Origin of the sequence: Roseinatronobacter alkalisoli (assembly GCF_028745735.1) — a bacterium.
GTDB lineage: Bacteria > Pseudomonadota > Alphaproteobacteria > Rhodobacterales > Rhodobacteraceae > Roseinatronobacter > Roseinatronobacter alkalisoli.
Window position 1 is genome coordinate 57486 of sequence record NZ_JAQZSM010000012.1, and the last position, 57671, is coordinate 115156.

A 57671-nucleotide genomic window follows, 5' to 3' on the forward strand; every position below is an offset into this window, starting at 1 on the left:
GCCGGTATTCCAGCCCGCCGATCATTTGAACCCCCCTTGCCGCCAGACTTGTGCGGTGAATCCAGCCAGTGGTTTTGCCGAGGCCCTTGCCGGGTTTGCCGGGTTTGCGCTGCACCAATGTCACGGACCGCGCCGGGGGCGGTGGTTTCGGGCCATCAGGCGCCAGCCCGCCGGGCGTATCGGACGGGTCGCCGACCCCCCATTCCCGTTGCCAGAGCGCCAGATTGTCGGTCGGGCTTTCGCCTTCATGGCTCAGGTATTCCGCGACATCAAACCCGACGCCACCTGCGCCCACGACAACCGCGCGCGCGCCCACCCGCGCCTTGTCGCGCAGCACATCTGTATAGCGCAGTACATGTGGCGCATCCTGCCCGTCAATCTGCGGATCACGCGGGATGACGCCTGTTGCGATGATCACATCGTCAAACCCCGCCAGCATGTCCGGCGTGGCGCGGGTATTCAGGCGCAGGCTGATCGTGGATTGTGCAACGCGCGTTGTGAACCAGTCCACCAGCCCGTGGAATTCTTCCTTGCCGGGAATCCGGCGGGCCATGTTCAACTGTCCGCCAAGCTGGCCATCAGCCTCGAACAGGGTGACGTGGTGCCCGCGTTCGTCCGCCACCAGTGCGGCCATCAGGCCAGCAGGGCCAGCGCCCACGACGGCAACGGTTCTGGGCGCGCTGGTCGGTTCATAGCGCAATTCGGTTTCATGGCAGGCGCGCGGATTGACCAGACATGTGGAAACCTTGCCCTGAAACGTGTGGTCCAGACAGGCCTGATTGCACGCGATGCAGGGCGCAATTTCATCCGCGCGCCCGTCTGCGGCTTTGGCCATGAAATCAGGGTCGGCAAGGAACGGCCGCGCCATGGACACCATATCGGCGGCACCCCCGGCCAGCAGGTCTTCGGCCACATCGGGGGTGTTGATGCGGTTCGATGTGACCAGCGGAATGCCCACCTTGCCCATCAGCTTGCGTGTGACCCACGCCCAGCCCGCACGCGGCACCGATGTCGCAATGGTCGGCACCCGCGCTTCATGCCAGCCGATGCCGGTGTTCAGGATCGTTGCCCCCGCTGCTTCAATCGCCTGCGCCAGGCGCGTCACCTCGTCGAATGTCTGCCCATCGGGAACCAGATCAATCAGCGATATGCGATAGATCAGAATGAAATCCGGCCCCACCGCGTCGCGAACGCGGCGCACAATCTCCACTGCCAGCCGCATGCGGTTGTCATAGCTGCCCCCCCAGCGGTCGGTGCGGTGGTTGGTGGCGGCGCACAGGAACTGGTTGATGAAATACCCCTCGGATCCCATCACTTCGACACCGTCATAGCCTGCTTCGCGCGCCCGCACCGCAGCTGTCACAATATCGGCGATCTGCTTTTCGATTCCGTCTTCATCCAGTTCCGCCGGCTTGAAGGGTGAAATCGGGGATTTGATGGCCGAAGGGGCCACGCAATCGGGGCCGTAGGCATAACGGCCCGCATGCAGTATCTGCATGGCGATTTTTCCGCCCGCGTCATGTACGCGGTCCGTGACCAGACGGTGATTGGCAATGTCCTGCGGCGTATACAATCCCGCCGCACCCGGAAATACACCGCCTTCGGGATTGGAGGCCATGCCACCGGTGACCATCAGCGCAACGCCACCGCGCGCGCGGATGGCGTAATATTCCGCAACACGGTTCCAGTCGCCGCGTTCTTCCAGCCCCGTATGCATGGACCCCATCACCACGCGGTTTTTCAACGTGGTGAAGCCCAGATCAAGGGGGGTGAAAAGATGGGGATAGTGTGACATGGGAAACCTCCTCAGGATTGCAGGAGGTTAACCGCGCAGCGCGCGTGCTGTCATCATGAACGCCGCGTCAATAGCCGGTCATTTCCAGATAGCCGCGCCCCGTGTGGCTGCCGCTGAACCGCAACGGCCCTTCCCAGTAGCTTACCGACAGGTCCATCCAGGCATGTGGGTTCAGGGGTTCTGTGGTGATGGAAACGCCACCCTCTGGCCAGTCGATGCGCCAGCGCACCGGCACATCCCGCCCGGCCACGCGCGCGCTGCCCAGTGGTGTGAATTCCAGCGCATCGGGGGGCAGGGGGGTGGCGGTTCCGTCGGGCGCGATCCATGTGCCCGACGTGAACACCTGCGCGCCGCGAAGTTGAAACCCCATCATCCGGTGCCCGTCATCGAAACCAAGGGAAAACCAGTCCCATCCGGCCTGATCATCGGCCAGGGGCTGGCTGGACCATTCGCGGTCAAGCCAGCCGTGCCCGGATACGGAAACCGGCCCGTCGGGCAGGTGCAGCGTGCCGGTGATGTCATAGAAGGGTTGCGAATAATAATAGCTGGCCTGTCCGCCCTGCGATTTGACCGAATAGCCCTGATCGCCGTGTAAAACCAACGGGCCTTGGGCCTGCGCGGTCAGGTCATAGCTAAAATCATGGCCGGTGGCATGGATATGCAGCCGGTCATAAGGGTCGCTGTCCGGGCCTGCACGGCTGGTCATGTGCCAGTCATCGATAAAGGCTGAAAACGGGTCCGGTGTGACGCCAGCCTGACCTGTGCCGCCGCGTCCGAATGTTTCGACGGCAAAATGGCTGTCGGCGGTGGTCAGACCCGCATGCCCCATCCAGACCTGCGGCGATGCAAAACCCGCCGCTTCGCCCGGTTGCAATGCTGACCGGAACAAGGTCCATTGCGCGCCATAATCCTGTCCGTCATCGCCGGTCAGGGTGGCTGTCAGATACCACCATTCAATGCGGAAATCAGGATGTGCGCCGTGGTCTTGCGGAAAGGTTAGTTCCCGCCCGCGTTCGGGGACGGAAAAATCCTCGGCGGTGGTGCCCAGCCCGGCGAAGCCCTGCGCCTGCGCAGGGGCGGCTGTCAACAGCAGCGCCGTTGCGAATGCCGCAAGGCAGGGTTTCATGCAGTGGCGTTTCCTACTTCTCATGCGCGAATACTTTCAGCAACTGGTGTGGCCCATGACGCCACAGGCGCCAGGCGGGCAGCAGGGCCGCGGCGAGCACGGCCAGCCCAGCCCAGAACGCCAGCCGCGCCCAGTCGGCAGGGAAAAACTGTAGCGGCAAGCGCCAGCCAAACGCCTGCACATTAATGACAGCCAGCAGGATTTGCGCCAATACCAACCCCACCGGCAAGGCAAGAACAAGTGTCATCCCCGCCAGCACCAATGCGCGGCCCAGTTCCAGCGCGGCCAGTCTGCGCGTGGTCAGCCCCAGCGCCCAAAGCGGCGCAAGCTGCACCAGCCGCATGCCCGACAGCGTGACAAGGGCTGCAAACAATGCAATGGCCGCTATGGAAAGTGTCAGCACATTCAGCGCGCCGGTTATCAGGAAGGTGCGTTCGAATACTGCCAGTGACAGGGCTTTCGCCTGTGCCTGATCGGTAATCTGGTTGCCCGGCAGGCCGAATTCATCCTGCAACGCCGTAATTAATGCCTGCGGGTTTTCGCTGCGCAACGCGAATTGACGGACCGGGGTGTCCGGCCACGCCCCTGTGAAACGGTCCAGCCCGAGAGTGGCCTGCGCCAGCGGGTTGCCATAGTCAGAATAGACCCCCAGTACCGGTAACACGCCGATATCCGGCATTTCCAGCGTGGCGGTGCCGGGGCGAAGACCGGCGCGGCGGGCAAGCTGTTCATTCACAAGCACCCCTTCGCCTGCGGCCAGCCTGTCCCAGACGTGCGGCACTGCGTCCAGCAGGGGCCAGTTGTCGCGGAATGTGGCATGGTCCTTCATGGCGTATACCTGTCCGGGCTGTGCGGCAAGACGGGCATCAATGCGCTGCATCGGCAGCGTGGCATCTGCGTGCGTTTGCAGGAAATTCTGCAGGGCGCGGGCCTCGGACGGGGTGCGGGGGGTGACAGTCACTTCGGCGACAAGGCGCTGGTCCAGCCATGCGATGAATGTGGTGCGGAAGGACGACACCATGGTGCCCACGCCGATATTGGTGGCCAATGCCAGCAACAACGCCATCAGTGCCAGGGACAGACGCGGCAGGTTCTGGCGGCTGTCGGCCCAGAACCATTGTGCCACTGGCCCGCGCGCCAATCGTTGCCCCAATGCGAGCCCTCCGGCCAGTACCAGCGGCATGATCAGTGCCGCCGCCAGTAATGCCGCCGCCAGCAGGGCGAACCCGGTGATCAGCCCACCATTGATTTGCGCCAATATCAGCGCGATGATGGCCAGTGCCACAGCTACCCCGCCTTGCAGGCGCAGGCTGCGCGCGCCTGCATGCGCCCATGCGCGGGGTTGTGCAGGTGCCAGAACCGGCAGCCGCCACAGCCGCCACAGCGCTTGTCCACCCGCCAGCGCAGTGCCTGCCAGCGTCATGCCCATCCCCGCCAAGGCCCAGACGGGATCAAAGCGCAGCGTGCCGGGCACCGGTGCGCCGTAAAGCCCGCGCAGCGTGGCGGCCACATCCGGCAGCAGCGTCGCCGCCATCAGATACCCAAGCGCCAGGCCGGCCATCCCTGCGAGAATGGCAAACAGCGCCAGTTCCGCAGCCAGCAACAGTGCCAGATGGCGCAGCGGCACACCAAGTGCGCGCAGGGTGCGGAACATGGTACGGCGTTGCTCGAACGCCAGCCCGACTGCGGAATGCACGATGAACAGCCCCACAGTGAAAGCCAGCAGCCCGAAAGCGGTCAGATTCAGGTGGAAACTGTCGGTGAGCCCGGCCAGATCGGTCCCGTCACCTGGGGCGACAAGGCGCAGGTCAGGGGCCAGCGTGTTCAGCGGTGTCAGCCCGTCGCGCTGAACGGGCGCAAGGGTCAGCCGCGTGATATGCCCGCGCATGTCCAGCAGGGTCTGGGCCTGCGCGATATCCATCAGAACAGTGCCGATGGGAATGGCCTGACTGGGCCGCAGGTCCGGCTGGGACGTGCCGATCTCATTCAGTGTCCTAGGGTGCGCAAACCCAACCCCTGCCAGAAAACCTGTCAGATCAGGGGTGACAAGTTCTGCGCTGGTGCCGCCTGATGAGGCGGTCAGCGGTTCAATCCCCAGCACGGTGACGCGCGTGTCGCCCAAGGATGCGCGCCCTTCCACCACCGGCGACACGTCCCAGCCCGCGCGGCGTAGCCGTGCAAATTCCCCTTCCGGCATCCGGCCGGAGGGGGATTCCAGCTGCGCGGATGTGCCATCGCCCAGCAGGTTTTCCGCCGTCGCATAGGCCGCGCGTGCTTCGGCATTCAGGGCCTGAACCCCGGACCATAGCGCTGTGGCCAGCGCCAGCCCTGCCAGCAGCATGGCCAGTTGGAACGGACTGCGCAGCCAATGCGATAACAGTGCCTGCAGGGCCGCGCGGGTCACGCAGATACCTGCAACTTGCCTGCGCGCAGATGTACGCGAAGATTACAGCGCGCTGCCAGCCGGGTCGAATGCGTGGCCAGCAACAGCGCAGCACCTGCCTGCGCAGCCAGTTCCAGCATCAGGTCCAGTACCGCATCGCCTGTGGCCTCGTCCAGGTTGCCGGTCGGTTCATCCGCCAGAACCAGCCGGGGCCGCGCGGCCAGACAGCGCCCGATAGCGACACGCTGCTGCTGCCCGCCCGACAGCTGTTCGGGGTAACGCGCCATCAGTTCTGCAATGCCAAGGCGCCGGGCCAGTTCGGCCACGAAACCGGGGTCATGCCGCCCTGCCAGCCGCGCCTGAAACGCCAGATTGGCCGCAACGTTCAGGGACGGCACAAGATTGAACTGCTGAAAGATCAGCCCAACACTGGTGCGGCGCAGTGCTGCGCGGGCGCTGTCATCGGCCTGCGCGATATCCTGACCGGCCAGCATGACCTTGCCACTGTCGAAGGGTTCCAGCCCCGCGCAGATATGCAGCAGGGTTGACTTTCCGCTGCCTGATTCGCCCGTCAGGGCAAGGGATTGCCCCCGTGACAGCTCTAGGTCAGCATTGTCCAGAACATGCACGATGTCCGGGGCGCTGCCGAAGGTTTTTCTCAGGCTTTCGATTGTCAGCGCGGATGTCATGGTCTGGCTTTCCTGCAAACGGGTGATGCGCTGGACAGGGGCGGGCCGTCATACCTACCAACACCGCGCAGTACGCATGAAGCGTAGCGTTTCAGCAGGCGAACTCAAGGCGGCAATGTCACAACATGGTGTTATGCGGATAAACGCAAAAGGCCGGACAGGATGCCCCGTCCGGCCTTTTCATCAGTTTGCGATATTTCGGGGGCGGGGATCAGTGCGCCGCCATCTGGTTGTGTTTGCGCGCGACAAAATCCTTGGCTGTTTCCACGGCAACTGCCGCATCGCGGCAATAGGCATCTGCCCCGATGGCGCGACCGAATTCTTCGTTCAGGGGGGCGCCGCCCACCAGCACGATGTAGTCGTCGCGTTTGCCCTGTGCGACCAGCGTGTCAATCACCACCTTCATATAGGGCATGGTGGTGGTCAGCAGGGCCGACATGCCCAGAATGTCGGGCTGTTCCTTTTCCAGCGCTTCCATATAGGCCTCAACCGCGTTGTTGATGCCAAGATCCACAACCTCGAAGCCTGCGCCTTCCATCATCATGGCGACAAGGTTCTTGCCGATATCATGGATGTCACCCTTGACGGTGCCGATCACCATCTTGCCCATGCGCGGTGCGCCGGTTTCCACCAGTAGCGGCTTCAGGATGAACATGCCCGCTTTCATCGCGTTTGCGGCCAGCAGCACTTCTGGCACGAACAGGATACCATCGCGGAAATCATGGCCCACAATCGTCATGCCAGCCACAAGCGCTTTGGTCAGGATGTCATAAGGGGTCCAGCCGCGTGCCAGCAGGATATTGACGCTTTCTTCGATTTCCTCTTTGAGGCCATCATAAAGGTCGTCCATCATCTGCTCGACAAGCTCGTCGTCAGACAGATCAGCAAGGATGATATCGTCTTCGTCAGACATAGGCTTTACCCCTTCGGACACGCGGTATAGCGCGTGTTGGACCACTATTGCATTTGCTTTCGGACAGAATGCAGCACACCACTATTCCATTTGCGACATGCGCCCGATTGGTGGCGACCCGCGCGGTCGCATTCATGTGATTTCCGGCAGTTTTGTCACGCGTCGCGGCGGCGGCGGCCGCCGCCACGCCCTCGGCGGGGTTCCGGCGCGTCGCCTGCGGCCTCCGTGCCGTCCAGCGCGGATGAAAACCCGCCCAACGCTGCGGTGATCTGTTCCAGCGTGGGGCGCGGCCCGCGGTCATGCGTTTCCAGCGCGTTGCGCATGGCGCGCAGGTGTTCGGGCATGGTGCCGCAGCACCCGCCGATAATGGTTGCACCACAATCGCGCGCCAGCACGGCATATTCCGCCATCAGTTCGGGGGTGCCATCGTAATGGATGTGCCCGTCATGATATTTCGGAATTCCGGCATTGCCCTTGGCGATCAGGGGCAGTGCTGCGCCCGCGTCTGCAAAACCCAGAACAGTGCGCAACAGATCGGATGCGCCCACGCCACAATTTGCGCCAAATGCCAGCGGCGGTGTGTTCAGCCGGGTGACAAGTTGTGCCATCGCGGCAGAAGTGACACCCATCATGGTGCGCCCGGCTGTGTCGAAACTCATTGTGCCACACCATGGCATGCCTGCCAGCCCGGCGGCTTCGGCGGCGGCCTTGTATTCTTCGGGGGCGGAAATGGTTTCCACCCACAGCACATCCGCGCCGCCTTCTTTCAGCCCTTCGGCCTGTTCGTGGAACATCTCGACCGCCAGTTCATGGGTCAGGCTGCCCATCGGTGCCATGATTTCGCCTGTCGGACCGACCGACCCCGCAACGATAACCGGGCGGCCCGCGGCATCTGCAATTTCGCGCCCGAGTGCGGCACCAACGCGGTTGAGTTCACGCACGCGATTTTCCGCACCATGCAGTTTCATACGGCTGGCGTTGCCGCCGAAAGTATTCGTCAGGAACAGATCGGACCCGGCATTGACGGCGTTGCGATACAGCGTGCGGATATTGTCGGGTTCATCCACGTTCCACAGTTCCGGCGCGTCCCCCGATGCAAGACCCATGTTGAACAGATTGGTGCCTGTGGCACCATCCGCCAGGATCCAATCCCGTTCGGCCAGCATCTTCGCTAAGGCATTGGTCATTGCGCGCATCTCCGGATTGCGAAACAGCGGGATGCGCCCGCGCGCTCCCGCCTGTTGGATGGGATGTGCCACATCCTGAAAGATGAGGCAAATTCATACTGCGCATGAAAAAGATGCGCATCATTCATATTACTGTGAGTCAGCCTTCGGCCAGTTCGGCCTTGGCTTCGGACAGCAGGGTGGCCATCATGCTGCGAATCGTCGCTTCATCGGCCTTGCCGACAAGGTCAGCTGACACCTTGCGCACGACATCTTCGTGGCCGGCTTCTTCGAAATCGGCGCGGATGACATCCATTGCATAGGCTTCGGCATCGTCACCCGTTTTGCCCAGCAGAGTCGCTGCCCAAAGCCCGAGTTTCTTGTTCCGGCGGGCAATTGCCTTGAAAATCATTTCCTGATCATGGGCAAACTTGTTTTCAAAAGCGCGTTCGCGGTCTTCGAAAGATGTCATTTCGGGCCTCGTATCCTGTTGAATGATCGTCCGATGTTGCAAAACATATGGCGGTTGGCAGGCAGCACTGCAAGGCGAAATCACCGATCGCGGGCGCAAACACCGCCGCTTGCGGCGTGGGCGGCGCTGCGATATAGGCACCAGATACATTGCCCCTGTCCACTGTTCCATGATCGGAGAATACCATGGCACGCCGCACCAAAGTCTATGAAGGCAAAGCCAAGGTTCTGTACGAAGGACCGGAGCCGGGCACACTGGTTCAGTACTTCAAGGATGATGCCACCGCGTTTAATGCCGAGAAGCGCGATGTGATCGAAGGCAAGGGTGTCTTGAACAACATGCTTTCGGAATATTTCATGTCCGGCCTGAACCAGATCGGTGTCCCCACGCATTTCATCAAGCGCATCAACATGCGTGAACAACTGATCCGTGCGGTTGACATTATCCCGCTGGAAGTCGTGGTACGCAATGTTGCCGCAGGGTCGATTTCCAAACGTCTGGGTATTGAAGAAGGCACCCCGCTGCCGCGCCCCATCATCGAGTTTTATTTCAAGGATGATGCGCTGGGCGACCCGTTGGTCACCGAGGACCAGATTCTTGCCTTCAACTGGGCCAGCCATCAGGATCTGGATGACATGGTTGCGCTGGCCGTGCGCGTCAATGACTTCATGTCGGGGATCATGCTGGCTGTGGGAATCAAGCTGGTGGATTTCAAGATTGAAATCGGCCGCCAGTTTGACGGAGATATGCAGCGGCTGATCGTGGCCGATGAAATCAGCCCGGACAGTTGCCGCCTGTGGGACATGAAAACCGGTCAGAAGCTGGATAAGGACGTGTTCCGCCGCGATCTTGGTAGCCTGACGGACGCTTATTCAGAAGTGGCGCGGCGGCTTGGGGTGATGCCCAAATCGCCCACGCCCTTCAGCAAACCCAAACTGATGAACTGAAAGGCTCGGACGCCCATGAAACTGCGTGTATTCGTTACCCTGAAACCTGGCGTTCTGGACCCGCAGGGCGAAGCCGTGCGTCATGCGCTGGGCGCGCTAGGCTTTGAGGGCGTCAATGGCGTGCGTCAAGGCAAGATGATTGAACTGGATCTGGCGGAAACCGATGCCGACAAGGCGCAACAGCAAGCGGATGAGATGTGCCAGAAGCTGTTGGCCAATACGGTGATCGAAAGCTATCGCGTCGAAATGGCCTGATACCTGCCGCAACGGTGATTGACGCACCGATGCTTTGTGGGCAGCATGGCCGCAAGTGCATTGACACGAGGGGGCAGGATGCGCGCAGCGGTTCTTAGGGAATATCGCAAGGATCTGAGCATCGAAACGGTGGCGGACCCGGTATGCGAAGATGATGGTGTGGTACTGCGCACGCTTGCCTGTGGCATTTGCCGGTCTGACTGGCACGGCTGGGTCGGGGAACACCCACGCGTGAAGCCCGGCCAGATACCGGGCCATGAATATTGCGGCGAGGTGGTCGTGGCTGGTCCGCGCAGTGGCTGGGCCATTGGCGACAAGGTGATCGCCCCCTTTATTCTTGCCTGCGGGACATGCCCCGCCTGCCGGTCTGGCGTGTCCAATACCTGCCCCGATCAGCGCTTGCCGGGGTTCATAGAACCCGGTGCTTTTGCCGAATATGTGGGCGTGCCCCATGCCCATAACCTGGCGCGTCTGCCGGATGACATGTCGCCGGTGCTGGCTGCGGGGCTGGGGTGCCGCGTGACCACGGCCTTTCACGCGCTTACCGACCGCGCCGCGCTGCGCCCGGGTGAATGGCTGGCCGTGCATGGGACTGGCGGCATCGGGCTGGCCACGCTTATTCTGGGCCGTGCGCTGGGCGCGCGGGTGGTTGCCGTTGATATTGTGCCCGAAAAGCTGGACCATGCCCGCGCCCTTGGTGCTGATGCAGCGCTTGATGCGCGCGCGGGTGACGTGGCGCAGGCCATTCGCGACATTACCGGCGGTGGCGCCCATGTTTCCGTCGAGGCGCTGGGAATCGCGCAGACAACCAACGCATCGTTGCATTGTCTGCGACCGCTGGGGCGGCATGTGCAGGTTGGCATGCCCGTGGGGCACACGGCGCGCATGGATATCGACATGAGTGCGGTCTATCAGAAAAACCTTGCGATTTATGGCACGCGGGGCATGCCCGCGCATAAATACCCGTCGCTGCTGGGAATGATTGACGCAGGTCTGGTGGATTTCATGCCGATGATCGCGCGGCAGGTGGCGCTGTCGCAGGCCGGCGCGGAACTGGCGCTGTTTGACGGGCCAATGGCACCCGGTGTTGCGGTGATTTCCGATTTTGCCGCCTGAAAGGGCCGGTTTCCCTTTGCGCATGATGTGTATTCGCGCTAAAGCGCGGGCAAACCTTGGCTATGGACGGAGCCGCGCGCGATGAAAGCTGCTGTCATCACTTTCCCCGGATCGAACTGTGACCGTGACCTTGCCGTGGCCTTTGAAGGGGTCGGCGCGCAGGTGACGCGCGTGTGGCACAAGGACACCGCATTGCCTGCGGGAACAGATATTGTCGGCATTCCCGGTGGTTTCAGCTTTGGTGATTATCTGCGTTGCGGTGCGATTGCCGCGCGTTCGCCCATTGCCCGCGCCATTACTGATTTCGCATCAGGCGGCGGCCATGTTCTGGGCATTTGCAACGGCTTTCAGGTTCTGGTCGAAATGGGGCTTCTGCCCGGTGCGCTGCTGCGCAATGCCAATCTGAAATATATCTGCAAGCCTGTCACGCTGCGCGTGGAAACCGCAGGCAGCGGGTTTACGGCGGGCTATGCCCCCGGCGCGCAGATCACCGTTCCGATTGCGCATCATGACGGGAATTATACCGCCGACCCCGAAACCCTTGCACGACTGCAAGGCGACGGACGTGTTGCCTTTCGCTACGTTGACAACCCCAACGGCTCAGCCGCGGACATTGCGGGCATTCTGTCGGAAAACCGCCGTGTGCTGGGCATGATGCCACATCCGGAACGCGCGTTCAGTGCTGTACATGGCGGCACTGACGGGCGCGCGATGTTCGAGGGACTGATAAGCGCTTTCGCGCCAGCCTGAAGATACCGGCCCGGCACCATGCTTGAGCACGCGCAGCATTCAGCATATTCTGTGCGGCATGGCCGTGCCACCTGATCTTGACAACAGACGTACCAGTATTCTGGGTATCCCGCTATGGGGGCGGGTGGTTATCCTTTTTCTGATCGTGGTTGGCATCGGGCTGATCTGGTTCATGAATTCCTGGTTGTCTGAACGCTTTACCGATACCACGCGCAACCGCGCTGAATTGCGGCTGGTGCTGTATTCCGGCAATATCCAGTCCGAACTTCAGCGCAATTCAGTGGTGCCGCTGCTACTGGCGCGCGACCCCGAACTGATTGTCGCGCTGCGTGAAGGAAATTATGCGACCACATCGCAGCGCCTGATAGACCTGCAGGGGGAAATTGGCGCGGCCTCGATCGAGCTGCTGGACAATGCCGGGCGCGTGGTCGGTGCAACGGACCGTGTGCATCTGGGCAAGAACCGCAGCGGGGATCTGGCTTTCGTGGATTCGCGCCGCACCTCTGACACTGTGTTCATGGTTAAGGAACTGGAAAGCGGCGGTTTCGGGTTTTCCTTTGCCCGCAGTATCCGGGTGGCAAGCGATGTTCTGGGCGTCGTTGTCGTTGATGCCGATCTGTCGAAATTTGAACGCAGCTGGGCGGGCTTCGCCGATGCGGTCGCATTACTGGATTCCGGGGGCCGCATCATTCTGGCAACCGAACCACGCTGGCGGGGCCGTTCACTGGAAGAAGCGCTTGCGCTGCGCGATGCGCCTTCTGCGATTGCGCGTGCGTTGCGGGCCACGGCGGATTGGGCGCAGACCCCGCCGGACACATTCGTACGCGGCGAAGCGGTGCTGCGATCAGAAGTGCGCGTGCCGTTCCGAGGCTGGCGGCTGGTCAGTTTCACCCGCTATGATTCAGTGCGCGAGCGGGTGAATGCAGCGCTGGCGCTGGTGCTTACGGGTTTTGCATTGCTGCTCGCGCTGACTTTCTATCTGGTCAGTCGCAGCGCCTGGTCGCAATCGGCGCTGTTTCAGCGCGAATCGCAGGATTTGCGTGCGCTGAACGCGCGGTTGCAGCGTGAAATTGCAACCCGCCTGCGGGTACAGAAGGATCTGGCGGTGGCGGAACAGACGCTTGCGCAATCGGCCAAGCTGGCCAGCCTGGGGGAAATGTCGGCATCTGTCAGCCATGAACTGAACCAGCCATTGGCGGCCATGAAAACCTATCTTGCGGGCGCGCGGCTGCTGCTGAAGCGCAAGCGCACAGAAGAAGCGCTTGCATCATTCCAGCGGATTGACGGGTTGATCGACCGGATGGGCGCGATTGCCCGCACGCTGAAATCCTTCGCGCGCAAGGGCGGCGAAGCTTTTGCCCCCATTGATCTGCGCACCTGTCTGGGCGATGCGCTGACCATGATGGAACCGATGCTGCGCGAATGCCGCGTGCTGGTGGTGCGCACGGTGCCGCCGGAACCTGTCATGATCATGGGCGATTCGGTGCGCGTGGAACAGGTGATCCTGAACCTCGTGCGCAACGCGGTGGATGCAACGCGCGGCGTGAATGCGCCACAGATCGACATCATCATAAGTCAGGGGGAAACCGCCAATCTGACGGTTCGCGACAACGGCCATGGTATCGCAGATATCGACAGCCTGTTCGAGCCGTTTTATACGACCAAAGCCGCCGGGCAGGGCGTTGGTCTGGGGCTTGCCATTTCGTCGGGAATTGTGGGGGACCACGGGGGGCGTCTGACGGCCATGAACACACCTGAAGGCGGCGCTGTTTTCGAAGCCGAATTCCCCATATATCAAAGCGAGCAGAAAGATGCGGCCGAGTAGCCCGGTCCGCATTGTGTATACCACCGGGCCGTTGCTGATGCTATGTTTTCAGCGGCCGCCTGTCAGGATTTCAGAAGCAAGGGCGCAGGCCTGAGAGGAAGCAAAAACATGACCCGCCATATGCGTGTTGCCATCGTGGATGACGAACAGGATATGCGCCAGTCCATCGGTCAGTGGATGGCGCTTTCCGGGTTTGAAACGGAAACCTATTGTGATGGCCAGGAAGCGTTCGCCGCGATCGGGCCGGATTTTCCCGGTGTTGTTATCACCGATATCCGCATGCCCGGCATGGACGGTATGACCCTGCTGAAAAAGCTGGTGGCACTGGACAGCACCATTCCGGTGATCATGATCACCGGTCATGGCGACGTGCCGATTGCCGTGGAAGCCATGCGTCTGGGGGCGTTTGATTTTCTGGAAAAGCCGTTTGACCCCGAGAAAATGATGGCGCTGGCCGAAAAAGCGGTGAAGGCCCGCGCCATGGCGCTTGAAAGCCGTGCCCTGAGGCAGGAACTGTCCGATGGTACAACCATCATGCGCCGTCTGGTCGGCGCGTCAGATGTGATGCAGCATCTGCGCGAGGATATTCTTGATGTGGGTCAGGCTGACGGCCATGTCCTGATTGACGGTGAAACCGGAACCGGCAAGACGCTTGTGGCGCACGCCCTGCATGCCGTGGGGCCGCGCGCGGGCCGCAAGCTGGTATCGGTCAGTTGCGCGGGCCATCCCGAAGCGGACCTTGTTGCCCGGCTGTTTGGCCCGCTGGATGATGGCGCGGCCAAGCCAATCGTTGAAACGGCCCGTGGCGGAACATTGGTTCTGGAAGACATCGAAGCCATGTCACCCGACACACAGGCAAGGCTGGTCGGGTTCCTGAATGATCAGGGCGCATTGCCCGACACGCGGATTGTGGCAGTGTGCAACAGCCATACCGCCGGGCAGACCATAGAGGATGGCTTGCGCCCCGACCTGTATTTCCGACTTGCCGCGCATAAACTGGTGCTGCCGCCTCTGCGCATGCGCGGAGAGGATATTCTTGCCCTGTTCGAAACCTATCTGGCGCAGTTCGCCGATGAATATGGTTGTGCGCCACCTGTTGTCAGCATGCCTGAAGCCGCCCAGTTGTTGCAGGCCCCCTGGCCGGGGAATGTGCGGCAGCTGGTCAATATCGCCGAGCGCGCGGTGCTGCAAAGCAGGCGCGAGGATGGCGCGCTGATGTCGCTGATCATGGCAGATAACGAAGCTTCCAGCGAAGTTATGACAACCGAAGGCAAACCGCTGAAAGAGCATGTAGAAGCGTTTGAACGCATGCTGATTGACAACACGATGCGCCGCCATAAAGGGTCCATTACCGCTGTGATGGAAGAATTGCGCCTGCCACGCCGGACGCTGAACGAAAAGATGGCAAAATACGGGTTGGTGCGGTCGGATTATGTCCAGACCTGACTTCAGTCCTGCAGCGCCTGCGGTATCTTGCATGCCGCAGGCGGAAAATGGCGCTGGCAGGGCGACTTTCCTGCCCGGCAAGGCTCTCTACAGGGTCTGACACGGCGCAAATTGCCTGAAAATACAGATTTCAGGGTGTTTTTTCAGAGGCATGCACTGCCGTTGGTCGCAACGTGAAAAACGCCATTGTGTTTTTGTCACGTTCGCCCTTATGCTGTATAGGTAAGGATATGCCCTGATACAGGGCGTTCTGAACGAATTTCGCTGCATTGGACGAATGGCGCGCCTTTCTGGCCCCCTCTTCCCCCTTGCAGATGGATAGGCCGCAAGGCTTCAATCGTCCGGGCTGTGTGAACACAGTTCGGGCATACTACACACACGCATCGCAAATCTGCGGTGTTCAGGAAACATGATGACAGGTGCCGAACACAACCCACCAAGCCGCCGTGAAAGGGAAATTCCCTTGAACGACGCGGCGGTGACTGTGACAGCGGGCCTGCCATACTCTCAGACAAGTCACGCGCCGGATGGCGTGCGCGGTTCTGGCCCTTCCGATGGAAGACAGGTCAGCAACAGCGCGCCTGGTGCAGCGTGCAATGGATTTGAATGGCACAGAAAATGCTTATCGATGCCACCCACGCGGAGGAAACCCGCGTCGTGGTGGTGGACGGCAACAAGGTCGAGGAATTCGATTTTGAAACCGCAAGTCGCCGCCAGCTGGCAGGCAATATCTACCTTGCAAAGGTAACGCGCGTCGAACCATCGCTACAGGCGGCCTTCGTCGATTACGGCGGGAACCGGCATGGTTTCCTTGCGTTCAACGAAATTCATCCGGACTATTACCAAATACCGGCAGAAGACCGCGCAGCTTTGCTTGCGGAAGAACGCGCAAGTGTACGCGAGCAGGACGACGATGACCGCGCGTCCGGTGGTGAAAAGGCTGAAAAGCCTGCGAAGAAGCCGCGCAGATCATCGAACCGGCGCAAACCTGCGGCAAAGGCAGAAACCGTCAGCAGTTCCGATACCGTTGAAACCCGCGATGTTTCCGGCATGGATATTCTGGACAATGGCGATGACAGCGATACCGATACGCTGATTGCCGATGGTTTCGGCGCTGCCATAACGGATGATACGCCCGCGCCACAAGCGGAAGCCAGCCCGTCAGAAGATGCACGGCCCGCTGAAACGGATGCGCCGGACGCACCGGATGAAACCTATCGCGCAGCAGACCATGCTGCCGAAAACGATGACCGGATCGAAGCCGTGTCTGAAGGTGGCGATCCCGTTGACGAAGTACAGGTGCGCCGCAAGCCGCGCCCGCGCCGCTACAAGATTCAGGAAGTTGTCCGCGTGCGCCAGATCATGCTGGTGCAGGTCGTCAAGGAAGAGCGCGGCAACAAGGGTGCTGCGCTGACAACCTATCTGTCGCTGGCAGGTCGCTATTGCGTGCTGATGCCCAACACCGCGCGCGGGGGCGGGATAAGCCGCAAGATTACCAATGCTGCGGACCGGCAGAAGCTGAAAGCCATCGCGAATGAAATCAAGGTGCCCGAAGGGGCCGGGCTGATCATTCGCACCGCTGGCGCGAACCGCACCAAGGCAGAGATCAAGCGCGACTATGAATACCTGTTCCGGCTGTGGGAACAGATTCGCGAACTGACGCTGAAATCCATCGCACCGACCCCGATTTATGAAGAAGGCAACCTGATCAAGCGGTCCATCCGCGATCTGTATAACCGCGATATCGACGAGGTACTGGTCGAAGGCGAAGCCGGCTACCGGGTGGCCAAGGACTTCATGAAAATGATCATGCCGTCCCACGCCAGAAACGTGAAATTGTACAGCGATACAATGCCGCTATTTGCGCGCCATCAGGTCGAAAGCTATCTGGCCGGAATGATGAACCCGACAGTGCAGCTGCCTTCTGGCGGGTACATCGTGATTGGCGTGACTGAAGCGCTGGTGGCGATTGACATCAACTCCGGTAGGGCCACGCGCGAAGGCTCGATTGAAGACACCGCGCTGAAGACCAATCTTGAAGCGGCGGCGGAAATCGCGCGCCAGCTTCGCCTGCGCGATCTGGCAGGGCTGATTGTCATCGACTTCATCGATATGGAAGAGCGCAAGAACAACGCCGCCGTTGAAAAGATGCTGAAGGACAAGCTGAAATCGGACCGCGCCCGCATCCAGGTCGGCCGCATTTCGGGGTTCGGTCTGCTGGAAATGTCGCGCCAGCGCTTGCGTCCGGGTATGCTGGAAGCGACGACCCAGCCTTGTCCGCATTGCCACGGTACCGGCCTGATCCGGTCTGATGACAGCATGGGTCTGACCATCCTGCGCCAGATTGAGGAAGAAGGCACGCGCGGCAAATCGCGCGAGGTTCTGGTGCGCGCGCCTGCGGGGGCGGTGAACTTCCTGTTCAATTTCAAGCGCGAGCATATCGCCCAGATCGAAGGGCGCTATGGTATGGCGGTCCGTCTGGAAGCTGATCCGCTGATGGTCAGCCCGGATTTCAGCCTTGAACGATTCAAGACCGCAACCCGCGTATCTGTGCAGCCCAGCACGGCGGTGGTGTCACTTGATGCAAGCCACATGTCCGATCTGGAAGAAGACGACATCGCGGAAATTGAAGATGCCGTTGTCGAACCTGCCGAAAGTGAAGAGACCGCCGATCAGCCGCGTAAGAAGCGCCGTCGGCGCAGGCGCAAGCGCGGCGGCAAGGAGAATGGCGCGGATGGCACAGATGCCAACGCATCTGATCAGTCCGATACCGAAGGTGATACGCCGCCTGACAGCGAAAATACGGCGGTCGCTGCGGAACAAGCAGACGCACCGGCAGTTGCCGTGACGGGTGCTGCAGATGCTGCGGAAGAGGTGGTTGCAAAACCCAAGCGCACGCGCAAGCCACGCGCCAAAAAGGTGGTGGAACCTGCGTCCGAATCACTGCCCGCCGCAGATACCCAGCAGGACACGCAACCAGAGGGGGCCGGGGCCGAAACCCCGGACGCACCGAAGGAAAAGCCAGCCAGAAAACCACGCACGCGGCGTAAACCTGCAGCAAAGGCGGCGGCAGAACCCGCATCGGAAAGCCCGGCAGAAGCGCCGGTTGACGTGGCTGAAATGGTGGAAACCCCTATGGCCGGCGCTGAAGCCCCTGCACCTGTGGAAACAGTAGCCGAACCTGTGGTTCTTGAACCGGAACCAACCGCTCAGGTGGTCGTGCCGACCGTGCCGGATGAAAATGCGCCCGGACCCGCGCCGGAAGTGGTTGCACCAGCGCAGGATCAGCCGATGGAGGATGCTGCGGAACCCGTGTCAGAGGCGCAGGCTGAAGAACCGGTCGCAGAAACCCCGGCTAAACCCGCGCCCAAGCGCCGGGGCTGGTGGTCGCTGAAAATCTGACCTGATAAAGGGGCACCAATGGGTGCCCCTTTTCTATTGTGGTTGCGCCATGTTGCCGCATTCCACGTGAATGTGACGTGCTGTCTGGTTATGTTTGATATAGTGGCGGCTATCTGTCCGTGAACTGACCCGAAAGTTAAGCGCCATATGTTTGGAATAGACGTATTCGACGCCGCAATGCTGCCCGCGCTGCTGATCGCGCTGGGGGCGGGGGTGCTTTCGTTCATGTCGCCTTGTGTGTTGCCGATTGTGCCACCTTATCTGGCCTATATGGGCGGTATATCAATGCAGGATATGACCAGCGACGGCCGCGCCAGCAGGCGTGCCATTCTGCCCGCGTTGTTCTTTGTCATGGGGTTGTCGACCGTGTTCCTGTTGCTTGGGTTCACGGCGTCCACGATGGGGCATTTGTTCCTGCGCAATGCCGATCTGTTTGGCCAGATCGCGGGTGTTGTGGTCATTGCCTTCGGGTTGCATTTTCTGGGGTTCTACAGGCTTCTGGCACGGACCGTGGCGGCGACTTTGCAGGGAATGAATGTTCAACCGCCCGGTTTCCTTGCGGTATCGGTGTTCTCGCGTGATTTGCGTTTTGACGCGGGCGACCGGGGCGGGTCGGCCTTTGGGGCCTATGTGCTGGGGCTTGCCTTTGCTTTCGGGTGGACGCCGTGCATTGGTCCGGTTCTTGGCGCGATCCTGTCACTGGCGGCGACGGAAACCACAGTGGCGCGCGGCACCGCAATGCTGGGTGTCTATGCGCTTGGTCTGGGGCTGCCATTTTTGTTGGCTGCGATGTTTGTGCAGCGGTCCATGGCCCTGATGTCCCGGTTGAAACGGCACATGGCCATGATCGAAAAGGTCATGGGCCTGTTATTGCTGATCGTGGGCATTGCACTGGTCACGGGCGCATTTTCAGCGTTTTCGTGGTGGCTTCTGGAAACATTTCCCGCGATGTCCAGGCTGGGCTAGTGTTCCGCATCTGACACAAGGTTCCGCCAATCAGTGACGATGGTCGGCTATCGGGGACGGAGCGACCGTCGGCGATCTTGTAGCCAAGGTCTGGTTGTTGATTTGATGACGGTTGCGCGGCAGTCGAGGCAGTTACCATGTATGCAAAAAATCTATCGCTTCTTCTTCATCGTGAGCTTTCTGAACAGCGATCATACGACGAAACGCTCAAGCGATTTGAGAGCTTGCGCGGATGTGGACAGCTCCCGCGTGGGAGAAACAGGGCAGCACAACGTCTTTCCAACGACGAGATTGCACGCGCGATTTTGGGCTACGTGCCCACGGGGAGCGGATGGGCAGGGCACGTCGCTTTAATAATGGGTGATTTACGGCCCGTTGGTGGAGTATCCGCATCATTTAAGGGCGCGGCTTCTCTCCGCGCGGCGATGGCGGCACTATTCGCCAATGACGACGACTGCAATTCCCTCATGTCGCTCACGCTTTCCATAGCTCGAATTCCTGGAAACGATGAGTACCAGGCAAAGCTGATTTTCGAGGAAGACGGCCAACGGAAGACTACCTCCTACGTTTCGAAATACGCTTTGTCTCTGGCAGGGGCAGGAGCGGAAAAAGACTTCGATCATGACCGACCCTTGTCCACCAACACCCGCCAGCTCGTCCTCAACCGAGAGTTCTTTCGCAATTTAAAGCGCGACGTCGACCTTTCGCGTCATTTGGACCGGCCATTGGAAACGGATTGGCGTGAATATGAAACAGAGGAAGAGCGCAACGCTTTCCACGAGCGCCTTGGTGCGCGCAAAGGGTCAGTGTTTTTGAACCTTGGCGTTGATACCACCGTCACCTGGCCAAAGAAACCGACGCGAGTCGAGTTCGGCGGCCATCATTTCGTGCTTTTCCCAAAAACCAAGGAAACTTCGCATTCGATCAGCATTGACCTACAGGGCGAGCGCATTAGCGCAGAAGACGCCAGGACTCTTCTCAACCGGTTTCTGAGTGTTCTTTCTTGGTGTGATGATCGTCACGCCATCCTACGGCAGGGGTGGTCGGGAAACCCCGTGCCCGTGCCCGTGCCAAGGCGTGAGATGGCATTCTCGACAATGATGACTTGGATGTTCTATCGCTCACTGCCAGATGATGAACAATTGCTAAACTGCCTTTCCTACTATCGAGAAGGATTGAATGCTGCCGAGGCCGAAATTGTATCGCAGGAAGTGCTGAGCTTCTTCAAAGTCTTCGAGATGAGGCGCAAAGGTCCCCAAGTCGGGCGTTGGATAGCGGAGGAATTCGACGCGGCTTGCAAGAATGTCCCGCCGGAGTTTTTGAAGCGTTTCAATGAAGACAGACAAGAAAAGGCAGTTGAAAAGTATGTGTATGAAAATTGTCGCGTCGCAGTTGCACACGCCTCCAAGAAATTCACGTCCGATGCAGACATGTCTTCCGAAACGCGCAGGTTATCTGTCGCTGCTGAGATTGTGCGGGCTTTGGCGCGGCACTACATACGAACGACATTCAGTTTTTCAGATTCATACTTGAGCGACGAAGTAAATCAATAGCAGCCATAGGGTCGCTTCGCAGTATCGGTCAGAACGGGCTCCTTGCTGCCGTTGGGAATCTTGTGTGAGGTGCAGAACACTAGAGGGCGCGCGCGTTCAGCGCCACTCTCAGACCTGTTGATATCGCATATTCCAGAAGCTCAGGTCCGGTTGCCGCATTTTGACAACTGCGCTAACGCAATCCCAGATCTGCAAGCGCCGCGTCCAGTTCGGGCGGCAGCGTGTCATCGCCCTTGCGCGCCTTTGGCAGGTCTGGCGGGGCATCGGCGGGTTTCAGGTAGCGCCACCCCTGAAACGGGCGTTTGGGGGCCGCCGCTGTACGTATGATTTCGGGGTCAAGCACAATGGCGCAGCGCGTGATTCCATCTGCGCCAATGACTTCATCAAGACGTGTGATCGCTTGCCGCGCCAGAACGGACCCTTTGAACACCCAGTAAAGCGACCCGCCAGCAAGCAACTCATCGGCCCGTTTGGGCCACATGCGGGTGACATGGCGGGGCAGCCCGTCGGGGCCTTTGGCCTGCGGGCGGCGTTGCCATTGCACAAGATCGTCAACCTCTTCAGCGCCGACGCAAAGCTTTATCAGATGAATTTTCGCTGTCATGTCTCACCTATTGACCGCACTTCAGGTCATAGGGCTTTTTGTCCGAAGGGCAAGACCCGCCATCCCATGCACCGGACCGGCACTGACCGCGCAATGGCGTTCCGGACATGAAATGCAGCGTTTTCCCCCTCTCAACCGGCCCCGGAGTGCTGTCTGGGGCCTTGTTCGATGCGATCTTACGGGCTACAGATACACGAAACCGGACAGGGGACAGTTGCGATGGTATTCAAAGGCATTTTGCGCGGCACTGCGGTTCTGACCTTGGCGCTTGCGGTTTCGGGCTGCGGTGGCGGGTTCGGAAACTTCTTTCAAGGTGGTGAACGTTCGCGCCAGGCATCGGCAGATATTCACGCCGAAAACCGTCTGGGCGGTGTCTCATCGCGGCAGTCGACAGTTTGGGACTTGTTCTCCGGTGGGCAGGATCTGAATGTTTCGGTAGAGGTGAACCGCTATCTGTGGAACGCATCGCTTGAGATTCTGGACTTCTTGCCGATCCAGTCGGTTGACCCGTTCTCTGGTGTGATTGTCACAGGCTTTGGCACGCCGCCCGGCGGTGGTCAGGCATATCGCGCGGCGATTCTGGTCAATGATCCTGCACTTGATGCACGTTCGCTGAATGTGGCCATCATGACCCGCAGCGGCCCTGCCAGCCGCGAAACCATTCGCGCAGTCGAAGATGCCATTCTGACACGCGCGCGCCAGCTTCGCATTCGTGATCGCGGGATGTAACCCCGCTGGACCTTGTGCGACCACAGCGCTAAACACGCCGGGCCGGTCGCGCCCGGCGTTTTTCATTGCCCGACTGCCACAGGAAAGAACGAACATGTCCAGCCAGCCAGACGCGCGGTATCAGCCCCAGACACTCGAAGCCAGATGGCAGTACGCATGGAATGACGCCGAGGTGTTCAAGGCCCGCCGTGACCCCGCGCGCCCGAAATATTATGTGTTGGAAATGTTCCCCTATCCGTCCGGGCGCATTCATATGGGCCATGTGCGCAATTACACGATGGGCGATGTCGTCGCGCGCTATAAATCCGCGCAGGGGTTTTCTGTGCTGCACCCGATGGGTTGGGACGCGTTCGGCATGCCCGCGGAAAACGCCGCGATGGAACAGGGTGGCCACCCGAATGACTGGACCGAAGCCAATATTGAGGTGATGAAGGGGCAGATGAAACCCCTTGGCCTGTCGATTGACTGGTCGCGCGAAATTGCCACCTGTCGGCCCGATTATTACGGCCAGCAACAGGCAATGTTCATCGACATGCTGCATGAAGGGCTGGTCTATCGCAAGAACGCGGTGGTCAACTGGGATCCGGTGGACATGACCGTTCTGGCCAATGAACAGGTCATCGACGGCAAGGGTTGGCGGTCGGGCGCCGAGGTGGAACGCCGCGAGCTGACGCAGTGGTTTTTCAAGATTTCCGATTATTCCGAGGAATTGCTGGCGGCGCTGGACGGGCTGGAAAACTGGCCGGAAAAAGTGCGCCTGATGCAGCGCAACTGGATAGGCCAGTCGCGCGGGCTGCAATTTGCGTTTTCCACTGTGGATGCGCCGGAGGGCTTTGACCGGATCGAGGTCTATACCACCCGCCCCGACACGCTGATGGGCGCGTCTTTTGTGGGTGTGTCACCCGACCACCCGCTTGCCCGCCATCTGGAACGCCATGACGTGGATGTGGCCGCTTTCAATGCCGAATGCCGCAAGATCGGCACAACAGAGGAAGCGCTAGAAAAAGCCGAAAAACGTGGCTTTGACACTGGCATTCGCGTGCGCCACCCGTTTGATAATGACTGGGAATTGCCCGTCTATATCGCCAACTTCATTCTGATGGATTACGGCACGGGCGCAATTTTCGGTTGCCCCGCCCATGACCAGCGCGATCTGGATTTCGCCAATAAATACGGACTGCCGCATCCCGATGTGTTTGTCGCATTGGACAACGATGTGCCAGTCGACACGTTGGCCTTCGTGCCGCCCAAGACCGACAAGGTGCGCTATGTGCGTGGCTTCGCAGGTGATGAGGTGCAGACCGGCGAAGAGGCAGTCGAGGCCGCGATTGCGTTTTGCGAATCGCAAGGTGTGGGGCATGGTGTGACGAAATACCGGCTGCGCGACTGGGGCCTGTCGCGCCAGCGCTATTGGGGCTGCCCGATTCCGGTGGTGCATTGCGATGCCTGCGGCGTGGTGCCGGAACGCAAAGAAAACCTGCCCATCGCATTGCCCTATGATGAAGATGGCAGGCCTATTGATTTCTCCATCCCCGGCAACCCGCTGGACCGCCACCCGTCATGGCGCAATTGCACCTGCCCGAGTTGCGGCAAACCCGCAAAGCGTGAAACCGACACGATGGATACGTTTGTCGATTCGTCGTGGTATTATGCGCGCTTCACCTCGCCACAGGCCGACACCCCGACCAATGCCGAAGACGCCGCCTATTGGATGAACGTAGACCAGTATATCGGGGGCATTGAGCACGCGATTTTGCACCTGCTCTATTCGCGGTTCTTCGCCCGGGCCATGGTGAAAACCGGCCATTTACCTGAAACCGCGTCCGAGCCATTCAACGCGCTGTTTACGCAGGGCATGGTGACGCATGAGATTTACCAACGGGATGTAGCAAAACCCAAACCGCCGGTGAGCGGTTCTGGGCCGGACGCAGATGCTCGCCTAAAAGAGACTGTCACCAGAATAGAGTATCTGCTTCCTGAGGATGTTATTAAATTCTCAATGGATGGAAAGGACTATGCAGTTCTGAAGTCACATATTCCGAACCCATCAACTGATGAAGAAGCGAAGGAACTAGCTCGAGCCATCTATCTGGTCGATGATTCCGCCAGAGTGCGCATTATCCCTTCGGCCAAAATGTCGAAATCCAAGAAAAATGTGGTGGACCCTGTCAATATCATCGAAGCTTTCGGCGCCGATACCGCGCGCTGGTTCGTCATGTCCGACAGCCCGCCCGAACGCGATGTGGAATGGACAAGTGCGGGGGCAGAAGCCGCGTTCAAGCACCTGAACCGCGTCTGGGTGCTGTCCGACCGGATTGCTGCCATGTCGGCAGGTACGCCATCGGACGCCGACACCGACCTGATGCGCACCATGCACCGCGCGATTGCCGATGTGACCAAATCCATCGAGAATTTCACCTTCAACAAGGCAATCGCGGAACTTTACGCCTTCACCAACACGCTGTCGAAATCGCAGGCCAGCGGGGCGGCCTTGAAGACTGCCATGCGCACGCTGGCGCAATTGATGGCCCCCATGGTCCCCCATCTGGCCGAGGAAATCTGGGCGCAGCAGGGCGGCGTGGGGCTGGTCGCGCAGGCGCAATGGCCACAGGCGGACCCTGCGATGTTGGTGCGCGATACGGTGATCCTGCCCATCCAGATCAACGGCAAACGCCGCAGCGAGATCGCGGTTTCCGCCGATGCCAGCAAGGAAGAGGTTGAAAAACTTGCGCTGGCAGATGATGCTGTGATCAAGGCTTTGGCAGGCGGTGCGCCGAAAAAGCTGATCGTGGTGCCGGGGCGGATTGTGAATGTCGTTGTATAAACGCAGGCAGGTTCTGGGGGCAGGTGCCATGCTGCCCTTGTTGGCAGCATGCGGGTTCACGCCCGCCTATGCGCCCGGCGGGGCGGGAACGGCGCTGCGCGGACAGGTGCGCGCCGCTGACCCGACGGATTCGCTGGGTTTCGATTTTGTTGCAGCGCTTGAAGACCGCCTTGGTCGCCCAGCCAGCCCTCGTTTTGATCTGGCCTATAGTGTTGTCACATCTGAACGTGGGTCTGCCCGCGTGGCGGGTGTCGGGGAAACGCGGATTTCGGTTATCGGAACGGTTCGCTATGAACTGACGGAGCGTGCCACTGGCGACACTGTCACATCCGGCAGTGTTCGTAATTTCACCAATTATTCAACCACATCAACCCAGTTGGCTAGCCTGCGTGCCCGCGAGGATGCAGAACGCCGCCTGATGCGCATTCTGGCCGATCAGGTGGCAACGCGGCTGATCGCTGCGCAGGCGGAATGAAACTTAATCCGCGTGATCTGGCCCGGCTGATTTCCAGGCCCGACCCGGGCCTTGCGGGGGTTCTGATATTTGGTCAGGACGCCATGCGCGTGGCGATAAAACGGCAGGAATTGATTGCCGCTATCATTGGCCCGCAGGGCGAATCGGAAATGCGGCTGGAACGGATGCAGGGTGCGGAATTGCGCCGCGATGGCGCGCAGCTTCTGGATGCGGTCAAGGCGCAAGGCTTTTTCCCCGGCGCGCGGGTGGTGTTCGTCGAGGATGCGAGCGACGCAGCAACCGATGCCTTTGCGTCAGCGCTGACGGACTGGCGCGCAGGGGATGCACAGATCATCGTCACGGCGGGCGGGTTGAAAGCCACGTCGAAACTGCGCAAATTGTTCGAAGGGGCGCGGGCTGCGGGGGCGGCGGCCATCTATGATGAACCACCCACCCGCGAAGAGATTGAAACCGCGTTGCAAAACGCGGGCCTGCATCATGTTGATGCAGATGCCATGCGCGATCTGGTGGTGCTGGCGCGTGTGCTTGACCCTGGTGATTTCCGGCAGACCATCGAAAAGATTGCGTTATACAAGTATGGTGACAGCACTGCTCTGACCCCGGCGGACATTGCCGAAGTTGCCCCCAACAGCACCGAAGCCGCCATGGATGACGTGCTGAACGCGGTGGCCGAAGGGCAGGCCGCACAGGTTGGCCCGCTTCTGGTGCGGTTGCAGGCGCAGGGCGTGGCCCCCGTGACGCTGGCCATCATGACGCTGCGCCATTTCCGCACCCTGCACGCGCTGTGCAGCGATCCGGGTGGCCCGTCAGCCGGAATTCAGCGCATGCGCCCGCCCATATTCGGCCCACGCCGTGACCGTGTTCTGGGGCAGGCGGGCAAATGGGGACTGGCGCGGCTGGAACGTGCGCTTGGGGATATCATCGACGCTGATCTGACCTTGCGTTCGGCGTCAAACGCGCCCAGCATGGCGGTCATGGAACGCACGCTTATCCGGCTGGCAATGTTGGTGCGGCGCTGATCGGGGGCGGATATGTATACAGTCATCGGAAGAGCCAACAGCCGTGCAACCAGAGTCCTGTGGATGCTGGAGGAGTTGGGCGAAGGCTATGAGCATGTGCCCGCCGCCCCGCAATCCGAAGGGGTGGTCAGTTTCAACCCTGCAGGCAAGGTTCCGGTCCTGATAGAGGACGGCACGCCCATTACCGATTCGACCGCGATTATCCAGTATCTGGCTGATAAACATGGTGCGCTGACCTATCCGGCAGGGACACTGGACCGCGCAAGGCAGGACAGCCTGACCCAGTTCCTGCTGGATGAATTTGACGCCGCACTCTGGATGGCGGCGCGACACAGTTTCGTTCTGCCCGCTGAATTGCGCCAGTCCGCGATCAAGGATTCACTGATCTGGGAATTCACCAACAGCCAGAAAACGCTGGTGCATCGCATGGGCGATGGCCCCTATCTGATGGGCCGGAACATGACAGTACCCGACATTATCCTGACACATTGCGGTATCTGGGCGAAATTTGCCAAATTCCCGATACATGAAGCGCGCTTGTCAGCCTATCTGGAACGAATGGTCGCGCGTTCGGCGCTGGCAAAAGTCCTGTCAATGATGGGGTGATTCCGGGTTGAGAACAGACCCATAAAATTCTATTGGAAGCGTCGGTTGAAATTGGCCTGAAGCAGTCACCCAAAGGCGCGGAGCAAAGGCCGCAGGGTTTGAAGGGACCGTCGCGCCAGTGGCGCGGCGAAAGCCCGGAAAACGCGCCATCGGCGGGCCGTCCCGCGGCCTGCCGATTACGCCAGCGTCAGTTCAGTCCTTGGATGCCGGAGTATGCCGCCTGCATAAACTGCATTCTTTGAACGTGGGATCGGCAGTCCCCGGCCCACCGATAGCGCGGGCTTGATCCAAGCGCGAACGTCCCCTTCAGGCCAGAAACGACCCGTTGTTCCCGAAGCGTCAATACGCCTGCGCGTCAGTAACGTGCGGGATCTGCCGGATAGGTGCCAAGGACGTTCAGATAGGACGTGAAATAGCGCAATTCATCCAGCGCGCGTTTCACATTGTCATCTTCGGGATGGCCTTCAATCTCGGCGAAGAACTGTGTCGCGGTGAATGACCCGTTCACCATATAACTTTCCAGTTTGACCATGTTGACCCCATTTGTCGCAAAACCGCCCATCGCCTTATACAGCGCGGCTGGAATGTTGCGCACCCGGAACAGGAATGCGGTCATCATGCCATGATCGCCACGGCGGGAAAAATCGGCCTCGCGTGCCATGATCAGAAAGCGCGTGGTGTTGTTGGGGTGATCCTCGATATGGCGGGCCAATATGTCCAGCCCATAGATCTGCGCCGCCATTTCGCTGGCAAGGGCTGCATGGGTCGGGTCATTACGTTCCGCGATTTCCCGCGCAGCACGGGCATTGTCACTGCTGATGACGCCCTGAATGCCATGTTCGCGCAGGAATTGCCCGCATTGCGGCAGGATGACCACATGGCCATGCGCTTCGCGCACCTGATCCAACCGCGCGCCGCGCACCCCCAGCAGATTGACATGAACGCGCACGAAGGCCTCGTCCACGATATGCAACCCGCTTTCGGGCAGCAGGGAATGCACGTCTGCGACGCGGCCATAGATTGAATTTTCAACCGCGACCATGCCCAGATCGGCGCGTCCTTCGCGGATCGCGGCCATTGTGTCATGGAATGTGGTGCAGGGAAGCGGGTCATATTCCGGCCTTGCGTCTGCGCAAGCCTGATGCCCATATGCCCCGAGTTCCCCCTGAAATGCGATCTTGCCAGTCATGTTTGCGCCCATAGTTCACAGATTCCGCCCAATAGGGCGTTTAGTCGCGGTAACTACCGCTTGAAACCCATAAGGGGAAGCGGATAGATAGGCTCAAACTTGCTCGGAACAGGATTGCGATATGTTCGACACAATGGTCATCACCAAAGCCGTTGCCGCATTTTGCGGTGCTCTACTGGTTTTCCTTCTGGGCAACTGGGCTGCAATGGAGCTGTATGTGCCGCGTAATGCAAATGCACCACAGGCCTATGTCATCGATACCGGCACGGATGAACCGGTGGAAGCAGCCGCTGAGCTGACCTTTGATGAAGCTTATGCCGCGGCGGATGCAGCAGCCGGCGCGCGGCTGTGGTCGCAATGCCGGGCCTGCCACTCGCTTGAACAAGGGCGCAACGGAGTCGGCCCCTATCTGCATGGTATTGTGAACCGCGAAATCGGTGATGTTGATGGTTTCAACTATTCCGGCGCGCTGGCCCAGGCAGGTGATGTCTGGACGCCGGAAATTATGTCCGACTTCATCCAGAACCCAAGCGCGGTTGCCCCCGGCACTTCCATGAGTTTCCGTGGGATTGCCAGTGTAACCGACCGTGCAAACCTGATTGCCTATATCGAAAGTGAAAGCTGACTGCTTTTTCCCCTGATCGGGAATTAACAGGCCGCCCCTGAAACGGGCGGCCTGTTTGCCTTGTCTAAACGAAAATCAAATTACCTTGTAGTCAGGGGTAAATTTGTATGCGCTTATCGACAGGGGCGCAGAAAAGCTGAATAATGCCAACAAGGCGCGGTCGGAAAACAATAATCGGCCAGCACAGCACGGAGGGTTTCAATGCATCAGGGACGCGACACAAAACCGGCAGTCGGGACGGCAGGATTGCTGTCCATCCGCCATGTTGTTCAGGTTTCCGCAGCGGGATTATTGCTTGCGGCCCTATGGGCCAGCCCGGCCCGCCCTGAAACCCAAATACCTGAAACGCAGGCGTCTGAACCCCGGATCATTGTCGCGCATGGGTATTCATTCTATGGCGACCTGACCTATCCGCCGGATTTCGAGCATTTCAACTATGTCAATCCGGATGCACCGAAGGGGGGCGAAATCTCGATCTCGTGGCAGGGGACGTTCGATTCGATGAACCCCTTTACCCGTGTCGGTCGTCCGGCTTACCTGTCATCATCGATGTATGAAAGCCTGTTGGAAACATCCGAACCGATGGGCGGTGGCGGGGTTCCGGCAGATGTGTATGGCGAAAGCTACGGGTTGCTGGCGCATACGGTGGAATACCCCGAAACCAAGGATTGGGTGATTTTTCACATGCGCCCCGAAGCGCGTTTTTCCGATGGCACACCTGTCACCGCACATGACGTGGTATTTTCGCATAACCTGTTTCTGGAACAGGGTCTGCCATCCTATGCCCAAGGCGTAGGCGCGCGCGTCACAGGTGCAGAGGCGCTGGATGACCATACCGTCAAATTCACCTTCGCCGAAGGCATTTCGCGCCGGTCATTGATTGATCAGGTCGGCAGCACAACGGTTTTTTCGCAGAAATGGTATGAAGAAACCGGCGCGCGGCTGGATCAATCGCGTATGATCACCTCTCCCGGATCTGGCCCCTATATGCTCGACAGCTTTGAGGTGAACCGCAGCATCACTTATCGGCGCAACCCTGATTACTGGGGGCGTGACCTGCCGCAGAATCGCGGGCGGCATAATTTTGATGTGATCCGCGTTGAATATTTCGCCGATGGCGCTGCCGCGTTTGAAGGGTTCAAGACCGCCGAATATACGTTCCGGTCCGAAAATAATTCGCGCCAATGGGCGACGGGCTATGATTTTCCGGCAGTGACACGCGGGCATGTCGTGCGTGATGAACTGCCGGTCGGCACACCGCCCGCAGCATCCGGGTTCGTGTTCAATCTGGGACGTGAATTCCTGCAGGACAGGCGCGTGCGCGAAGCGATTGCGCTGGCCTATAATTTCGAATGGACAAACCAGACGCTGCAATTCGGACTGTTCCAGCAGCGCGCATCCTTTACCCAGGGCACGCCCTTGCAGGCGGATGGCCCGCCCGAAGGGCTGGAGCTGGAATTGCTGCAATCGCTTGGCGATCTGGTTCCCGAAGAAATCCTGACACAGCCTGCGCGCATGCCGCATACATCCAGCGTGGAACGGCTGGTTGACCGCAGCAATATACGCAGTGCTACGCGCCTGCTGAATGACGCGGGCTGGAGCATTGACGCCAATGGTGTGCTGCGCAATGAAGCCGGGCAACGCATGACCATTGAAATTCCCGTGTCCAGCGCGGGGTCGGCGACAATGGAAGCGCTGGTCGAAACCTTTACCCAGAACCTGCAGCAACTGGGCATAGATGCCCGTTTCCAGCGTATCGATGCGGCGCAATACACCGACCGACGGCACAACCGCGATTATGACATCATCTTCGACCAATATGGCGCGTTCATGGATACCGGCACAGGGCTGCATCAACGCTATGGGTCGGAAGCCGCTGAATTCAGCCTGTTCAACCCTGCCGGTCTGGCAAGCCCGCTTGTGGATGCCGTGATTGATGCATCGCTGATGGCACCGTCACCGGAAGAACGCGACGCTGCACTGATGGCGCTTGACCGTGTTTTACGGCATGAATTCTTCATGATTCCCGCATATTATAACGATACGGTCTGGGTGGCCCATTGGGATATTTTTGCCCGCCCGTCCGACGAAACGCCACCGTTTTCCACAGGTTATATGGATTTCTGGTGGTTCAATGCCGAGCGGGCCGCTGAACTGCGCGCCGCTGGAGCATTGAGGTAATCATGGGCGCCTATATTGCGCGACGGCTTGCCCTGATCATCCCGACCTTGTTCGGGGTGATGGTCATCAACTTCTTCCTTGTGCAGTTTGTGCCCGGCGGCCCGATTGAACAGGTCATTGCTCAGATGGAAGGGCAAGGCAATGTGTTCGGCGCATTTGACGGGGGCGGGGCCGATGTGAATGTCGGCGCGATGGAAAATCAGCGCTATACCGGCGCGCGCGGCCTGCCGCCGGAATATATCGCCCAGCTTGAACGTGAATTCGGTTTTGACAAACCGCCGCTGGAACGTTTCATCCATATGATGTGGAACTACATGCGCTTCGATTTCGGGCAAAGCTATTTCCGCTCCATCTCTGTGGTGGATCTGGTGATTGAAAAATTGCCTGTTTCCATCAGCCTCGGGCTGTGGTCCACGCTGATTGCCTATCTGGTCTCGATTCCGCTGGGTATCAGCAAAGCGGTGCGCGACGGGTCGCGGTTTGACAGTTTCACCTCGGGACTGATCATCGTGGCCTATGCGATTCCCGGCTTCCTGTTCGCAATCCTGCTGCTGGTTCTGTTCGCCGGCGGGTCATACTGGCAGATATTTCCGGCGCGCGGGCTGACATCACCGCAGGAAGTCTGGGACCAACTAAGCCCGATTGGCAAGGTGCTGGATTATTTCTGGCATATCGCCCTGCCGGTGCTGGCATCGACCATTTCTGCCTTTGCCACACTGACGCTGCTGACCAAGAACAGCTTTCTTGAAGAAATCCGCAAACAATATGTCATCACTGCCCGCGCCAAGGGCCTGATGGAAAGCCGCGTGTTGTATGGTCATGTGTTCCGCAATGCGATGCTGATCATCATTGCAGGGTTTCCTGCGGTGTTTGTAGGCGTGTTTTTTGGCGGGTCGCTGATCATTGAAACCATCTTTTCGCTGGATGGTCTGGGGCGACTTGCGTTTGAAGCTGTGGTTGCGCGGGATTATCCGGTGATGTTCGGCACGTTGTTCGTGTTCAGCCTGATCGGGCTGGTTGTCGGGCTGATTTCCGACCTGATGTATGTCTGGATCGACCCGCGCATCGACTTCGAATCGCGAGAGACATAGCCCATGGACCATCGCACAGATGTTTTGATCCACACGTCCCCCGCCGCGCAAAACCATGACGGGGGCGAAGCGCTGCCCCAACGCAAGCGCCGCTTCGGGTTTAACCTGTCGCCACTGAATCAGCGGCGCTGGCACAATTTCAAGGCCAATCGCCGCGCGCTCTGGTCCTTGATCATTCTGCTGGTGTTATACGGGCTTTCGCTGTTTGCCGAATTTATCGCCAATGACCGGCCCATCGTGATCAATTACCGCGGCGGATATTACTTTCCGATCCATAATTTCTATCCCGAAACGGCCTTCGGCGGGGATTTCAGGACAGAGGCTGTGTATCGCGACAGTGAAGTGCAATGCCTGATCCAAACAGGCGGGGCCGAACTGTGCCTTGATGCCCCGCGCGAAGCAATGGAACAGGCCGAAGCAACCGGCATGGTGGACGGGCAGGAAATTGTCGCGGGCTGGATGGTCTGGCCGCTGATTCCCTATTCCTATAACACCGTCAATGACATTGGCCGCGCCGCCCCGTCGCCGCCCGAAAGCCGCCACTGGCTGGGCACGGATGGCACCGCGCGCGATGTGCTGGCGCGCATTATCTACGGGTTCCGCCTGTCCATCACCTTCGCGCTGGTGGTCACGGCGCTGACATCGGTGATCGGCATTGCCGCGGGGGCGGTGCAGGGATTTTTTGGGGGGCTGCTGGATTTGTTGTTCCAGCGCGTGATTGAACTTTGGACATCGGTGCCGTCGCTTTACATCATCATTATCGTGTCCTCGATGGTCATGATGAATTTCTGGTTGCTGGTGTTCCTGATGACGCTGTTTGGCTGGACCGGTCTTGTGGGCGTGGTCCGCGCGGAATTCCTGCGCGCGCGCAATTTCGAATATGTCCGCGCCGCACGCGCACTGGGCGTGTCCAACACCACGATCATGTTCCGCCATGTCCTGCCCAATGCGATGGTGGCCACGCTGACATTCCTGCCCTTCATTGTGACCGGTGTTATCGGGTCGCTTGCCGCGCTGGATTTTCTGGGCTTCGGTCTGCCGTCATCGGCACCCAGCCTTGGGGAAATGACGCTTCAGGCCAAGAATAACCTGCAAGCGCCATGGCTTGGCTTTAGTGCCTTCTTCACCTTTGCGATCATGCTGTCGCTGCTGGTGTTCATATTTGAGGGCGTGCGCGACGCCTTCGACCCGCGAAAGACCTTTTCATGACGCGTATTCTGGCTGTTGAAAACCTGTCCGTAACCTTCACGCAGGCGGGCCATGCGGTGCCCGCTGTGCGCGGGGTGTCGTTCCATGTCGACAAGGGCGAAACCGTTGCGATTGTGGGCGAATCCGGTTCGGGGAAATCCGTCACGGCATTGTCCACAGTGGGCCTGTTGCCGGATTCCGCGCAGGTGGCGGGGTCGGTCACGTTCAAGGGGCGCGAACTTGTGGGCGCAAGCGACAAGGTTCTGCGGCAAGTGCGGGGCAATGATATCAGTTTCATCTTTCAGGAACCGATGACCTCGTTGAACCCGCTGCACACGATCGAAAAACAGATTACCGAAAGCCTGACCCTGCATCAGGGGCTGTCGGGGGCGCCGGCGCGCGCGCGGGTGCTGGAATTGCTGGACAAGGTTGGCATTCGGGATGCCGAAAGCCGCATGTCGGCCTATCCGCACCAATTGTCGGGCGGGCAGCGGCAGCGGGTGATGATCGCCATGGCGTTGGCCAACGGGCCGGAATTGCTGGTGGCAGATGAACCGACCACCGCGCTGGATGTCACCATTCAGGCGCAAATTCTTGAATTGTTGGTGGATCTGAAACGCGCTGAGGGGATGAGTCTGTTGTTCATTACCCATGATCTGAACATTGTACGCCGCTTTGCTGACCGGGTTTGTGTCATGCAGGGGGGCGAAATTGTTGAACAAGGCCCGACTGCGCAGATATTCGCGGACCCCCAGCACCCGTATACGCGCAAATTACTGGCGGCGGAATCAACCGGCACGCCTGACCCCGTGCCCGAAAATGCGCCCGAAATCCTGAAAACCGACGGGCTGCGCATCTGGTTTCCTATCCAGCGCGGGTTTCTGCGCCGCACTGTGGGCCATGTGAAGGCGGTCAATCAGGCCAGCCTGACCCTGCATGCGGGCGAAACCCTGGGCGTTGTGGGCGAATCCGGGTCTGGCAAGACAACGCTGGCGCTGGCCATCCTGCGGCTGATTTCCAGCAAGGGGCCGATTGTGTTCAACGGTGCAGATATTCAAGGGCGAAAATTCAAGGATCTGCGCGCGTTGCGGCGCGATTTGCAGATCGTGTTTCAGGACCCGTTCGGCAGCCTGTCACCGCGCATGACAATCGAACAGATCATTGCCGAGGGCCTGGGCGTGCATGGTGTGCCATCGGGGCGGTCGTCGCGCGAACTGGTCGCCGAAATCATGGAGGAAGTGGGCCTGAACCCCGCCACCATGGAACGCTACCCGCATGAATTTTCGGGCGGGCAGCGTCAGCGCATTGCAATTGCCCGCGCCATGATCCTGCGCCCGAAGCTGGTGGTACTGGACGAACCGACATCGGCGCTGGACATGACAGTGCAGGTTCAGATTGTCGAATTGCTGCGCAATCTGCAGCGCAAGCATGGGCTGGCCTATCTGTTCATCAGCCACGATCTGCGCGTTGTGCGCGCGCTGTCTCATAAGGTGATGGTGATGAAACAGGGGGACGTGGTCGAAGCCGGGCCGATTGATCAGGTGTTCGACGCCCCAAGCCATGAATATACACGCCAGTTGCTCGCTGCTGCCTTTGATATCACGGCGATTGGCGCCGCCTGATACCGGCAAAAAGGGGGGGGTGATGAAAATACTGTTCGTGCATCAGAATTTCCCCGGTCAGTTCAGGCATCTGGCCCCGACACTTGCGCAGCGCGGGCATCATGTCATCGCGCTGACCGCAGAACAGAATACCCAGCAAACGCCGTTGCGCAGCTATCGCTACCCCATGCCCGACCCAGCGCCCGACCCGCGGCAATCGCGTCTGGGCACCACCTATACCGCGATGACGGATCGCGCCCACCGTGCCGCGCGTGCGGCAGTACAATTGCGCGACAATATAGGGTTCAGCCCAGATGTGGTGTTCGGGCATTCCGGTTGGGGGGAAACCCTGTTCCTGCGTGAAGTCTGGCCGGATGCCCGCCATCTGGTATATGCGGAATTCTATTACGCGACCAAGGGGCTGGATGTGGGGTTTGACCCTGAATTCAGCCGCAGTGACATTGGCGGGCAGTTTTCCGTTGTGGCACGTCAAGCCCATCTGGCGCTGTCCATGGTGCAGGCCGATGCGGCATTGTCGCCGACAGAATGGCAGGCTGACAGCTTTCCGCCGGTTTTCCGGGATAAGATCACCATCACCCATGATGGCATCGACACTGATTCTCTGACCCCGGACCGGTCTGCGCATTATCAGGTTCCGGGCGGGCCGCTTCTGCATGCCGGTGACGAGGTTCTGACCTTTGTTGCCCGTAATCTGGAACCCTACCGGGGGGTGCATATCTTTTTGCGGGCCTTGCCGGACGTTCTGGCCGCGCGACCGGGTGCGCATGTTGTTATCGTCGGTGGCGATGGCGCCAGTTACGGGGCCGCGCCCCGCCACGGCAGTTGGAAAGACCAGTTTCTGCGCGAACTGGGCGGGCGGCTGGATATGTCGCGTGTGCATTTTACCGGGCGCGTGCCCTATGGTGATTTCGTTGCAATCATGCGCATCAGCCGTGTGCATGCTTATCTGACAGTGCCTTTCGTTCTGTCATGGTCCCTGCTGGAAGCCATGAGCATGGGCGCCTGTGTCATTGCATCGCGCACCGGCCCGGTGGAAGAGGTCATCACAGATGGCGGGAACGGTCGTCTGGTGGATTTTTTCGACATTGATCACTGGTCAGAGATGCTGATTGATGCGCTGGAAGCCCCCCATCGCTATGACCAGATGCGTGCGAATGCCCGCCGCGCAATTGTTGAGAACTATGACCTGAAGCGGATTTGCCTGCCGCGCCTTGTCAAATTTGTCGAAGGCGGATGATTGCGAAGCGCGGCCAACCTTGCGGTTTTGTCAGACTGCTGAACTATGGCCTGCCTTCGCCATGGCGTATTCGTCGAAAATGGTGGCGATGATGCGCGTCAGCGGGCGGCCTTCTGCAGGGATTTGCAACCCGTCTGACGTGCGTTGGACGAATTCGCCATATTTCTGCACTGCCAGATCAAACAGAGCATCAACTTCAGCCGGGCTGGCGTTGAAATCCTGAACCAGTTCGTTGCGATTGATGGCAAAATCACACATCAGCGATTCAATCGCGCGCCCGCGCCAGATGTCGGCAGGCGTGAAGATATGTCCGCGCGCGGTCGCAAACTGCCCCGCATGCACGGCTTTCTTCCAGTCCGCTGTTGCAGGCGCGTTCTGTGCATAGCCTTGTGGAAAGCGCGAAATCGACGACGCACCCAGCCCGATCAACACAGGCGATGTGTCATCGGTATAGCCCTGAAAATTGCGGCGCAATGTTCCTGCGGCTGCGGCTTTGGCCATGCTGTCATGGGGGCGGGCGAAGTGGTCGATGCCGATTTCGTCATACCCGTCCCACAGAAACAACCGCCGCGCCGTGTCAAAAAGATCCAGCCGTTCTTCGGGGCGTGGCAGGGTTTCGGATGGAATCATCTGCTGACGCCGCGCCATCCATGGTACATGCGCATAGCCATAAAGCGCGACACGGTCGGGGTTCAGGGACAGAAGTTTCTGGACTGAATCGGAAATCCGTTTGGGCGTCTGATGGGGCAACCCATACAGAATATCGGCGTTCAGGCTGGCAATTCCGCGCGCGCGCAACCCGTCAACGGCCGCCTTGGTAATCTCGAAACTCTGGTCGCGGCCGATGATTTTCTGGATTTCGGGGTCGAAATCCTGCACCCCGATGGATGCGCGGTTCATCCCCGCTGCAGCTAGTGCATCAAGGCGTTCGTCATCGATTTCGTTCGGGTCAATCTCGACGGAGAATTCGCCGCCATCGGCCAGTGGTGCTATGCTGAATACCAGCGCCGCAAGTTCACGCATCTGCGCAGCGGGCAGCAGCGTGGGCGTGCCGCCACCCCAGTGCAGCCGCGACAGGTGCACCCCTTCGGGCAATATTGCGCGCAGCAGTTCCAGTTCCGCGCGCAGCGAATCGACATAGGCAAGCACGGGCGCATTGCTGCTGGTGCCCTGGGTGCGGCATGCGCAGAACCAGCACAATCTGCGGCAAAAGGGCACATGCAGGTAAAGCGACACCTCGCTTCCGGGCGGAATTTGCCCGATCCAGCCCGTGAATACACCCTCGCTCAGGCCGGTCCCGAACTGCGGTGCGGTCGGATAGCTGGTGTAACGCGGCACACGCGCGTCAAACAGTCCAAGCTTAGTAAGTTGCGAAAGATATGACATGGCTGTAGGATATATTTGTAATCAAATGAAACATCCTTGATGTAGATCAAAAAATCATGACCCGTGTGAAGCCAAAATTGCAGACGATCGGACATGACTGCACAGCATGTCCTATTCGCCACCGAGCGGTTTGCGCACGCTGCGAAGCCGATGAATTGCAGGTTCTTGAGAACATCAAGTATTATCGCAGCTTTGAAGCGGGGCAGACTGTCGTCTGGGCCGGTGACAACATGGATTTTGTCGCATCCGTCGTGACCGGCATCGCAACGCTTAGCCAGACCATGGAAGACGGGCGCCGCCAGATGGTGGGTCTTTTGCTGCCATCGGATTTTGCGGGTCGTCCCGGACGCAGCACATCCGCCTATGATGTCACAGCGGCCACGAATCTGGTGATGTGTTGTTTTCGAAGAAAACCTTTTGAAGAACTTATGCTCAGCACGCCGCATATCGCCCAGCGCCTGCTGGAAATGACGCTGGATGAACTGGACGCAGCACGTGAATGGATGTTGCTTCTTGGGCGCAAGACCGCACGCGAAAAGATTGCAAGCCTGTTATGCATCATTGCGCGGCGGGATGCGTCCCTGCAACTTAGCCAGACGCATGGTGAACTGCGTTTTGACCTGCCGCTTACGCGCGAAGCAATGTCCGAGTATCTGGGCCTGACGCTGGAAACCGTAAGTCGCCAGATGTCCAGTTTGCGCAAGCAAGGGTTGATCATGACAGAAGGCAAGCGCCACATCATCATCCCCGATTTTGACCAGCTTCTGGAAGAAACCGGCGATGATTCGGATGGTGGTTTTCTGGTCTGATTCGCCGATTTCCTGAAGAATAATGGGTACGTAACCCATTCATTTTCACCATACGCCATGGAATCAACACAATTTTTGCGCCTTGTCGCCATCGAACCATTGTGAAGTCATCTTTACACTTAGGGTTGAATTGGCGCGTTGGGCGGGAACAGATGTTCGATTGGGATTCGGATTTTGATGATCTGGTGTCGTATGACCAGAATCAGACTGTGGCCGCGCAGCGTGACGGGCAAGGTCAGTTTTCAGGGCGTGGTATGGTTGTGCAGATGCTTGCCATCCTGTGTCTTGTGGTTACCGCACTGGTTCCGGGCAAATCCGGCACGGCATCCGGTCCGGCGGTCATGTTCGCCGTGTCCGCCGTCCGGATGCACCCCCCGCCAGATGATGTGATGTCTATGCCCACCGGGTTGCGGACTTATTCCATAACGGAGTTCCGCACCTTCATTAGCGGTATTGCCCTGCTGGGGGATGCGGAGCTGATAGCGTATGCCCGTATCACAGCGCGCGATCTTGACCATGCTGCCGGTCGCCCCACCACAGACTTCTTTCACGATGCCATGACCCTTTTGCAGATGGAAATGGCCCGACGCGGGTTGCAACCCGCGCCCGCTGGCCAGCCATAGCGCATCGGCGCAAAACCGGTCCTCGGCTGCGCAACATGCTTAGTGCGCCAGAAACACCGCACAAGGCGTGTCCGCCAGCATGTCGCGTGTGGTGCCACCAAGGATGGCTTCGCGCAGCCGCGATCGCCCATAGGCCCCCATTATCAGCAGATCAGCAGCCTGATCATTCAGGTGGCGGCGCAACACATCGCTGGTGCGTGGCAAGGTTTGCGCCAGCACGGACACATCCGCCTGAATTCCGTGCCGTGCCAGCATCTGCGCCAGCAACCCGCCGGGATCGGACCGTTCCGCGCCATGCGATGGGGGGGCAATGATGACCGTGTTCACCAGATCGGCCTGTTTCATGATCGGCAGCGCTGCGCGTGTGGCGTGCAGGGCTTCGTCGCTTTGGTTCCATGCCAGAACCACCTTGTTGAATTCCGGCAGGTTGGGGCCAGGTTCGGGCAGCACAAGCACGGGCGCGTCCCCTTCGAATAATGCCGCTTCGATGATCACCTCATCCTGTGGACCGCGCCCCGGACCATAGGGCAGTGGCAGCACGACCAGATCAGAAAACCGTGCTTTCAGCCCAACATAGGAGGTGATGCCGCCCAGCGACAGAACCGCGCTGTCCGTGCCCCAGCGGATATCGCTGCCGCGCAGGCTTTCGCGCGCCTTCTCTTCCAGGGCATTGGCGGTTGCCTTGGCCGCATCAAGCGAATCCTGATAGATGATCGCGGGTGCCCCGGCATAGAATCCCATGCTTTGGGTTGAATCGATACCCATGCAGCAGACTTCCAGATGGGCATCAAGCCGTCGGGCAAGGGCGATTGCGGATTGCAGCAGGGGCTGAAGCCCCGTTTCGGAAGCGATGAAGGTAACCAGCGATTTATATGGCATCGTAAACTCCTTTCCTGAAGCATGTCGCGGAAAACGGACAAGCGTTTGTTACGAGCACAGGCGCAGAATCATACGCCCTGCACCGCAATGCAACATCCGGTTCGTCACAAGATGCTTCACCCTTCGCGGGCAAGACCCCTGCAGCATGCCCGAATTCCGCACGCCAGACATTGATCTGAAGCAAATGATTTCAGGCGCTGAAATTGACCTGAATCAAAGTTTTTGACAGCATCCCGTGACAAAACGCACCATGCAAAACTGTCCGTGCTATCGTTAGTAAGGTGGCAGGATGATAAAAAGGGACGCAGATCATGTGGGACTACTTGAAGCTTGCTGTTCTGGGGGTTGTCGTGGTTGTCGCTGCGATTGCTGCCAGCATGGCACGCGATTTGCCTTATCTGGTCCACATGCTGGTGATCATGCTTGCAGCAGCGATTACCTTCGTGTGGCAGATCCGCCGTGCCGGAGAGCCGGTTTCGGCGGCGAATCCGAATGAATATATGGATGGCCCCGTTCGCTTTGGCGTGGTTGCGACGGCCTTTTGGGGGGTAGTCGGTTTTCTGGTCGGGGTTGTTATCGCATTCCAGCTGGCCTGGCCGGACCTGAACTTTCAATGGGCGCAAGGCTATCTGAATTTCGGGCGTCTGCGTCCGCTGCACACCTCGGCGGTGATTTTCGCGTTCGGGGGCAATGCCCTGATCGCCACGGCATTTTATGTCGTTCAACGCACATCCGCCGCGCGGCTTTGGGGGGGCGGTCTGGCATGGTTCGTGTTCTGGGGCTATCAGATTTTCATCGTCATGGCCGCAACAGGCTATGTTCTGGGGTCAACCCAGGGGAATGAATATGCCGAACCCGAATGGCTGACTGACCTGTGGCTGACTATCGTGTGGGTTGCGTTTCTGGCGGTTTATATGGGCACGGTCATCAACCGTCGTGAACCACATATCTATGTGGCCAACTGGTTCTACATCTCCTTTATTGTCACAGTTGCGATGCTGCACCTTGTCAATAACGCGGCGATTCCGGTTTCAGTATTCGGGTCGAAATCCATTCCTGTCTGGTCTGGTGTACAATCTGCCATGATCCAGTGGTGGTATGGCCATAACGCTGTGGGCTTCTTCCTGACGGCGGGTTTCCTGGGCATGATGTATTACTTCATCCCGAAACAGGCAGAGCGTCCGGTCTACAGCTATAAACTGTCGATCATGCATTTCTGGGCGCTGATCTTCCTGTATATCTGGGCCGGTCCGCACCATCTGCACTATACCGCACTTCCCGACTGGGCGCAGACGCTGGGCATGACATTTTCGATCATGCTGTGGATGCCGTCCTGGGGCGGTATGATCAATGGTCTGATGACGCTTTCGGGTGCCTGGGACAAGCTGCGCACCGACCCGATCATCCGCATGATGGTGGTGGCTGTGGGCTTCTATGGCATGGCCACGTTTGAAGGGCCGATGATGTCGATCAAGGCGGTCAACAGCCTGTCGCATTACACTGACTGGACGATTGGCCATGTGCATTCAGGTGCGTTGGGCTGGAACGGTATGATCACCTTCGGCGCGCTTTACTATCTGGTGCCGAGACTGTGGCAACGCGAAAGGCTGTACAGTCTGCGGCTGGTAAGCTGGCATTTCTGGCTGGCCACGATCGGGATCGTTCTTTACGCGGCCTCGATGTGGGTGACCGGCATCATGGAAGGTCTGATGTGGCGCGAAGTTGATGCGCAGGGTTTCCTTGTGAATTCGTTCGCTGACACGGTTGCTGCGAAGTTCCCGATGTACGTGGTGCGCGGGCTGGGTGGGGTTCTGTTCCTGCTGGGCGCGATCATCATGTGCTATAACCTGTGGAAAACTGTGACGAGCACGGCGGAAAGACAACCCGCCCGCGCCGCCGCAGTGCCCGCTGAATAACGGAGGGCGTGATGGGACTTCTTGATCATCACAAGAAAATCGAAACGCATGCCACGCTTTTGCTGGTGCTGAGTTTCCTTGTCGTCACCATTGGTGGCATCGTTCAGATCGTGCCGTTGTTCTATCTTGATAACACCATCGAGAAGGTCGAGGGCATGCGCCCCTATGCGCCGCTGGAAATCGCGGGCCGCGAAATTTATCTGCGTGAGGGGTGCTATACCTGCCATAGCCAGATGATCCGCCCCATGCGCGATGAAGTGGAACGCTATGGCCATTACAGCCTTGCGGCGGAATCGATGTATGACCATCCGTTCCAGTGGGGATCAAAACGGACGGGGCCGGATCTTGCCCGTCTGGGGGGGCGTTATTCGGATGACTGGCATGTTCAGCACATGATCAACCCGCGCGATGTTGTGCCCGAATCGATCATGCCATCCTATGCGTATATGCTGAACCGCACGCTGGACCGGTCCGACGCAGAACATGTGCGTGACATTATGGCGGTGTATCGCACGCTTGGTCATCCCTATACCGAGGAGATGCTGGACAACGCGGTGGGTGATTTCTTTGCGCAGGCCGATGATTTCGGCGATCCGGGTGTTGTGGACCGCTATCCGGGGGCACAGCAGCGCAATTTCGACGGGCAGAATCAGGTGACCGAAATGGATGCCATCATTGCCTATATGCAGATGCTGGGAACATTGGTCGATTTCGACACATTCGTGCCCGTGGCCAACAGGTGAAGGGAACGCAAAATGGAAACATATACTTTTCTGCGGGCCTTTGCTGATAGCTGGCATCTGCTTTTCATGTTCTGCTTCTTCATCGGGGTGTTTGTGTTCATCCTGCGCCCCGGTTCAAGGAAGGTTCACGACGAATCTGCGAACATGATTTTCCGTAATGATGACAAGCCAGCGGGTGCCGGTTCCGACAACCGCCAGGGGCGTCACACTGACCCGAAAGAGGCCCGCTGATGGCTGACAACTCTGAAAACAAGGTTACACCCGCCTCCCGGCAGTATCCTGATCCGGCCAGAAAGCTGAAAAATGATGTTGCGACCACTGGCCATAGCTGGGACGGGATTGAAGAGTACGACAACCCGATGCCGCGCTGGTGGGTCTGGATCTTCATCATCACCATTATCTGGTCTGTGGGGTATTGGATCGCCTATCCGGCATGGCCGGGCATAAAATCCGCGACCGCGGGTTTGCTGGGCTACTCTTCACGTGCGAATGTCGCAGCCGAAATCAACGAATTTGAGGCCCGCAACGAAGGGTTCTTCGTCCAGTTGGTTGATACTGATCTTGAAGATATCCGCGACAATGACGAACTGCACCGTTTTGCTGTGAATGCGGGCGCAGCAGTGTTCCGTGCGCAATGTTCGCAATGCCACGGCAGTGGCGGCGCCGGTGTTCAGGCGGCCGGGTATCCCAACCTGCTGGATGATGACTGGCTGTGGGGTGGCACGCTTGATGACATCGTGACGACCGTGACCTGGGGTATCCGCAACGAAGATTTTGCAGATGCGCGCTGGTCGGAAATGCCTGCCTTCGGTCGGGACGGGTTGCTGGATGATGCAGAGATTGATCAGGTTGTGAACCATGTCCTGTCGCTGTCGGGGGCGGACCATGACGCACAACTGGCCGCTGCCGGAGCAGAATTGTACGAGATCAACTGTGCATCCTGTCATGGTGACGGGGGCGAAGGGGATTACTTCCTTGGCGCGCCTGCATTGAACAATCAGGTCTGGCTGTATGGCGGGTCTTTCGACGCCATTCGGGAAACAGTATATTATTCGCGCTTTGGGGTGATGCCCGGTTTCGAAAACCGTCTGCGCGAAGCGGAAATCCGTGCTGTGGCGGCCTATGTCCACCAACTGGGGGGCGGCCAGTAAAACCACCCCATCAGGCAATATGATTCAGGCCCCTGCGCATGCGGGGGCCTGTGTCATTCCAGCGGCATGTCGCCGCATTGCGACATCCTGCCGCCTGTTATCCCAAGCCCGGACGTAGTTGATCTGCATCAATGTCGCATGCGGGATTCCTTGACAAAGATCGGGCACGCCCTGGCATACAGGGCCGCGTCGGCCTTCGTTCCTGTTCGCGCGTGTTCCTGAAGGTCGGCGCAACCCTCGTCCGCGAATTATGGGGCCGTGCTGCGGCAATTTGTCAAAAGATGCATTGCGGAAGCGTTTTATTGATTCAAGTCAAGGTTTGTTCTGCCCGCGCGTGTGATCACCAGAACAGCCAATAGCCGGAGCATCAATATGAGTTCCCAGGAACAGACACCAGCACCGTTGTATGCCAAACGCGAGCCGATATTCCCGCGTCGCGTCAGCGGTAATTTCCGTACGATGAAATGGTGGCTTCTGGCCATCATGCTGGGGATTTACTATCTGGTTCCATGGATTCGCTGGGACCGTGGCGCAGAAATGCCCGATCAGGCCGTCCTGCTGGATTTGGCCAACCGCCGCTTCTTTTTCTTCATGATCGAGATATGGCCGCATGAATTCTATTTTGTGGCGGGCCTGCTTATCATGGCGGGGATCGGGCTTTTCCTGTTCACCTCTGCGTTGGGGCGGGTCTGGTGTGGTTACGCCTGCCCTCAGACTGTGTGGACGGACCTGTTCATTTTGGTGGAACGCTGGGTCGAAGGGGACCGCAACGCCCGCCTGCGCCTGCACCGCAAAGGCTGGGATTTCGAGAAGGTCCGCAAATACGGCCTGAAATGGGTGCTGTGGTTCCTGATCGGCATGGCAACCGGCGGGGCATGGGTGTTCTATTTTGCGGATGCACCGACGCTGCTGGTTGATCTGTTTACCGGGCAGGCGGGCATGATTGCCTATCTGACTGTCCTTGTCCTGACGATGACCACTTTTCTGTTCGGCGGGTTCTTTCGTGAACAGATTTGCATTTACGCTTGCCCATGGCCGCGCATTCAGGCCGCGATGATGGACGAAGATACCATAACTATCGGGTATCGTGACTGGCGCGGGGAACCACGCGGTAAACTGAAGAAAGGCCAGCTTGATCCAAGCCAGGGGGACTGCATTGACTGCATGGCCTGCGTCAATGTCTGCCCGATGGGGATCGATATCCGCGACGGGCAGCAGATGGAATGCATCACCTGTGGTCTGTGCATCGACGCCTGTGATGATGTTATGGACCGTATCGGAAAACCGCGCGGGCTGGTTGCCTACATGGCCCTGTCGGATGAGATTGCAGAGCGTGACGGGAAAGACCCCAAATCGGTCTGGACGCATGTATTCCGCCCGCGCACGGTGCTTTACACAGCGATCTGGGCAGCCATCGGCATAGGGCTGATTGTCGCGCTGTTCATCCGCGCCGATCTGGACATGAGCGTGTCGCCCATTCGCAACCCCACCCATATCCTGCTGTCGGATGGTACAGTGCGGAATGCCTATGACATCCGGTTGCGCAACATGTATCATGAACCACGGGAATTTGTCCTGTCAGTGACCGAAAACCCCGACCTGCGCCTTTCGATTGAGGGCGAGGAGGGCACTGCGGTGACTGTCGGACCGGATGAGATGGCCTTGCTCCGGGTTTACCTGACTGCCGCGCCCGAGACTGACTCGGCGCAAGCGGACCGGCGACCCGCGCGGATATGGGCAACTTTGTCGGGGACATCCGAACGGGTGCATTCCGACACCACATTCAACGGGAGAAACCAATGACAGAAACAGCACGCAAAGGGTTCCGCATGACCGGACCGAAGGTGTTGATCATCGCCGTCTCGGCATTCGGGGTTATCCTCGCCGCGAACCTGACCCTTGCGTTCAATGCCGTCAGCACCTTTCCGGGGCTGGAAGTGGACAACTCCTATGTCGCCAGCCAGAATTTCAACGAGGAACTGGCGGCACAGCTTTCGCTGGGCTGGGATGTCAAGGCGTCTGTGGAAGACGGGAACCTGAAGCTTGCCATCACTGATGCGCAGGGCACACCGGTACAGGTCGCCCATCTGGACGCCGTTGTGGGTGCCGCCACCCATGTCCGCGCAGACCAGACGCCTGATTTCCGGTTCACCGACGGCGCGTACCGCGCCCCGGTGGAAATTGGGCCGGGCAACTGGAATATCCGGATGCATGCGGTTGCTGCGGACGGGACCGAATTTCGCCAGCGCGTGGTTTTACACGTCCGTTAGGATGTCTTGATGAACACTGCAACCTTTCGCCCCTCTGCCTGTCCCGCCTGTGACGCGGCCCCCGCAGCCGAAGCGCTGGCCGGTGGCGCCGCGTTGCCCGATGCGCGTTTGCTGCTGTCGGTGCCCGAAGCGCATTGCGCAGCCTGCATCGCCACGATCGAACGCGACCTGGCCCGCATGGAGGGGGTGAATTCAGCCCGTCTGAACCTGACGCTGAAGCGGTTAAGCGTGGATGCCGCCGCTTCAGTGGGCATACAGGACGTCATCGCGCGGCTGGACCGGCTGGGGTATGATGCGCATGAACTGGACCCCGGCACGCTGTCGATGACCGAAACCGACAAGCAGGGGCGCGAATTGCTGATGCGCCTTGGCGTGGCCGGTTTTGCTATGATGAATATCATGCTGTTGTCGGTTGCCGTGTGGTCGGGGGCCGAAGGGCCGACGCGTGACATGTTCCACCTGATTTCGGCATTGATCGCAATTCCCACAGTGGCGTTTTCCGGGCAGCCCTTTTTTCGTGCGGCGTTCAAGGGGGTGCGTGCGGGGCGCATGGATATGGATGCGCCGATTTCTTTTGCCATCATCCTGACGCTGATCATTTCCATCTATGAAACGCTGCAATCGGGCGAGCACGCCTATTTTGAAGCGGTCGTCATGCTGATCTTTTTCCTGCTGGCGGGGCGGTATCTGGATTTTCGCGCGCGTGCTGTGGCGCGGTCTGCCGCGCAGGAACTGGCCGCGCTGGAAGTGCCGCGCGCCATCCGGCTGGTGAATGGTGCCGAAAGCACGGTTCCGGTGGTCGGACTGGCGGTCGGCGATCTGGTGCTGGTGCGTCCGGGGGGGCGTGTGCCGGTGGATGGCGTGGTCACTGCGGGTAAATCCGAAATTGACCGTTCCCTGCTGACGGGCGAAACCCTGCCCGTTTATGCCGCCGAAGGCAGCGCCCTCAGTGCGGGCGAAGTGAACCTGACGGGGCCGTTGACCGTGCGTGTAACCGCAGCAGGCAAGGACAGTTCGCTGCACCGCATGGCCGATCTGGTCGCCAATGCCGAATCCGCGCGCACCAAGTATACGACACTGGCAGAACGCGCGGCGCGGGCCTATGCGCCGACAATTCCGCTGCTGTCCATCGGGGCGTTTATTGTCTGGATGTATATTTCGGGCGGGGATTTGCGGCTGGCGGTGAATATCGCGGCGGCGACATTGATCATCACATGCCCTTGCGCACTGGGTCTGGCCGTGCCCGCTGTTGTGACCGCCGCCAGTGGCAAACTGTTCCGCAAGGGATTGCTGATCAAGGACGGGACAGCGCTGGAACGGCTGGCAGAGGTGGACACGGTTGTTTTTGACAAGACCGGCACATTGACCATGGGCACACCCGCGCCCACCAATCTGGATGCTCATACCGATACCCAAAGCCGTGTGGCGCTTGCGCTGGCGGACGCTTCCGCCCACCCGCTGGCACAGGCATTGGCGCGGGCGCTGCGTGACCGTGGCATTCGTCCTGCGCGGGTTGATGAAGTGCGGGAAATTCCCGGCTATGGGGTGGAAGGGAACTGGAAGGGCCAGCGCGTGCGGCTGGGCCGCGCGTCATGGATCGGCGTGGCCCCACGTGACATGACTGCCGCGTATCTGGGCATTGGCGCGCAGAGTGATGCGTTCACTTTCACCGACATGTTGCGCCCCGGTGCCGAAGATGTGGTCAAGGGGTTGCAGGCGCAGGGCAAGGCGGTTCTTCTGGTATCCGGCGATGCGCCCGCAGCGGTGCGCGATCTGGCACAGCGGTTGGGTATTCAGGACTGGCACGCAGAGGCATTGCCGCAGGACAAGGCCTCCAGAATTTCCGCGTTGCAGGATGCCGGGCATAAGGTGCTTATGGTGGGCGACGGGCTGAACGACACAGTGGCGCTAAGTGCCGCGCATGTGTCCATTTCGCCGGCTTCCGCGCTGGATGCAGCGCGCGCGGCGTCGGACATGGTGCTTCTGGGCCGTGACATAGCGCCGATTTCCGATGCCATACGGATCGCGGGCCAGTCCACCCGGCGCATACGCGAGAATTTCGTGCAATCGGGCCTGTATAATATTATATTCGTTCCCATAGCCCTGCTGGGTTTTGCAACGCCACTCTGGGCGGCGGCTGTGATGTCGATTTCATCCATTACAGTTACACTGAACGCCTTGCGGCTGAAATGACGAAAGGATGATGCCACGATGGAAGTGCTGACAATCCTGATACCCGTTTCCCTGTTTCTGGGGTTTGTGGGGCTGGCGGCGTTTCTGTGGACGTTGCGCAAGGGTATGTATGATGACCCGGACGGCGATAGCCAGCGCATTCTAAACCCGCAATATGACGATGCCCCCAAACCTGTGAAGCCAAAGGAGTGACAGCGCTCAGGTGTTTTTCCAGCGCCTGTGCGACCACATCCATTGATCCATGTGGGTTCTGACCAGCGCTTCAAGTGACTGGTTCAGGGCTGCGGTCATGGTTTGCGGGTCGGAATGTGGCACAGGGTCTTCGATCCGCACCCGGAAGCTGACACCATCAGGGTTGCGGATGCCGTATACCGGCACCAGAAGCGCGTTGTATTTCAGCGCAAGTTCCGCTGCTGAAAGCGCGGTGCGCGCAGGTTTCCCCATGAAATCGACGAGTTCGCCATGCTCCATGTAATGGTCGACGACCATGCCCACCATGCCGCCCCGGCGCAGGAACCGCAGCATATGAGTCAGCCCTTCGCGCCCGCGGGCAAAGACCGGTGTGCCGATACGCGAAATTGCGGCCACATAGCGGGTGTTGAAAGCGGGGTTTGTCATCGGCATGTAGAACCCCGCGACATTGAACCCCTGCGCCAGAAGATAGCCGCGCGCCGCGTCGTAATTTCCCAGATGTGCCGTGACCAGCAGCACCGGCCGCCCGTCGCGATGGGCGGCTTGCAGTATCGGCATGCCAGTGCCCTCGATGGTGCTGGCGCGGGCGCGTTCAAGGAATTCCGCGCCTGTAAAAATCTCTGCCATGGTGCGGGCCATGTTGCCGGGCACCTGTCGGCACAGGTGCGCGACCTCTGATTCCGGCAGGCCGGGCATGACATATTCCAGATTGGTACGAATGCGCGCACGCATGCCCGCGATGGGACCAATCAGATTTGCGCCTAGCCAGCCGATAGTTCTGATGCGGCGGTCATAGGGCAGGGGTCGCAGCATGGTCAGCAGGGCGGCGGCAAACCTGTCCTGTACCCAGTGTCGCCAACTGGGGCGGGTTGCGCTGAGCTTGTCAACGGTTGGCATATCCGACTGTTCCACCATACGCGCTGATTGCACCCGACAGACTGCCAAAGTCAAGAATTCCTGACGGCAATTCAAGCCTGCAACGCGACAGATGTCAGTAACTATACGACCCGTATATCTGCGACAGATCGCCCTGCCAGTCGCCGTGATAGCGTTGCAGCAATTCATCCGCAGGGGTCTGGCCGGTCTCAATGCTTTCTTTCAGCGCGTTCAGGAAATGGGTTTCATCAGGCAGCATGCCACCCGCACCGGGCTGCGCGCGCGCCTTCAGCCCGGCTTCAGCGATGTTCACCACCTCGCGGGCCAGATCATGCAGTTTCAGGCCCTGCGCCTGTCCGGCCAGCCCGTTAACAGATGCGGCCACGCGCAATTCCTCGCGCTGGGCGGCAGTCCAGCCCTTGGCGATGTCCCATGCAGCGTCCAGCGCGCTCTGGTCATAGGTCAGACCGACCCACAATGCGGGCAGCGCACACAGCCTGCGCCAGGGACCGCCATCGGCGCCACGCATTTCGATGAACTTCTTGATCCGCGCTTCGGGGAAAATGGTTGTCAGGTGGTCGGCCCAATCCGACAGGGTAGGTATTTCGCCGGGCAGGGCGGGCAATTGCCCTTTCATGAAGTCCCGGAACGACTGACCCAGTGCATTGATGTATTTTCCGTCCCGATAGACGAAGTACATTGGCACATCCAGGGCGTAATCCACCCAGGCCTCGAACCCGAAACCGTCCTCAAACACAAAAGGCAACATTCCGGTGCGTGCTGGGTCCAGATCGCGCCAGACCCGTGCGCGCCAGCTTTTATGCCCGTTGGGTTTGCCGTCAAAGAACGGGGAATTGGCAAACAGCGCGGTTGCCACCGGTTGCAGGGCCAGCGCCACGCGCAGTTTCTGCACCATGTCCGGTTCAGACCCAAAATCAAGATTCACCTGCACGGTGCAGGTGCGATACATCATCGATTTGCCCATGGTGCCGACACGGTCCATGTAATCGGTCATCAGCGCATAGCGGCCCTTGGGCATGACCGGCATCTGGTCATGGCTCCAGATCGGCGCTGCACCAAGCCCGATGAAACCCACGCCAATCTCATCCGCCACGCTGCGCACTTCGCGCAGGTGCTGGTTCACTTCATCACAGGTCTGGTGAATGGTTTCCAGCGGCGCGCCAGAGAGTTCCAGTTGTCCGCCCGGTTCCAGACTGACATTCGCACCGTCCTTTTCCAGTCCGATGATCTTGTCGCCTTCCAGCACAGGCGACCAGCCGAAACGGTCGCGCAGCCCTTCCAGCATCGCCTTGATCGAGCGTGGCCCGTCATAGGGCAGCGGGTTCAGCGTATCGCGGCAATAGCCGAATTTTTCATGCTCGGTGCCAATGCGCCAATCCTGCTTTGGCTTGCAGCCGGACGCAAGATATTCGGCCAGTTGCGCCTTGCTTTCGATCGGCCCGCCGCCGGTTTGGGGAATGGACATCTGCGCTCCGATCCTGTCTGTGCCGTGTCGTTATATGTTGGTGTCTTGGACTTGGCGCTTGTGCCTGTCCAAGTCAAGCGGATCGGCCCTGCAAAAATGCACATGACCGACAGCCAGAAGCTGTCACCGCAATTTCCGGGGCGGAATGCGCAATATGATGAAAATCCGATTGGACAAAAAGAATTGCGCGCATTCTGGCCAGAAACGCCTTCGATACAAGGGTGGAACTATGGGTCACCCCACACGTGCAATGGCGCGCAGACGCAAATACGGGGTTTTCGCCATGCGCCCGTCGTTAGTGCAGGCGCCGGACAGCGGACCGGCGCGACGGGTGCAGCCACAGGGGACGTGCTGCCACGGGTTCTGCGGCGTCCAGCGCACCCAGAATGGATTGCATATGCACATCCGGAAGGTTGGCAAAGATGTCAAACAGCGCATCCGCCCCTTCGGCCCCGACAGGAATGTCCAGGCGGGTTCCGTCCTGCCCGATCAGGTTCCAGCAGGTGCCGTTCCCGGTCAGATGCAGTTCAACCAGATCGCGCGCGCTGATGAACCCGCCGGTTTCGGGGCCGAAATAGGATATCTGCGCTTCTACCACCTGCACGATGCCGGGACCGCCATTGGCGCGGTGAAAGCGTATGCGCCGCCAGCCGATGAAGGCGATGCCAAGACCTGCGATAATGACCAGACCCGCCAGCACCTGAAAGAAAAAGTCATTCACCCGCAAGGCCCAGAGGCCGAAAAGCGCAATCAACACACCGCTGATCACTTCTGACCAGCGCTTTATCAGGATGGCAAGTTCGGGGCGGATCAGGGGCATGAGGCGGCGTCCAGGATAAATGGTTGGCGCAAGATGGCCACACGGTAGCTGCCCGACGGTTGAAAGCCGATGCGGGTGTAGGCTTTTGCCGCCGCATCCGAAGCTGCAAACAGCAGGCCCGTCTGTGCGCCATCTGCGCGCAGTTCACAAAGCTGGGCTGCAAGCATGCGGCTGGCATGACCCTTTCCCCGATGGGCAGGCGCGATAAAGACGCCCCCAATCTGCACCGCTGTCCCGGCACGGGCATTGACCGCGGTCATGCCTATGGGCGTGCCATCCGCGCCTTTATACAGGCGAATGTTCTGCTCGGGGATCGCTGCTGCTGCGCGCGTGGTGGCAGCGGCGGGGGCGTTGTCCGCATCTGCAATGCCTGTTTCTATCAGGTAGCTTTGAAACCAGTCTTTTAACATGGACAAATCGCCGGACACGGGCGAAGACAGGCGCTGGCCGGGGGCTTTGATCGCCGCAAGATCAAGCGCAAACAGCGGCTCGACCCTGTTTGTCAGCCAGGCCCCGTTCAGGTCAGGAAGCGCCGTGATGAACTGCGCAACCTGATCTGCCGCGCCTGTCATCCCACGGATTCTGGTGCCCCTGATACCACTGAGATATGCCTGCGCCATGTGCGGCGTTAAACCGGGATGCTGGCACATCAGATAGCCATCATTGGTGCATCCAAAAACGCCCTGCAAGGACGGGCCTTCTTGCGACAGAAAGAACCGCGTGGCGTGCGGATGCTGGGACGTGCCAATCCCATGCTGTTCGAGATTGGACAGCAGGAACATCGAGGTTTCGATATGCTGTTGCAGAAACGTTGTGATTATCCCGGCATTATCTGCCGCTGCTTCACGGATCATGTCCAGTCGCCCTGCACGTTTTGCCAAAGCGTCAATGCCGCGACGGCGGCCGTGTCGGCGCGCAGTATGCGTGGGCCAAGGGATATGGGCGTGACACTGCCCATTTTATGCAGGCGCGCGCGTTCAGCGGGTGAAAACCCCCCTTCGGGGCCGATCAGGATAGCCGCCGGGGCAGGGGGCAGCATGGGGCGCGTGGATGGATCATTTAATGCTTCATCCGCGAAAATCAGCGCGCGGGACATGTCCCAACTGTCGAGAAGCCGCGACAAGGGCTGCAATGCCGCGACTTCCGGGACATAGGTGCCGCCGCATTGCTCCGCCGCCTCGACCGAATGGGCTTGCAGCCTGTCTTGTCGGATTCGTTCGGAATTGGTGAAATCGGTCTGCACTGGCAGGATGCGCGCGGCGCCAAGCTCTGCGGCTTTTTCAACAATGAAATCGGTACGCGCTTTCTTGATTGGGGCAAACAGAAGCCACAGGTCCGGCGGCATGCGTTGCGGTGCGGATTGCATTAGGCACCGCAGTGTGCCGCCGCGCTTGCCGGTTGCCACAATTTCGGCCTGCCATTCACCGTGTTGTCCATTGAAAACGGCGACCCGCTGCCCGGCAGTCATGCGCAGGACATTGAAAAGATAGTGCGCATGATCACGTGACAGGTCAATCACTTGCCCCTGACCCAATGCATGCTCTAGAAAGAGCCTGTGTTTTGCCTGTTCACTATGCGCTGTCATGGGACCGATAGTATGACCGACGACGATCAAAGACCAGAGGGGCCGGGCAGGAATGGCACGGTGGCGGATGCGCCTGCGGATAACTGGGTGGACACGCTGGCCCCGGAACATTTGCGGCCCTATCTGCGCCTGTCGCGCGCGGATCGTCCCATAGGAACATGGCTGTTGCTGTTGCCCTGCTGGTGGGGGGTGTTTCTGGGGGCTGCGGCCTATCCGGATGCGGCGGGCTGGCTGACGGCGTGGCTGCTTCTGGCCTGTGGGCTGGGCGCGTTGCTGATGCGGGGGGCGGGATGCACTTGGAATGACATCACCGACCGTGACATCGACGACAAGGTGGCGCGTACCCGGTCGCGCCCGATTCCGTCGGGGCAGGTCACCTTGCAACAGGCGGGTATCTGGATGGGTATTCAGGCAGGTATTGCGGCGCTGATCCTGCTGACTTTCAACTGGGCGGCGATCGGGCTGGGTGTCCTGTCGCTGGGACTGGTTGCGATTTACCCGTTTGCGAAGCGATTCACATGGTGGCCACAGGTATTCCTGGGGCTGGCATTCAATTGGGGCGCGCTTCTGGCATGGACCGCACAGACCGGTTCACTGGGGCTGCCTGCTATATTTCTGTATCTTGCCGGCATTTGCTGGACACTTTTTTATGATACGATTTATGCGCATCAGGACCGCGAAGATGACGAACTTATCGGTGTGAAATCGACTGCGCGTTTGTTTGGAAACACCACCGATCAATGGTTGCGCGGGTTTCTGGTGGCTACGGTTGTGCTGATGTCGCTTGCGGTGATTTACGCCTTGGCACCATTGGCAAATCCCTTGAAAATGTCCCTTGGTCTGGCCGGTGCATGGGCGATGGGGTGGCACATGAACTGGCAACTCAGCAAGCTGGATATTGACGATGGCGATACCTGCCTGAAGCTGTTCAGATCCAATCGCGATGCAGGGCTACTTGTTGCGCTGTTTTTCGCCATAGCGATGTTCGCCTGATTGCGCCTGCCAGCGCAACTGGCTAGGTGACAGATATGCGAAATCGAATATCCCATATCATGGCCGTGTTGCAGAACGACCCCATCACTGTGCTACAGCGCTACAAGGGGTATGCCTTGGCCATTGCCGCCTTTCTTCTGGCAGCATTTCTGGCGGTCGCGGGGGCGTCCCTTAGCGTGCGTGCGATTGAGTTGCTTCTTGTCAGAGAGGCGCGCGCAGCTTTGCATGAGGCTGAAATCGACTGGCCTGAAATTCAGGCGGACGGCTTGCTTGTGACCATGAACGGGCAGGCCGCATCCGAAGCAGAGCGCTTTCGCGCGCTGGGCATTGTCAGTGCGGTTGTCGGTGCGGAGCGCGTTATCGACGGGCTGACTGTCGCACCATCCATTGCAATTTCCGCGCCGCGCTTTTCGGTTGAAATGATGCGCAACGGGCTGGATGTGTCGCTGATCGGACTGGTGCCTGAAAGCTATGATGTGTCAGGCATCGTGCGCCAGATCGAAGGAATTGGGCCTGAAGTGTCTGTTGTGAACATGGTCGAAACAGCGTCCCACGCGATCCCGTTCGGATGGGAGCGGTCCGTGGAATACGCGCTGAAAGCCATGGCCCTGGTGCCTGTCAGCAAGATTTCGGTATCGGCTGATCAGGTCGAGATATACGGCCTTGCGGAATCTGAACGCCAGAGGGATGATTTCCGCCAGCGGCTGCAACGTGAACGCCCGCGCGGGGTTATTGCCAGTATCGAGATTTCGGCGCCGCGCCCGGCGATCACGCCCTTCACCCTGCGTTTTGTTATCGACGGAGAGGGCGCACGCTTTGACGCCTGTTCCGCCGATTCGCAGGAAGCGCGCGCTGCAATTCTGCAGGCTGCGCGTCAGGCCGGTGCAAGCGGGGTGCTGGAATGTACAATCGGGCTTGGCAGCCCCTCGCCGCGCTGGCAGGCCGCTGCCGTGGCGGCACTGCGCGCGGTGGCCGATGCGGGTGCCGGAACCGTGACCTTCTCGGATACCGATATTTCCTTTGTTGTTCCGAACGCCGTGGAGATCGCAGAGTTTGACCGTATCGTCGGCAGGCTGGAAAACGCGCTTCCTGACATTTTTTCGCTGCAGGCAGACCGGCTGCCGCCCGAAGAAGGTGAACTTGAAGCACAGGGTGACGCTGTTGAATTTTCCGCCAGCCTGTCACCGGAAGGCAGTGTGACATTGCAGGGGCGGCTGACAGATGAGCGGTTGCGCAGTGCCCTGTTGTCCATGGCGCGGTCAGAATTCGGCATGTCGGCCGTTGAAATACAGGCCAATATCACCCCCGACACCCCCGAAGGCTGGCCTGTGCGCACCATGCTGGCGGTTGATGTGCTCAGCTATCTGGAGCATGGCAGCGTGCGTGTGCGCCCAACGCAGATAGATGTTCGCGGCGTGACCGGTGACACGGCGTCATCTGATCGCATTTCGCAACTTCTGGCCGACAGGCTGGGACCGGGCGCGCGCTTCAACCTGAATATCAGCTATGATGAACGGTTTGACCCCGTGGCGATGCAGCCGACGCCCGCGCGCTGCGAAGCCTGGATCAAGGATATTCTGGCCGAAGAGCAGATTACATTTGATCCCGGGTCAGCGTCGCTGGTTGCGGATGCCGCGCGTGTCCTCGACCAGATTGCCGAGATTCTGCGCGATTGTGGCCGACTGGAAATGGAAATTGCCGGCCATACCGACAGCCAGGGCCGGTTGGAAACCAATATGCGCCTGAGTCAGCAGCGTGCGGAGGCGGTCATGGCAGCATTGCTGGCACGCGGCATACCGATTTCCGGGTTCGAGGCCCGCGGCTATGGGCCTGAATTCCCCATTGCCGACAACAGCACGGCATCGGGCCGTGAAGCCAACCGGCGGATCGAATTCCGGCTGATCGGCGACTCTGCCGCTGCAGCCCGCGAAGAAACCGGCGAGGACGTGCCGGAAGAACCGCGCGACGAATCTGAGCTGGAAATTGAAGTCACGACTGGTGCCGGAGACGCACCCCGCCCGCCGCCCCGTCCTGAGCGACCTTGATTGCAGGCGTCTGTTATTGTTGTTATTGCAGCCTGTCTGATCAGAGGTAGAAATGAACCGGTTTGAATTCATCGTCATTACGGCATTGATTCTTTTTGTGGCTTTTTCGCTGGGATGGTTCACAAACTGGCTGGTGCACCGGTTCACGCGCGTCCGTCAGCAGGATCTGGGCGAGTTGGACCGCATGGCACAGGCCCTGCACGAAGCAGAAGAAATTCGCGATCAGGCGATCGAATATGTGCAGACACGCGAACGTGATCTGACGGCCCGCCTCAGCCAGGCAGAGGCAGAATTGCGGGCCGCAATGGACGGATTGCGTGAAGCACGCGCCGAGGCAGAGTATTATCGCGCGCAGATGGAGAAGTCGCAGGGTTGATCGCCTTCCGGTTGACGGCGGGTCACGGGTACATGCCGACTTTTTCGCTTGGCATTCTCGGGCGTACCGTCTATGGAACCCTCCGCTAGGGTGTCAGGCAGTCGCTTGTATGCCCTGGTGATTCGTCCGAGACGGTGGGTGATGGCAACATCGTAATTCCTGCCTGAGGCGGGACAGGAACATTTCGGTTTCCGGGGTATTTCCTCGGGCGGAATTGGGAAAGGCCCGTTCGGACCTTATGCCAGACCCCGGTCTGGCGAAACGAGCCGGGGGGAAACCCCTGAAAATTGGAGAGACCCTGTGGATAGAGCCCAAAAAGAGAAAGTGGTCGAGGAACTCGGCCAGATCTTCGAAAGCTCTGGCGTGGTTGTGGTAGCACAATACACTGGCCTCACGGTTGCTGAGATGCAGGTCCTGCGCGCACGCATGCGTGATGCGGGTGGGGCTGTACGCGTCGCCAAGAACAAGCTCGCCAAGATCGCCCTGGAAGGAAAGCCCTGCGCAAGCATTTCTGACCTTCTGACAGGCATGACCGTTCTTGCCTATTCCGAAGACCCTGTTGCAGCTGCAAAAGTGGTCCAGGACTTCACCAAGGAAAACCAGAAACTGGTGGTTCTTGGTGGTGCTATGGGTGAATCGGCCCTTGACCCCGCCGGTGTCAAGGCAGTGGCTGCAATGCCGTCGCGCGAAGAGCTTATTGCTCAGGTCGTGTCGTGCATCGGTGCTCCTGCTTCCAGCATCGCGGGTGCGATTGGCGCTCCTGCTTCGAATATTGCCGGTATCCTTTCAACGCTCGAAGAGCGCGAAGCGGCATAAGCAACCTTTGGCCGGCGTGGCGTGACATACACCCATGTTGGACCCTGAACCTGAACAGAATGGAACTGAACAATGGCTGATCTTAAAGCACTTGCAGAGCAAATCGTGAACCTCACGCTGCTCGAAGCTCAGGAACTGAAAACGATCCTGAAAGACGAATACGGCATTGAACCCGCTGCTGGCGGCGCTGTCATGATGGCTGGCCCTGCTGCTGATGCAGGCCCCGCTGCCGAAGAAAAAACCGAATTCGACGTGATTCTGGTTGAAGCTGGCGGCAACAAAATTGCAGTCATCAAAGAAGTTCGCGGCATCACCGGT

The 57671-nt window shown here is 59.3% G+C and carries 51 protein-coding genes (2 of these 51 cut by a window edge); 35 read left to right on the plus strand and 16 right to left on the minus strand.

The window, feature by feature from the left end; all coding sequences use genetic code 11:
* The 7 genes from PUT78_RS13350 to PUT78_RS13380 all read right to left on the minus strand — a co-directional run.
* Window positions 1–1795, minus strand: the 5' portion of a protein-coding gene (locus PUT78_RS13350) for an NADPH-dependent 2,4-dienoyl-CoA reductase (RefSeq protein WP_274352764.1). 224 nt of this gene lie to the left of the window's left edge; the window shows 1795 of its 2019 coding nt (coding positions 1–1795); it begins with the start codon at window positions 1793–1795; its stop codon lies beyond the left edge, outside the window.
* Between the two features lie 67 nt (window positions 1796–1862).
* A complete protein-coding gene (locus tag PUT78_RS13355) occupies window positions 1863–2921 on the minus strand; it encodes a lipocalin-like domain-containing protein (RefSeq protein WP_274352765.1) in 1059 nt (352 codons plus the stop codon).
* A 13-nt stretch (window positions 2922–2934) separates the two neighbouring features.
* Entirely contained in the window at window positions 2935–5325 is a 2391-nt protein-coding gene (locus PUT78_RS13360) for an FtsX-like permease family protein (RefSeq protein WP_274352766.1), read from the minus strand.
* The gene (locus tag PUT78_RS13365; protein ID WP_274352767.1) at window positions 5322–5993 is read right to left on the minus strand and encodes an ABC transporter ATP-binding protein; all 672 of its coding nucleotides are present in this window, start codon (window positions 5991–5993) and stop codon (window positions 5322–5324) included. The genes PUT78_RS13360 and PUT78_RS13365 overlap by 4 nt, the downstream gene beginning before the upstream one ends.
* A gap of 211 nt (window positions 5994–6204) precedes the next feature.
* Window positions 6205–6906 (minus strand): corrinoid protein, encoded by a 702-nt coding sequence (locus tag PUT78_RS13370; protein WP_274352768.1) that lies wholly within the window; start codon window positions 6904–6906, stop codon window positions 6205–6207.
* Window positions 6907–7061: 155 nt separating this feature from the next.
* The gene (gene bmt, locus PUT78_RS13375) at window positions 7062–8093 is read right to left on the minus strand and encodes a betaine--homocysteine S-methyltransferase (RefSeq protein ID WP_274352769.1); all 1032 of its coding nucleotides are present in this window, start codon (window positions 8091–8093) and stop codon (window positions 7062–7064) included.
* A 139-nt stretch (window positions 8094–8232) separates the two neighbouring features.
* Window positions 8233–8544 carry a DUF1476 domain-containing protein gene (locus tag PUT78_RS13380; RefSeq protein WP_274352770.1) on the minus strand — a complete coding sequence of 104 codons (312 nt, stop codon included), beginning with the start codon at window positions 8542–8544 and terminating at the stop codon, window positions 8233–8235.
* A gap of 185 nt (window positions 8545–8729) precedes the next feature.
* Between PUT78_RS13380 and purC the strand changes: the two genes are divergently transcribed.
* The 9 genes from purC (at window position 8730) to mauJ (ending at window position 20804) form a co-directional block, all read left to right on the plus strand.
* A complete protein-coding gene (gene purC, locus PUT78_RS13385; RefSeq protein ID WP_274352771.1) occupies window positions 8730–9491 on the plus strand; it encodes a phosphoribosylaminoimidazolesuccinocarboxamide synthase in 762 nt (253 codons plus the stop codon).
* Window positions 9492–9506: 15 nt separating this feature from the next.
* Complete coding sequence (gene purS, locus PUT78_RS13390) at window positions 9507–9746, plus strand: phosphoribosylformylglycinamidine synthase subunit PurS (RefSeq protein WP_274352772.1); 240 nt, start codon at window positions 9507–9509, stop codon at window positions 9744–9746.
* Between the two features lie 78 nt (window positions 9747–9824).
* A complete protein-coding gene (locus PUT78_RS13395) occupies window positions 9825–10862 on the plus strand; it encodes a zinc-binding dehydrogenase (RefSeq protein ID WP_274352773.1) in 1038 nt (345 codons plus the stop codon).
* Window positions 10863–10943: 81 nt separating this feature from the next.
* The gene (gene purQ / locus PUT78_RS13400) at window positions 10944–11612 is read left to right on the plus strand and encodes a phosphoribosylformylglycinamidine synthase subunit PurQ (protein ID WP_274352774.1); all 669 of its coding nucleotides are present in this window, start codon (window positions 10944–10946) and stop codon (window positions 11610–11612) included.
* A 58-nt stretch (window positions 11613–11670) separates the two neighbouring features.
* Entirely contained in the window at window positions 11671–13437 is a 1767-nt protein-coding gene (locus PUT78_RS13405) for a sensor histidine kinase (RefSeq protein WP_420793501.1), read from the plus strand.
* A gap of 108 nt (window positions 13438–13545) precedes the next feature.
* Window positions 13546–14883, plus strand: a complete 1338-nt coding sequence (locus PUT78_RS13410; protein ID WP_274352775.1) for a sigma-54-dependent transcriptional regulator — start codon at window positions 13546–13548, stop codon at window positions 14881–14883.
* Window positions 14884–15489: 606 nt separating this feature from the next.
* On the plus strand, window positions 15490–18285 hold the full coding sequence (locus PUT78_RS13415; protein ID WP_274352776.1) for an Rne/Rng family ribonuclease: 2796 nt from the start codon (window positions 15490–15492) through the stop codon (window positions 18283–18285).
* A gap of 147 nt (window positions 18286–18432) precedes the next feature.
* Window positions 18433–19251: a cytochrome c biogenesis CcdA family protein gene (locus tag PUT78_RS13420; RefSeq protein ID WP_274352777.1), complete on the plus strand. Its 819-nt coding sequence runs from the start codon at window positions 18433–18435 to the stop codon at window positions 19249–19251.
* Window positions 19252–19388: 137 nt separating this feature from the next.
* On the plus strand, window positions 19389–20804 hold the full coding sequence (gene mauJ, locus PUT78_RS13425; RefSeq protein WP_274352778.1) for a methylamine utilization protein MauJ: 1416 nt from the start codon (window positions 19389–19391) through the stop codon (window positions 20802–20804).
* A gap of 172 nt (window positions 20805–20976) precedes the next feature.
* Here mauJ and PUT78_RS13430 read toward each other — a convergent pair whose 3' ends face one another.
* Window positions 20977–21408: a DUF1489 family protein gene (locus PUT78_RS13430; protein WP_274352779.1), complete on the minus strand. Its 432-nt coding sequence runs from the start codon at window positions 21406–21408 to the stop codon at window positions 20977–20979.
* A 219-nt stretch (window positions 21409–21627) separates the two neighbouring features.
* On the opposite strand from PUT78_RS13430, the gene PUT78_RS13435 reads away from it, so the two are divergent.
* The 5 genes from PUT78_RS13435 (at window position 21628) to PUT78_RS13455 (ending at window position 27061) form a co-directional block, all read left to right on the plus strand.
* Window positions 21628–22137 (plus strand): DUF3576 domain-containing protein, encoded by a 510-nt coding sequence (locus tag PUT78_RS13435; RefSeq protein ID WP_274352780.1) that lies wholly within the window; start codon window positions 21628–21630, stop codon window positions 22135–22137.
* Between the two features lie 94 nt (window positions 22138–22231).
* Entirely contained in the window at window positions 22232–24961 is a 2730-nt protein-coding gene (gene leuS, locus PUT78_RS13440; protein WP_274352781.1) for a leucine--tRNA ligase, read from the plus strand.
* Entirely contained in the window at window positions 24948–25436 is a 489-nt protein-coding gene (gene lptE, locus PUT78_RS13445; RefSeq protein ID WP_274352782.1) for an LPS assembly lipoprotein LptE, read from the plus strand. Before leuS ends, lptE begins: the two co-directional genes overlap by 14 nt.
* Window positions 25433–26455, plus strand: a complete 1023-nt coding sequence (holA, locus tag PUT78_RS13450) for a DNA polymerase III subunit delta (protein ID WP_274352783.1) — start codon at window positions 25433–25435, stop codon at window positions 26453–26455. Before lptE ends, holA begins: the two co-directional genes overlap by 4 nt.
* Window positions 26456–26467: 12 nt before the next feature.
* Window positions 26468–27061: a glutathione S-transferase family protein gene (locus PUT78_RS13455; RefSeq protein ID WP_274352784.1), complete on the plus strand. Its 594-nt coding sequence runs from the start codon at window positions 26468–26470 to the stop codon at window positions 27059–27061.
* A 355-nt stretch (window positions 27062–27416) separates the two neighbouring features.
* On the opposite strand, the gene PUT78_RS13460 is transcribed toward PUT78_RS13455, so the two are convergent.
* The gene (locus PUT78_RS13460) at window positions 27417–28250 is read right to left on the minus strand and encodes a prephenate dehydratase (RefSeq protein ID WP_274352785.1); all 834 of its coding nucleotides are present in this window, start codon (window positions 28248–28250) and stop codon (window positions 27417–27419) included.
* A 121-nt stretch (window positions 28251–28371) separates the two neighbouring features.
* Here PUT78_RS13460 and PUT78_RS13465 point away from each other — a divergent pair, with 121 nt between their 5' ends.
* From PUT78_RS13465 to PUT78_RS13490, 6 genes are all read left to right on the plus strand, one after another.
* Window positions 28372–28875 (plus strand): c-type cytochrome, encoded by a 504-nt coding sequence (locus PUT78_RS13465; protein WP_274352786.1) that lies wholly within the window; start codon window positions 28372–28374, stop codon window positions 28873–28875.
* Between the two features lie 201 nt (window positions 28876–29076).
* Window positions 29077–31056: an extracellular solute-binding protein gene (locus PUT78_RS13470; protein ID WP_274352787.1), complete on the plus strand. Its 1980-nt coding sequence runs from the start codon at window positions 29077–29079 to the stop codon at window positions 31054–31056.
* Window positions 31057–31058: 2 nt separating this feature from the next.
* Window positions 31059–32147, plus strand: a complete 1089-nt coding sequence (locus PUT78_RS13475) for a microcin C ABC transporter permease YejB (RefSeq protein ID WP_274352788.1) — start codon at window positions 31059–31061, stop codon at window positions 32145–32147.
* 3 nt (window positions 32148–32150) lie between these two features.
* Entirely contained in the window at window positions 32151–33356 is a 1206-nt protein-coding gene (locus PUT78_RS13480) for an ABC transporter permease (RefSeq protein ID WP_274352789.1), read from the plus strand.
* Entirely contained in the window at window positions 33353–34957 is a 1605-nt protein-coding gene (locus tag PUT78_RS13485; RefSeq protein WP_274352790.1) for an ABC transporter ATP-binding protein, read from the plus strand. Before PUT78_RS13480 ends, PUT78_RS13485 begins: the two co-directional genes overlap by 4 nt.
* Window positions 34958–34979: 22 nt before the next feature.
* Entirely contained in the window at window positions 34980–36194 is a 1215-nt protein-coding gene (locus PUT78_RS13490; RefSeq protein ID WP_274352791.1) for a glycosyltransferase, read from the plus strand.
* Between the two features lie 30 nt (window positions 36195–36224).
* Here PUT78_RS13490 and hemN read toward each other — a convergent pair whose 3' ends face one another.
* Window positions 36225–37580, minus strand: a complete 1356-nt coding sequence (gene hemN / locus PUT78_RS13495; RefSeq protein ID WP_274352792.1) for an oxygen-independent coproporphyrinogen III oxidase — start codon at window positions 37578–37580, stop codon at window positions 36225–36227.
* Between the two features lie 56 nt (window positions 37581–37636).
* On the opposite strand from hemN, the gene fnrL reads away from it, so the two are divergent.
* A complete protein-coding gene (gene fnrL, locus PUT78_RS13500) occupies window positions 37637–38389 on the plus strand; it encodes a transcriptional regulator FnrL (protein WP_274352793.1) in 753 nt (250 codons plus the stop codon).
* Window positions 38390–38541: 152 nt separating this feature from the next.
* Window positions 38542–39012 (plus strand): hypothetical protein, encoded by a 471-nt coding sequence (locus tag PUT78_RS13505; protein ID WP_274352794.1) that lies wholly within the window; start codon window positions 38542–38544, stop codon window positions 39010–39012.
* A 39-nt stretch (window positions 39013–39051) separates the two neighbouring features.
* Here PUT78_RS13505 and PUT78_RS13510 read toward each other — a convergent pair whose 3' ends face one another.
* Complete coding sequence (locus PUT78_RS13510; RefSeq protein WP_274352795.1) at window positions 39052–39891, minus strand: universal stress protein; 840 nt, start codon at window positions 39889–39891, stop codon at window positions 39052–39054.
* Window positions 39892–40202: 311 nt separating this feature from the next.
* Between PUT78_RS13510 and ccoN the strand changes: the two genes are divergently transcribed.
* The 8 genes from ccoN (at window position 40203) to ccoS (ending at window position 48356) form a co-directional block, all read left to right on the plus strand.
* Window positions 40203–41807 carry a cytochrome-c oxidase, cbb3-type subunit I gene (gene ccoN, locus PUT78_RS13515; RefSeq protein ID WP_274352796.1) on the plus strand — a complete coding sequence of 535 codons (1605 nt, stop codon included), beginning with the start codon at window positions 40203–40205 and terminating at the stop codon, window positions 41805–41807.
* Window positions 41808–41818: 11 nt separating this feature from the next.
* Window positions 41819–42550 carry a cytochrome-c oxidase, cbb3-type subunit II gene (ccoO, locus tag PUT78_RS13520; protein ID WP_274352797.1) on the plus strand — a complete coding sequence of 244 codons (732 nt, stop codon included), beginning with the start codon at window positions 41819–41821 and terminating at the stop codon, window positions 42548–42550.
* 12 nt (window positions 42551–42562) lie between these two features.
* The gene (locus tag PUT78_RS13525; RefSeq protein ID WP_274352798.1) at window positions 42563–42781 is read left to right on the plus strand and encodes a cbb3-type cytochrome c oxidase subunit 3; all 219 of its coding nucleotides are present in this window, start codon (window positions 42563–42565) and stop codon (window positions 42779–42781) included.
* Window positions 42781–43701 (plus strand): cytochrome-c oxidase, cbb3-type subunit III, encoded by a 921-nt coding sequence (gene ccoP / locus PUT78_RS13530; protein WP_274352799.1) that lies wholly within the window; start codon window positions 42781–42783, stop codon window positions 43699–43701. The genes PUT78_RS13525 and ccoP overlap by 1 nt, the downstream gene beginning before the upstream one ends.
* 372 nt (window positions 43702–44073) lie before the next feature.
* Window positions 44074–45504 carry a cytochrome c oxidase accessory protein CcoG gene (gene ccoG, locus PUT78_RS13535; protein ID WP_274352800.1) on the plus strand — a complete coding sequence of 477 codons (1431 nt, stop codon included), beginning with the start codon at window positions 44074–44076 and terminating at the stop codon, window positions 45502–45504.
* Complete coding sequence (locus PUT78_RS13540; protein WP_274352801.1) at window positions 45501–45971, plus strand: FixH family protein; 471 nt, start codon at window positions 45501–45503, stop codon at window positions 45969–45971. Before ccoG ends, PUT78_RS13540 begins: the two co-directional genes overlap by 4 nt.
* Before the next feature lie 9 nt (window positions 45972–45980).
* Window positions 45981–48164: a heavy metal translocating P-type ATPase gene (locus tag PUT78_RS13545; protein WP_274352802.1), complete on the plus strand. Its 2184-nt coding sequence runs from the start codon at window positions 45981–45983 to the stop codon at window positions 48162–48164.
* A gap of 18 nt (window positions 48165–48182) precedes the next feature.
* On the plus strand, window positions 48183–48356 hold the full coding sequence (ccoS, locus tag PUT78_RS13550) for a cbb3-type cytochrome oxidase assembly protein CcoS (RefSeq protein ID WP_274352803.1): 174 nt from the start codon (window positions 48183–48185) through the stop codon (window positions 48354–48356).
* Between the two features lie 6 nt (window positions 48357–48362).
* On the opposite strand, the gene PUT78_RS13555 is transcribed toward ccoS, so the two are convergent.
* The 5 genes from PUT78_RS13555 to PUT78_RS13575 form a co-directional block, all read right to left on the minus strand.
* Window positions 48363–49253, minus strand: coding sequence for a lysophospholipid acyltransferase family protein (locus PUT78_RS13555; RefSeq protein ID WP_274352804.1), 891 nt, complete (start codon window positions 49251–49253; stop codon window positions 48363–48365).
* Window positions 49254–49347: 94 nt separating this feature from the next.
* Entirely contained in the window at window positions 49348–50718 is a 1371-nt protein-coding gene (locus PUT78_RS13560) for a glutamate--cysteine ligase (RefSeq protein ID WP_274352805.1), read from the minus strand.
* Between the two features lie 295 nt (window positions 50719–51013).
* Entirely contained in the window at window positions 51014–51538 is a 525-nt protein-coding gene (locus PUT78_RS13565) for a hypothetical protein (RefSeq protein ID WP_274352806.1), read from the minus strand.
* Entirely contained in the window at window positions 51529–52392 is an 864-nt protein-coding gene (locus tag PUT78_RS13570; RefSeq protein ID WP_274352807.1) for a GNAT family N-acetyltransferase, read from the minus strand. The genes PUT78_RS13565 and PUT78_RS13570 overlap by 10 nt, the downstream gene beginning before the upstream one ends.
* A complete protein-coding gene (locus PUT78_RS13575; RefSeq protein ID WP_274352808.1) occupies window positions 52389–53123 on the minus strand; it encodes a 16S rRNA (uracil(1498)-N(3))-methyltransferase in 735 nt (244 codons plus the stop codon). The genes PUT78_RS13570 and PUT78_RS13575 overlap by 4 nt, the downstream gene beginning before the upstream one ends.
* A 12-nt stretch (window positions 53124–53135) precedes the next feature.
* On the opposite strand from PUT78_RS13575, the gene ubiA reads away from it, so the two are divergent.
* From ubiA to rplL, 5 genes are all read left to right on the plus strand, one after another.
* Window positions 53136–54116, plus strand: coding sequence for a 4-hydroxybenzoate octaprenyltransferase (gene ubiA, locus PUT78_RS13580; RefSeq protein WP_274352809.1), 981 nt, complete (start codon window positions 53136–53138; stop codon window positions 54114–54116).
* A gap of 35 nt (window positions 54117–54151) precedes the next feature.
* Window positions 54152–56161: an OmpA family protein gene (locus tag PUT78_RS13585; RefSeq protein WP_274352810.1), complete on the plus strand. Its 2010-nt coding sequence runs from the start codon at window positions 54152–54154 to the stop codon at window positions 56159–56161.
* Between the two features lie 52 nt (window positions 56162–56213).
* Window positions 56214–56537: a hypothetical protein gene (locus tag PUT78_RS13590; protein ID WP_274352811.1), complete on the plus strand. Its 324-nt coding sequence runs from the start codon at window positions 56214–56216 to the stop codon at window positions 56535–56537.
* A 300-nt stretch (window positions 56538–56837) separates the two neighbouring features.
* Entirely contained in the window at window positions 56838–57353 is a 516-nt protein-coding gene (gene rplJ, locus PUT78_RS13595; RefSeq protein WP_274352812.1) for a 50S ribosomal protein L10, read from the plus strand.
* 72 nt (window positions 57354–57425) lie between these two features.
* Window positions 57426–57671 carry the 5' portion of a 50S ribosomal protein L7/L12 gene (rplL, locus tag PUT78_RS13600; protein ID WP_274352813.1) on the plus strand. Its footprint extends 132 nt past the window's final position, so 246 of the gene's 378 nt are visible here — the first part of the coding sequence; its start codon is at window positions 57426–57428; the stop codon falls past the right edge of the window.

Bases quoted from the DNA above. Each gene is read 5' to 3' on its own strand.
- PUT78_RS13355 (WP_274352765.1), bottom strand. From the start codon at position 2,921: ATGAAACCCTGCCTTGCGGCATTCGCAACGGCGCTGCTGTTGACAGCC.
- PUT78_RS13365 (WP_274352767.1), bottom strand. From the start codon at position 5,993: ATGACATCCGCGCTGACAATCGAAAGCCTGAGAAAAACCTTCGGCAGC.
- PUT78_RS13370 (WP_274352768.1), bottom strand. From the start codon at position 6,906: ATGTCTGACGAAGACGATATCATCCTTGCTGATCTGTCTGACGACGAG.
- bmt (WP_274352769.1), bottom strand. From the start codon at position 8,093: ATGACCAATGCCTTAGCGAAGATGCTGGCCGAACGGGATTGGATCCTG.
- PUT78_RS13380 (WP_274352770.1), bottom strand. From the start codon at position 8,544: ATGACATCTTTCGAAGACCGCGAACGCGCTTTTGAAAACAAGTTTGCC.
- purC (WP_274352771.1), top strand. From the start codon at position 8,730: ATGGCACGCCGCACCAAAGTCTATGAAGGCAAAGCCAAGGTTCTGTAC.
- purS (WP_274352772.1), top strand. From the start codon at position 9,507: ATGAAACTGCGTGTATTCGTTACCCTGAAACCTGGCGTTCTGGACCCG.
- PUT78_RS13395 (WP_274352773.1), top strand. From the start codon at position 9,825: ATGCGCGCAGCGGTTCTTAGGGAATATCGCAAGGATCTGAGCATCGAA.
- purQ (WP_274352774.1), top strand. From the start codon at position 10,944: ATGAAAGCTGCTGTCATCACTTTCCCCGGATCGAACTGTGACCGTGAC.
- PUT78_RS13405 (WP_420793501.1), top strand. From the start codon at position 11,671: ATGGCCGTGCCACCTGATCTTGACAACAGACGTACCAGTATTCTGGGT.
- PUT78_RS13410 (WP_274352775.1), top strand. From the start codon at position 13,546: ATGACCCGCCATATGCGTGTTGCCATCGTGGATGACGAACAGGATATG.
- PUT78_RS13415 (WP_274352776.1), top strand. From the start codon at position 15,490: ATGGCACAGAAAATGCTTATCGATGCCACCCACGCGGAGGAAACCCGC.
- PUT78_RS13420 (WP_274352777.1), top strand. From the start codon at position 18,433: ATGTTTGGAATAGACGTATTCGACGCCGCAATGCTGCCCGCGCTGCTG.
- mauJ (WP_274352778.1), top strand. From the start codon at position 19,389: ATGTATGCAAAAAATCTATCGCTTCTTCTTCATCGTGAGCTTTCTGAA.
- PUT78_RS13430 (WP_274352779.1), bottom strand. From the start codon at position 21,408: ATGACAGCGAAAATTCATCTGATAAAGCTTTGCGTCGGCGCTGAAGAG.
- PUT78_RS13435 (WP_274352780.1), top strand. From the start codon at position 21,628: ATGGTATTCAAAGGCATTTTGCGCGGCACTGCGGTTCTGACCTTGGCG.
- leuS (WP_274352781.1), top strand. From the start codon at position 22,232: ATGTCCAGCCAGCCAGACGCGCGGTATCAGCCCCAGACACTCGAAGCC.
- lptE (WP_274352782.1), top strand. From the start codon at position 24,948: ATGTCGTTGTATAAACGCAGGCAGGTTCTGGGGGCAGGTGCCATGCTG.
- holA (WP_274352783.1), top strand. From the start codon at position 25,433: ATGAAACTTAATCCGCGTGATCTGGCCCGGCTGATTTCCAGGCCCGAC.
- PUT78_RS13455 (WP_274352784.1), top strand. From the start codon at position 26,468: ATGTATACAGTCATCGGAAGAGCCAACAGCCGTGCAACCAGAGTCCTG.
- PUT78_RS13460 (WP_274352785.1), bottom strand. From the start codon at position 28,250: ATGACTGGCAAGATCGCATTTCAGGGGGAACTCGGGGCATATGGGCAT.
- PUT78_RS13465 (WP_274352786.1), top strand. From the start codon at position 28,372: ATGTTCGACACAATGGTCATCACCAAAGCCGTTGCCGCATTTTGCGGT.
- PUT78_RS13470 (WP_274352787.1), top strand. From the start codon at position 29,077: ATGCATCAGGGACGCGACACAAAACCGGCAGTCGGGACGGCAGGATTG.
- PUT78_RS13475 (WP_274352788.1), top strand. From the start codon at position 31,059: ATGGGCGCCTATATTGCGCGACGGCTTGCCCTGATCATCCCGACCTTG.
- PUT78_RS13480 (WP_274352789.1), top strand. From the start codon at position 32,151: ATGGACCATCGCACAGATGTTTTGATCCACACGTCCCCCGCCGCGCAA.
- PUT78_RS13485 (WP_274352790.1), top strand. From the start codon at position 33,353: ATGACGCGTATTCTGGCTGTTGAAAACCTGTCCGTAACCTTCACGCAG.
- PUT78_RS13490 (WP_274352791.1), top strand. From the start codon at position 34,980: ATGAAAATACTGTTCGTGCATCAGAATTTCCCCGGTCAGTTCAGGCAT.
- hemN (WP_274352792.1), bottom strand. From the start codon at position 37,580: ATGTCATATCTTTCGCAACTTACTAAGCTTGGACTGTTTGACGCGCGT.
- fnrL (WP_274352793.1), top strand. From the start codon at position 37,637: ATGACCCGTGTGAAGCCAAAATTGCAGACGATCGGACATGACTGCACA.
- PUT78_RS13505 (WP_274352794.1), top strand. From the start codon at position 38,542: ATGTTCGATTGGGATTCGGATTTTGATGATCTGGTGTCGTATGACCAG.
- PUT78_RS13510 (WP_274352795.1), bottom strand. From the start codon at position 39,891: ATGCCATATAAATCGCTGGTTACCTTCATCGCTTCCGAAACGGGGCTT.
- ccoN (WP_274352796.1), top strand. From the start codon at position 40,203: ATGTGGGACTACTTGAAGCTTGCTGTTCTGGGGGTTGTCGTGGTTGTC.
- ccoO (WP_274352797.1), top strand. From the start codon at position 41,819: ATGGGACTTCTTGATCATCACAAGAAAATCGAAACGCATGCCACGCTT.
- PUT78_RS13525 (WP_274352798.1), top strand. From the start codon at position 42,563: ATGGAAACATATACTTTTCTGCGGGCCTTTGCTGATAGCTGGCATCTG.
- ccoP (WP_274352799.1), top strand. From the start codon at position 42,781: ATGGCTGACAACTCTGAAAACAAGGTTACACCCGCCTCCCGGCAGTAT.
- ccoG (WP_274352800.1), top strand. From the start codon at position 44,074: ATGAGTTCCCAGGAACAGACACCAGCACCGTTGTATGCCAAACGCGAG.
- PUT78_RS13540 (WP_274352801.1), top strand. From the start codon at position 45,501: ATGACAGAAACAGCACGCAAAGGGTTCCGCATGACCGGACCGAAGGTG.
- PUT78_RS13545 (WP_274352802.1), top strand. From the start codon at position 45,981: ATGAACACTGCAACCTTTCGCCCCTCTGCCTGTCCCGCCTGTGACGCG.
- ccoS (WP_274352803.1), top strand. From the start codon at position 48,183: ATGGAAGTGCTGACAATCCTGATACCCGTTTCCCTGTTTCTGGGGTTT.
- PUT78_RS13555 (WP_274352804.1), bottom strand. From the start codon at position 49,253: ATGCCAACCGTTGACAAGCTCAGCGCAACCCGCCCCAGTTGGCGACAC.
- PUT78_RS13560 (WP_274352805.1), bottom strand. From the start codon at position 50,718: ATGTCCATTCCCCAAACCGGCGGCGGGCCGATCGAAAGCAAGGCGCAA.
- PUT78_RS13565 (WP_274352806.1), bottom strand. From the start codon at position 51,538: ATGCCCCTGATCCGCCCCGAACTTGCCATCCTGATAAAGCGCTGGTCA.
- PUT78_RS13570 (WP_274352807.1), bottom strand. From the start codon at position 52,392: ATGATCCGTGAAGCAGCGGCAGATAATGCCGGGATAATCACAACGTTT.
- PUT78_RS13575 (WP_274352808.1), bottom strand. From the start codon at position 53,123: ATGACAGCGCATAGTGAACAGGCAAAACACAGGCTCTTTCTAGAGCAT.
- ubiA (WP_274352809.1), top strand. From the start codon at position 53,136: ATGACCGACGACGATCAAAGACCAGAGGGGCCGGGCAGGAATGGCACG.
- PUT78_RS13585 (WP_274352810.1), top strand. From the start codon at position 54,152: ATGCGAAATCGAATATCCCATATCATGGCCGTGTTGCAGAACGACCCC.
- PUT78_RS13590 (WP_274352811.1), top strand. From the start codon at position 56,214: ATGAACCGGTTTGAATTCATCGTCATTACGGCATTGATTCTTTTTGTG.